The following is a 45,905-nucleotide window of genomic DNA, read 5'->3' on the forward strand; positions in this document are numbered from 1 at the left end:
CTCTTCCCTCTTCCCTCTTCCCTCTTCCCTCTTCCCTCTTCCCTCTTCCCTCTTCCCTCTTCCCTCTTCCCTCTTCCTTCTTCTCTCTTCTAGCCGCCAAGCGGCGCTCTCCTCCTCCCCACCTTCCCGCCTGAGCTTGTTCGCGTATCATGGCTGTCTATCTTCATGAAACGGCAGGACGATGGACAGCACTCCGAAACAGAACCTCGGTATCGGCGCCTATCGCGGCCTCAAGCACGACATCATTCGCGGTATCTTCCAGCCTGGGGAGAAGCTGCTGATGAGTCGGCTCAAGGAGCGTTACGAACTGGGTGTCGGCCCCTTGCGCGAGGCGTTGTCGCAACTGGTCGCCGAGCGTCTGGTGGTGGCCATCAGCCAACGTGGTTATCGGGTCGCCTCCATGTCGCGGGAGGAACTCGCCGATCTTTACGATGCCCGGGCGCAGCTAGAGGGGCTGGTGCTCGAGCTCGCCATCCAGCGCGGTGACGATACCTGGGAAGCCGACATTCTCGCCAAGGCGCACACCCTGGCCAAGGTCATGGAGGTGAACAGCCCCGACGAAATGCTCGATGTCTGGGATACCCGGCACAAGGCGTTCCATACGGCCATCGCCGCCGGCTGCAACTCACCGCACCTGTTGCAGGTCCGCGAGAGCCTCTTCAATCAGGTCGAACGCTATCGTCACCTGTGGCTATGCGAGACGGTCTTCTCCGACGAGGCCCTCGAGCGCAAGCGCCAGGAGCATACCGCCCTGGTTGAGGTCATCCTGGCACGCGATACCGACACGGTCTGCCGGATGATGCGCGAACACCTGATGACCCCGGTACCGATCATCCTGGAAGTGATGGAGCGCCGCGGGCTGGCTTGAAAAAACCCGATTTATTGCTGTGCTCGACGCCCCAGATAGAGGCGGGAAGTACGCTTCCCTCCAACGCTTGACTCCCAAAACGGGAGTATCTATAGTTCTCCCGAAATGGGAGAACTCATGAGAGTCATCGCAAAACGGACGCTGCGGGAATTCTGGGAGAAGGGCTACGGCGATGCCGAAAGGCCTCTCACGGAGTGGCACAACATGATGCTGAAGGCCTCATTGGCGACTCCGCAAGAACTAAAGGCAGACATTCGCACTGCCAGCATCCTCAAGAGCGGCCGAGTCGTCTTCAACATCGGCGGCAACAAGTACCGGGTTATTGTCGCGATACGGTATACCCAACAAATCGCTTGGGTACGTTTCGTGGGCACTCATGCTCAGTATGACCAGGTTGATGCGGAGACCATATGATGAACATCCAGCCTATCCACACCGATGCTGATCTTGAGCGAGCTTTTGCCCGTATGGAAGAACTCTGGGCCGCGGAAGATAGCACTGCCGCAGCCGATGAGCTGGAAGTGTTGTCCATCCTGATCGAGAAGTACGAGGATGAGCGCTACCCTATCGGGCCATCAGATCCCATCGAAGCCATCAAGTTTCGTATGGAGCAACAGGGCCTTACGCCCCGCGACCTGGAACCCTACATTGGCCCGAGTGGCCGTGTTTCCGAGGTGCTCAACCGCAAGCGCAAGCTCAGCTTGCGTATGATCAGGCGGCTCCACGATGGGCTCAACATTCCTTACGAGAGTCTTATGAGCGAGGCAGCCGCCTAACAATCCTGACGTCATCATGCCCTGCATGTACTCCAGTGGCCGTCAACGTCTTGTCACAAAGTCGGCGCATACTGGGCATCATTGCGCCAGGAGACTGCACCATGCCGCACTTTCTGCGTTTTTCCCAAGGACTCGAAACCCGCCTGGAACGCCTCGCCGAGCGTACCGGACTCTCCAAGGCCGAATTGATCGAGCGCCTGGTGAGCGACGGCGTCGATGCGCTCGAGACTGAGCTGATGTTCGAGGACGCTCCTCGCCATCAGCGCGCGGAGCTGTCCATTGATCAGTTGTTGCGTGAAAGCGGGCTGGGAATATAAAAGGGAGTACTACCGAAAGCTGGCAAGAAACCGCCGGTACTCGTCATGAGCGCGTGCCCGTGAGGTCGCGACCAGTGACACTTCCTGCCCCGGCAGGCATTGCGCCAGCCGCCCGCAGGCGAGCGGCGTCAGCGCGCCCAGGCGCGGATAACCGCCGATGGTCTGCCGGTCGTTGAGCAGCGCGATGGGCTGGCCGTCCGGCGGTACCTGCACCGCGCCGAGCCCGATACCTTCAGAGATCATGCCGCCGAGCCGGCAACGCAGTTGCGGCCCGCGCAGGCGAACACCCATGCGATCGGCTCGATCATCGACCCGCCAAATCGTATTGAAGGCCTGGTAAAGACTGCGTCCTTCGAATTCAGCGATCTGGGCACCCGGCAACAGCGCCAGTCTCGGCATCGCCGCGTAGTCGGGGCGGACATCTTCAGGAGCCTGCTGCCCCGTCTGCGGCGTTGCTCCAGAGCGTCTGCCGCTCAGCGTATCGCCCTCTTCCAGCTTGCGCCCCAGGCCATCCAGGCCACCGAGCCCTTCACGCGGCACGCAGGCGGTACTGCCAAGGACCGGCTCGGCGGCGAATCCTCTGACCACGGCCAGATAGGCGCGCAGCCCGTTCACCGGCTGGGCGAACACCACCCGCTGCCCAGGCCGGACACGCTGGCTCTTCCAGAGCGGCAAGGTCTCGCCATCCAGCGTCGCTCCAAGGTCGGCACCACACACCGCGATGCAAGCCTCTCCCGTGCATTCCAGCTCGAGCCCGCCCAGCGTCACCTCGAGCGCCGTGGTGCCCCAGGCATTGCCGACCAGACGGTTGGCCCAGGCCCAGGCATGGGGATCGGCGGGACCGCCCTGGGTGACGCCCAAGCGCCGCACGCCGAAACGCCCGGCATCCTGCAGCAGCGCCAGGGGGCCAGCACGACGAACCTCGAACAGACTCTGCACATCACTCATTGGCTCGCCTCCACGCCCTGGGTATCACCGCCCAGCCGCTCGAACTCGGCACGCGAGACGGGCACGAAACGCACTCGATCGCCCACGGCGAGCAAGCTGAAGCCCTCGCGATGGCGATCGAACAAGACTGCCGAGGTCCGGCCGATCAGGTTCCAGCCGCCCGGCGACACCAGCGGGTAGGCCGAGGTCTGGCGCTCGGCGATGGCCACGCTGCCCTTGGGCACCCGGCGGCGCGGCGTCTCCAGCCGCGGGCCGGCAATGTGCTCATCGACACGCCCCATGAAGGCGAACCCCGGCGCGAAGCCCAGTGCGAAAACGCGGTACTCGATCTGGCTGTGTCGCTTGATGACGTCTTCGACCGTCATCTCGCCGCGCTCGGCCAAACGCTCGAGCTCCGGCCCCACCGAGGGGTCGTACCAGGTCGGCAACTCACGAGGCCCGACATCCTCGCGCTGTTCATCAGGTTGCAGGTCGGCCAACAGCGCCGTGAGCCGACGCCGGGCATCATCGGGCGCCATCGCCAGCGGGTCGAACACCACCAATAACGTGGTGTAGGACGGCACCAGATCCACCAGCGCATCACCGAAGCTCGCCTCACAGCGCCGCACCAGGGCAGTCAGCCAGGGCATGTTGGCCTCGTCGATGGTGTCGAACAGCCGGACCATCCAGCCATCCAGGCCGGCGGACTCGATCCTCGGCAGCATGCTCGTCATGGCTGTCCGCCTTCTTTCGCCCCACCCTCTTTTTTCGCCCCACGCTCCCTCGCCCGGCCTTCGGCCACCAGAGCCTCGCGAATAGCGGCGATGGCGGCAATGGACTCGGCATTGTCGCCATGCACGCAAAGGGTATCGGCCTCGAGCACCAGGTCGCTGCCATCGGCGGCGACAAGCGGTTCGCCACGGGCGATTCGCCGGGCCTGGTCGACGATGATGTCACGCTCGTGATGCACCGCGCCTGGTTCACGTCGCGAGACCAGGCGCCCCTGGGCGTCGTAGGCGCGATCCGCGAAGGCCTCGCGCCAGAGCGTGATGCCATGCTCGCCGGCCAGCGCCAGCTCGGCACCGTTGTCGCGGGTGGCCATCACCATCAAGGGCAGACGGGCATCGAAGGCCGTCACGGCGCGCATCACGGCGGCCAGGATGGCATGGTCGCGCATCATGTCGTTGTAGAGGGCGCCATGGGGCTTCACGTAGCCCAGCCGCTGCCCCTCGGCATGGCACATGCCAGCCAGCGCGCCGATCTGGTAGAGCACGAGGTTCTCGACCTCGGCGGGCGAGCAGGCCATGGAACGTCGCCCGAAGCCCGTCAGGTCGGGATAGGCGGGATGCGCGCCCACCGTCACGCCGTGACGCCCGGCCAGGCGCACCGTCTCGCGCATCACATCCGGATCGGAGGCATGGAAGCCACAGGCCACATTGGCCAGGTCCACATGCGCCATGACCTCGGCATCCATGCCCATGGTCCAGGCGCCAAAGCTCTCGCCCATATCGGCGTTCAGCAGCAGGCTGTGCATGTTGCCCTCCTCATGTCGTTGGCTCGATACGGGCTGGAATCTCCACGCTGACCAAGGCATCACCGAACCACTGTTGCTTGAGCCCACGCTGCTCATCGAGCAGGATCGCCAGATAATCCTTCAGTGAGTGCCCCGCTGGAAGCTGGTCACGGTAGCGGCGTAGTCTGGGCTGGAACAACACCTGCTTCTCAGGCACATGATTCACGGTCGCTCGCTCCCGTAACCAACTCAACGGCGGCAACAGCATCTGCGACGCGCCACTGCCGAGAATAATCCCGACACCCTTGGGATCGAAATCCCCGATGGCTAGAAACGCCTTGCCGGTGGCCCGCCACGCCTCGGCCAGCTTACTGAAACCACGGCTATAGTGCTCGTCACCACGATAAGTCACCAATGGCCGTTGATACGCGGCCATCTCCGGAATCTGCGATGTGAAGTCATAGAAGCTGTCGAGGTTCTCGATCATCAGCAGGACATCGAAGGCCGACAGGTCCAGGTCCCGCCAGTCGACATCGAGAATCTCGCGATCGCCTGACACGATTCCCGGACGGGAGCCCGCCGTAGCGGTGTTCAACAGCACACGACGGGTACGCGGACGCTCACCACGCCCCTTGTCTTCTAGGTCGCTCAGCGCGGCCTGCTCGGCGGTTGTCTTGCCCTTGGTGCTGGTGCCCAGCGGTGGATGTCCGAGGCTGTCGAGCCGATCCTGAACCCTGGCAATCAGGATGCGATCAAAGCGCACGACTTGGCCTCGGCGGTAGGCATCAAGATCAATCTCATGCTCACTGCACCATGTCCTGAACTCTTGCATCGTCTTGAGCTGGAGCTTCTTCTCGACACAAGATTGACGATGCAAGGTGTCGTGAATTTCGCTGAGCCAGCGATGGGTCTTGGGTGATAACGCTTCATTCATGCCGTGGCCAGTTGCAGGGTGACGTCGTGAATCAGCCGCAGATCGTTGAAACGGCTGGCGCGGCTCTCCTCTTGATGCAGCCGGAAGGCCCGTTGTTCGCTGCGCGGCAGGCCCTGGTATTCGGCGATCACCTGGAAGAGCCAGATTTCCTTGCCCCATTCCATGCCACTTTCTTCCAGATACGCCAGGGCACTGATGCCTGCCGAGTCGGGGTGATCGATCACTGTCAGATAGAAGCTTTCCACGTCCTGCTTGAGCGCCTGCTGGCGAGCCGCCACCAGGCTCTGCTCCACCACCCCCGCGGGACGTGCGGCGGCGACTTCCTGCGGTTTGTGCACCGGCGTCGGCAACTGGTGCACAAGCTCGGTCAGCACCCGGGCGTCCGGCTCGTGGTCCAGGGCCGGCGCGGCGGCGGCGGCCAGGGGTGTGGCCCGGTTGACCAGCTCCGGCACCTCGCTGCGACGCGCGTAGTTGCCCGGCACGAAATTGGGGTGCTCGCGCAGGAAGGCGGCCATGCCACTCACCAGCCGACTGCGCGATTGCTGTTGGCGGAAACGCGCCATCAGTTCGGTGAGACGGCTCTGCACTTCGCGCAGGCTGGTGTAGTGCTGGCTGAGCTGACGCTGCAACTGGCTGATCAGCAGCTTGCGCAGCGCGCCATCGCTGCCGACCAGTTCGATCAGTTCATCGAAGTCGATCAGCGCCAGGCCATCCAGCAGGCGGACGATCTGCTTCTGCGCCCGGTCGTTCTCGCGGATCTTGTCGTTCAAGCGGCTGACGAAGCCGAAGTCGCTGTTGAGACGTTGCCAGAGGCTGTCGATGGCGTCGGCGAAGCGGCCGTTGAGATCGTCCACCGCCTGACGCAGGCGCAGCAGTTGTTGCTCCTGCCGCCAGTGTTCGCCCTGGCTCATGGCTTCGCGGTAGCTCTGCACCAGGGTACGCAGCAGCTCCAGGGTTTCGCCGACGTCGGCGTTGACCTGGCGACGGGTTTCGTCGGCCAGCATCTCGGCGATCAGTTCGCGCACCCTTGGTGCGAGTTTCACGCCGCCCTGCTCGTCAGGGCGCCAGACGATGCGGGCCGCCAGCAAGCGACGCAACGCCGTGTCGCTCAAGGCCTCCAACGGTATCTCGTCACGACTGTAGCCCTGCATCAGGGCCTCGGCGTGCTTGCCGAGCAGCGCCAGCCGCTCGACGCCCGTGCCGAGCAAGCGGCTTTCCAGTTGATGCTCGTCACTCACAGCAGGGTCTCCTGGGCCGTCGGCGTCTCGTCGTCGACGGGAAGGTTTTCCTCGTCGCGGATGAAACGCACCAGGTCGACGAGGTAGTCGATCTTGCCGGTGACCAGATAGACCTGCCGGTCGGCGTGGGGCTGGAGCAGGTAGCCGTGTTCCTTGAGCCGTTTGAAGACCTGCTTCATCTGGGCGTCGAGCTGCTCGCTCTGGGAGCCGAAGAAGCTGTCGCCGGCCAGACGCTCGAGATGCTCGCGCAGGCTCTGGTTGTCCTCGCAGCGAGCGCTGAGCTCGGCCGGCTTGAGCACATCACCGGGCGCCACCACGGCATCATGGCCGAGCGCTTCCTGCATCAACTGTAGCCATTCCAGCATCGGCATCAGGCTGTGCAGGGTCTCGCCCAGTTGTCGGGAGAGTTGCTCGCGAGCCTCGTCGTTGAGCTGCCGCCAGGCCAGGAAGTAGACGCTGCCTTCATCATTGGTGGCCAGCCGGCGATTGAGCGGACGCAGGTAGGTGTCGATCTGCTCGCGCACTTCCTCATCTGCGAGGCGACGAAAGGCTCGGTCGTCGCTGACCGCGCAGATGAACTCGCCGGCCAGCAGGCGTTCCAGCAGTGGTCCGTGTTCGATCATGCCGGGGCCTCCTCGGTCGTGCGTTCTTGCAGGCGCTCGGCCAGGCGGCTCAGGCGCGGCTCGATGCGCTTCAGCCGACGCCGGTTCGGCTGCTCGGCGTCGCGGTCGATCAGGTAGCGGTTATGGAACAGCAGCAAGACGTCGGATTCCGGGTTGGGAAAAGCGCCGACGATGTGGATGCGATTGCTGTCGCAAGCCTCGAACAGGGTCTCGACGTTGTGATAGGCAAGCGTGCCGATCTCGTCGATGGGCCAGTGGATGGCGATCTCGGATGGCCCGCGCAGCAAGCGCGTGAAGGCAAGCAGGAACTTGCACAGGATCAGATACGCCATGCCATGGCTCGATGACTCGAGCAGTTGGCGGTCGTTCTTGATCACCAGGTCGGTACCACCCTCGTTCAGGTGCAGTTCGAGACGCAGCAGGCTCTCGAAACTGTACTGCTGGTCGTGGCGCAGCAGGTCCACCACGTCGGCCAGGGCGTCCAGGTAGTCGTCGCTGGGCAGTTCCTGTGACGAGTTTTCCCACTCGTGATAGCGCTGGGCGAACAGCTTGAGGGGTTCCCAGAAGCCCAGTTCGTCGATGGTCGACTGGATGCGCACCTCGGCCTTGCCGATGCCGTCGAGGCGCAGATCGTCGGCGACCTCCTCGGAGAGCCGACGACTCTGGGCGCTGATGCGACGATTGAGGTCGCGAAAGACGGTGAAGAACTTGTCGAGATCCGCACCGAGGTTGCGGCCCTGCTGGATCAATTGCTGCTGCTGATCCTCGAGCAGTTGGAGCATGCCACGCAGCAGCGGCAGTTGGTGGCGCGGGTTGACGCCCTGCTCCGAGCCGTCGTTGGCGAGCTTGGCTCGTTCGGCGTCCAGGGTCTCGACGAAGCCCTGGCTGGCGCCCTTGATCAAATCCCCTTCAACCTGCTCGCAGCCCTTGCGCAGTGACTCCAGTTCACGAGCGCGGCTGCTCAGCGCCTGGCGAGTGCGCTCGATGCGCTCGTGCACGTCGCCGGGCGCCTCGTTGAGCGGCTGGCTGGCGGCATTCAGGCCCAGCCCCTCGACCTGACTCAGCAAGGGCTTGAGGGCCTCGATGACCTCTCGTTCGCCGTCGCGCCGGGCCTTCAACGTCTTGACCGCGTCCTGGTGCGCGACCTTGGCGGCCTGGAAATCGCTGCGGCACTGTTCACGCTCGTGCTGGGCAGCCTGCTTGTCGCGCGTCAGCGTCGCTTCCCGGTCGACCAGTTGCGGCTTGCGCTCGCCCCATTCGACGCGCATGAACCGGCTGTAAGCATCGAGCTCTTCGCGCCGGCTCTCGGTGCTGCGAATACGCTGTTCCAGATCGGCAATGCGCTGGCGAGTGGAGCGCAACGTTTGCGGGTCGACGCCTTGCTCCTGCAGTTCCTGATCGAAGGCGGCTTCCAGCTCCTTGCGCTGGCGCCGGTGTTCGGCCTTGAGGTCCTCGAGCTGCTGCTTGTGCTGGTCGATACGGGCATCGAAGCTCGCCAGTTGGCTCTGTCCGTCGGCCTTCAACTCCAGCAGTTGCGCCTGGTGGGTATCGTCGAGCGTGCTCAGCGCTGCGCGCTTCTCGTCACGCAAGGCCTTGTCGGCGGCTTGCTGACTTTCCAGCGCCTCTTCGGCAGCACGCCGACGCTCTTTTTGCTGCCGCGCATGTCGCTCCTGGCATTGATGGCGAGCGTCCAGGGCATATTCGACCTCATCGTCGGCCCGCTTGAGGGCAATGCGCGCTTGCCCGAGTGTTTCCTCGGCACCCTGAACCCGCTCGTGGCAAGCCTTCAATTGCTTCTCGGCGGCCTGGAGGTCGGCTTCGGCACGCGCCTGCTCGACCTCGGCGGCTTCGATGGCGGCACTGAGACTGGCCTCGTCACGAGCGTGATCAGGCAGCTCGATGGCAGCAAGATCAAGCGCCACGCCGAACAAGTCGTCGTGGTCGGTATCCGCTAGCTGGGGCGAGAGATCGCGACGCTCGAGCAGCTCGGGGGCAATGACCTTACCCAGCTGCTGCTCCCAGCCGGGACGGTGGTAGCGCATGAAGTGACGCAGGCTGCCCTCGGCCGGATCGCGCTGGCGCTGGAGCTCCTGACAGCGCTGCTCGGTACGGGTGAGCTGTTGCCGAGCCTGTTCGCGCGCCTGTTCAGCGGTGTCGCGCTCGCGACGCAGAGTCTCGTGCTCGCGGCGCAGGCCTTCGAGCCGACCGGCGGCGGCGTTGCGCTCGCTCTGCGCCTGATCGACCCGGGCCTGGGCCAGCTCGGCCTCCTGGGCCTCTTCGGCCGATTGACCGGTGGAGGCCAATTGGGCCTTGAGATCGGCCAGGCGCTCGATGCCTTGCTCGAGCCGTTCCTGATAGGAGGCATCCAGCTCGGCGCGCTGCATGTGGTACTGGGCATCTAGCTCGCGCTCGGATGCCCACTGCTGTTCCTGGCGCGCTGCCTTCTCGTCACCCAGCTCATCGATGAGCCCTTGGATTTCATCGCTCCGACGCGACAGGTTGTCGGCGAGTTCGCGCAGCCGCCCGTCCAGGCGCGACTGGTTCTGCTGGGCGGCGTCCTGCATCAAGGCCAGATGCTGCTGCAACTCCTGCACCTGCCCGCGCCATTGGGGCAGTTCGGCCAGGTCACGCTCCAGGGCCGGCATGTCGGCCTCGGCGTACTGTTCATATTGCTGCTGGAGGTCATTCAAGCTGCGCTGAGTACGATCCAGCTCGCTGGCAAGCTCGCTGATGCGGTCGTTGAGAGTGTCGCGGGCCTGTTCGTAGTCGCTCTCGCGGGCCTGGAAGGCTTCCTGCTGGGTGTTGAGCTCGGCTTCGGTGTCGGCCAGAACACGCTCGGCACGATGACGGTCGGCGTCTAGCTGAGGCTTGAGCTGCCACAGCGTCGATTCAAGATCGGCGATATCACGATCCACCTCCTCGAGGCGGGTCAGTGACCGCTGAAGCGGCTCGAGGCGCATTGACTGGCGCATCTGGGCGATCCATTCGCGGGCCTTGGTATTGCGAATGCGGGTCACCGGCAGTTCGACGCCATCTTCTTCGAAGATCGCCGCCAGCATGGTCTTGAGGGTATCCATCTTGCCCTCCTTGGCATGCACCGCCGAGATCAACTTCTCCATATGGCGAATGCGCCGTTCGGGCTTGACCAGGCTGAACTGGGCGGCGATCTGGCGAAGCTTCAAGGCCTCGCGACGGTTGCCCTGCTGCTGGGTGAAGTCGTTCTGGATCACCGAACGATATTCGGAGGTCGCACCGAGCTTGGACGAGACGCTGATGCCGGCACGCCGCAACCCGCTTACCCAATCGGAATAATCCAGTGCCACGACGCCGTCGTCGCTTTCCACCAGATAGTCCTCGGGCCGGTACGGCGCACCGACGAAGCGATATTCCAGCCCGCCTTCCTTCTTGCGCGTGAGCACGGCCTGGCAGACATTGCCGGCTTCACGGCGGTATTCGTAGATCAGATAGCTGTTGCGATGCGGCAGATAGAAGGCATCGAACTTCATCCGCGTCTTCGGCACGACCTTGTTGGGCAGCTCGCCGTAGAACACCGGTACCAGGCGCTGCAGGGTCGTCTTGCCCGAGGCGTTGGTGCCGCAGATATTGGTGTGGCCATCGACATCCAGTTCGACCACGCCTTCCAGGTGACCGTGGATCATCACGATACGTAACAGGTGGGCCATGCCGCGTCCTTGATTCTTGCTGATAACCGAGCGTCCCGGCGCGCTATTCCATCGACGCCGGGAGCGTACTTTGACCCACTATCTTGCCAGACTGCAGGCGCGACCACATGCCCGATAGTGCATGGTTCCACGACCTGCGACCCGCGAACCTCATCCCTTACTCGATGACCGAGGCGAAGTAGTCGTTCATCCGTTGCAGTGCCGGCTTGACCAACGGCACCGGCTTGCCACGCCGCATCAGCGCTTCTTCCCCGGCATAGCTGAACGTGATCGCTTGCGCGGCGAGCCAGCGCAACGGCTCGACCTCCCAGCGCTTGATCAGTTGCCGGTGGGAAGCGTCGACAAAGGCCCAGGGCATGCGCACCAGTTCGGTATCGCGCTCGAGGATCATGTCCGCCAGGGTACGGCCGAACAGATGCGAGGTGGCCACGCCTTCGCCGGCATAGCCTCCGGCGGTGGCAAGGCCGTGGCGGCGGTCGAGAATCGCATGCGGGCGGAAATTGCGCGACAACCCCAGCGAACCACCCCAGCCATGGGTGATCCGCACACCTTCCAGCGCCGGCAGGAGATCCACCAGCAGGTCGCGCCGCATCCGCATGGCGGCCTCGCCGATCGCCTGGTCGGCCTTGGACTTGGCGCCAAGGCGATAATTGCCACGCGCGCCGAACACGATGCGCCCATCGGCCGTGCGGTGGCCGTAATTGATCAGCCGGCTGGCGTCGGCGAAGGCAGGACGCTCGGCCATGCCGATCTCCTGCCACACCGATTCCGAAAGCGGCTCGGTAGCCACCACCAGGCTCTGTACCGGCAGCACGTGGCGTTTGAAGTCGTGGAAGCTGTCGGCGTAGCCCTCGGTCGCGCAGACGATCGTCGATGCCTCGACACTGCCCTCACCAGTACTCACCTTGTGGCGTTCCAGCGTCTCGGCGCGGCTGTGCTCGTGGATCGTCACGCCCAGGCGCTCGACGCATTCGGCCAGGCCGGTGACCAGCCGGGCCGGGTTCACGGTGGCAACCTGGCGATGGTAGATGCCGCCATAGCCGTCGCGGAAGCGCGCCTTCTCCGCCAGTTGACCAGCATCCAGCCAGTAGCAATCCGTCTCGCGGTGACCGAGATCGTGCAAGTGCTGCAAATAGTCGCGCTGGATGGCGACCTGGTCGCGATAGCGGGCCGCTGCGTAGATCGCGCCGCCCTTGTGGAAGCCTGCATCGATTGCCTCGCGCGCCAAGACTCCGCCTAGCTCGTCGACGTTGTCGGCGACCACGCCACAACAGTCGCGCCGCTCGGCCAGCGACAGGCTACCGATATGCCGCGCCAGCCCGGCCATATTACCCACTACCCAACCGCCATTGCGGCCCGAGGCGCCATGGCCGACACGCTGGGCTTCCAGCACGACGATGTTCAGGGTGGGAGACAGTCGCTTCAGGTAATAGGCGCTCCAGAGCCCGGTGAAGCCGGCGCCGACAATGGCGACATCGGCCTGCAAGTGCTCGGCCAGGCGCGGACGCGCTGGCGGCCGCTCACCCAGAGTGGAAGTCCAGAAATTGCAAAGCGCGTCGTTGTGCATGGCGGCGGGTTCATGAGTGTCTTGTGACGTGGGCGGCCGGCATCGCTGCCAGGGCGGCACGCGGATCGCGGGGATAAAAACGCTCGGGCTGTCGCGCCACATGGGGAAAGAAGCGCGTGTCCTTGTAGGGCATCTTCATGAAGCCCGAGACCCCGAGTCCTTCGATCAGCCCGACCGCATCGAGGATGTCGTCGAGCCGCCGGCGGAACTCCGCCTCCCGGGACGGATCGAGCAAGCGGTAGTGGCTATGGATCTTGAGGTGTTCGGCCAGCGCCTCGAAGATGATCATACCGGTGTGATGAATCTCGTTCAGCGCCTCGAGCGAGGTGATGATCGCCTCCGGCAGCACCAGGAATTCGTCCGGGTCCGGCCCGTCCTCGAAGTAGCTGTGCAGCCGGGAGCGGTCCTCCAACTCGGGCACGGCACTGACCTCGTACTCGAGCCGCATGTTCGGCGTGATCACGAAGGGCCGATCCGGCCCCTCTCGCTCCAGGTGAAGGGTGTCGCGGGCATTGAACAGACAGCTCTTGAAGATACCTTGGCGGTGAATGGCCCGGGCCAGGCTGACCATGTTGTTGACGGCGGCGACGAAGGCCGGCTTGAGCGATGGGTCGTGCAGGTTGAGCGAAGTGTCGATGTAGACACCCTCGGCCTCCCAGCGGACCGCCAGCCCGCCCACCACCGGATAGTTGCCCAGCCGACTCACCGCCGCCAGGAAGGCTTTTTCGGTCTCCCCCATGCCCTGCATGAAGTTCTTGTAATAACGATCGAGCTGGACGTCGTTGACCTCGCTGAGCGTCTCACGGCCGCCCTCCTCACGCAGGAATGACTTGCGCGAACTGTAGACCACGGTGTCGATCTCGCGACCGGACGTGCGGCTCCATACCGGAACCAAGGGCGTCTCGGCAGGCTCCGGCAGGTCGACCATGACGAGCCTCGCCAGGCGAGGCATCTCGCGAATGAAATAGTCCCCCGCGCGTTGGCGCACCTCAGGCTCCGGGTCCAGCATGCCGTCGAGCATGCGCGCGAATTCCCGGGGCAGGCCGAGCGAGGTGGCGGGGATGGCACGGTGACCGAACCGACACGACTGGGCCGAGGCCAGTGCGTAGAGCGTGCCGGCCGCGCCCTGCTCGTCGAAGCGCGGCGACGACAGGGCGCCGTTCAACTGCTCGTCGCCGATGAAATAGACATCGCCCAGCCGGGCATTGGTCTGTTGCAGGTTGTCCGACATCAGCTCCATGACGTTGGCGGCGACGAACTGCTGATTGGCGTCGAGCTGGGCGAACACCGAGGAGCCCCAGTCGATCAGGGCGATCGTTTCGGCCTGCTCGTCGAAGACCAGGTTGGACGGCTTGATGTCGCCGTGCACCACCGGGCGCCCCGCCGGCCCGGACTCGCGGCGCAGCGCCCGCAGGATGCCGGCGAGCTGATCGGCAATGCGCACGATCAGCCGGGGCGGCAAGCGCCCTTCGCGCAGCGAAAACTCTTCTAGGTTGATGCCCGGTGCGCGCTGCATCACCAGGATCGACTGGTTGCGCACCCGCTGGAAGACGATCAACTGGGGAATGCGCGGATGGGCGACCTGCTCCAGCATGAAGGCCTCTTCCTCGAGGCGATCCTGGATACGCTGGGGCAGATTGACCCGGGTGAACTTGAAGACGTATTCCTCGCCGAGCGCGGTGACGCCGGCGAATACGAAGCCATAAGCGCCCTTGCCGATCAGTTCGATATCCCGGTAGCCGAGCTGCTCGAGCTGCGCCTGGCACAGTGCCACCCACTCGCGCAGCTTGCGCGCGTCGTGGTGGCTGAGCAGATAGACCGACTGGTCCTCCGGAATATAGAACTGCTGCAGGGGCGCCTGGGTCATCGGCGTTTCAAGGCAGGCCCTTTCAGGCCACCTCCAATGGTTTTGCCTTTTCGATGCGTTCGCGCCGCTTCGCATCATGGGTCGCTTCCCAGAGATCCGACTTCTGCTGCAGGTTCAACCAGAATTGTGCAGAGTTGCCGAAGACACGACCCAGCATCAGCGCAGTATCGGCGGTCACGGCCCGCTTGTTACGACATAGCTCATTCACCAGACGAGGCGACACTCCCATCCGTTCGGCCAGCTTGGTCTGACTCAAACCCAAAGGCTCAAGAAACTCCTGAGTCAGCACCTCCCCGACCGTTGTCGGCTTGCGGTTGGTCAGGATCATGACGTTCACCTGTAAGTATGGGGATCTAGATAGAGGTCGTGGGCCTTCTCACCATTCCATTCGAAAATCAGGCGATACTGCCGATTCACGCGAATGGCGCATTTGCCCGCCAGTTTTCCTTCCAGGTATTCGAGACGATTGCCTGGCGGGACCCGCAAATCGCCGATATCCGTGGCCGCATCGATGATATCCAGCTTTCGCATGAGCGCCGTTTCGATGGTTCCGGGAATTTTCTTATGCCCCGTACCATCGACAAAAAACGTTTCAAGCCATGAGTCACGAAAGCTGCCGATCATGCCCACCTCTTTTTTACACTATACCACCATACGGTATAGAGCACATCAACGACAGCGACCGCTCCATGGACAAAGCTTCCCCAGCCATAGAGGCATCCCTGCTAGCGCAGCTCGAGCAACATCGTTTCCGGCTCCTCCAGAAAGCCCTTCCAGACATTGCAGAACCGCGCGATGGTGCCACCATCGATCAGCCGGTGATCGCCAGCCCAGGTGGCGGTCATGATGGCCCGCGACACCACCTCGCCCTGATCGTCGAAGCGCGGCAGCCACTGGGTCTTGCCGATGGCGACGATGGCCACCTCTGGGGCATTGATGATCGGCGCGGCATAGGTGCCGCCCAGGGCACCGATGTTGGAGATGCTGATGGTGCCATCGCGCAGGTCCGCCTGAGACACACGGCCGTCTCTGGCATCGGCGGTCAGTCGCTGGACCTCGCCGGCGATCTCCAGCAACGAAAGCTGCCCGACGTTCTTGACGTTGGGCACCATCAGGCCCGCCTTGCCATCCACCGCCATGCCGATATTGCAATGTGGCAGGTAGTGAATCTCCTCGGCCTCGGCCTCGGCGTCGAGCCGACTGTTGAGAATCGGGAAGGCCTCGACCGCCAACGCCAGGGCCTTCATGAAGAAGGGCATCAGCGTCAGGCGCATCTCGCTGGCCTCGGCACGCGGCTTGAGCCGCTCGCGCAGGGCCAATAGCTCGGTGACGTCGATCTCCTCGCCATACTGGAAGTGCGGAATGGCCGAGGCGGATTCCACCATCCGTTTGGCCATGGCGGCACGCACGCCGCGTAACGGCTCGATCCGCGCCTCGGCCGTCTGGGTTCCAACGGTACTCAGCGACGCACCGGCAGAAGTGGCCGCCGTCTCGCCGCCGACAGCGCCTCCCGCCTCCAGGTAGGCCAGCACGTCGCCCTTGAGCACTCGGCCATCCTTGCCGGAACCGGGCACCTGCTCCAGGCGCAGGTCGTTCTCGCGCAGCAGGCGACGCACGGCAGGACTGGCCGGTATCCGACCATAGGCGCCCTGCCCCTGACCGTGACCGCCCTCGCTTCGACGCTCGCTCGGGGACGGCGCTTCGGCGCGGGGCGACTCGGCGGAATGCTTCGCCTGGGACGAACGGCTCTCCTGTTCGGGTTCCCGCGAGGACTCCGTGTCATCGACATCGGGAATGTAGGCGAACAGCGGTGCGTGCACCCGAGCCGTTTCGCCCTTGGCCACATGCAGGCGACTCACCCGCCCCGATGCCGGCGCGGTGATCTCGACCATGGCCTTGTCGGTCATCACGTCGACCACCGGCTGGTCCTCGGCGATGGTATCGCCTTCCTTTATGCGCCACTCGACGATTTCGCATTCGACGATGCCCTCGCCGATATCCGGCAGAATGAACTCCCGGGCCGGCCCTTCGGATGGCGGCTCGCTGGCGGGTTCCTCGCGGCTCACTGGGGCTTCTGCCACGCCATGGTCGCTTTCCTCGCTGTCGGCCTCACCCTCGGGCTGGTAGGCGAACAAGGGTTCATGCACCCGGGCGGTCTCGCCCTTGGCCACATGCAGCCGGGTCACCCGACCTGATGCCGGCGCGGTGATCTCGACCAGCGCCTTGTCGGTCATCACCTCGACCACCGGCTGGTCCTCGGCAATCTCATCGCCTTCCTGGACACGCCACTCGACGACTTCACACTCCACGATACCTTCGCCGATATCGGGCAGCTTGAACTCGGTCATGATATTTCTCCCGTCCTTAATAGTTCACGCTGGCGCGTATGGCTTCGTGGATCTTGAGATGATCGGGCAGATATTCCTTCTCCAGTGTCAGCGGGAAGGGAGTATCCAGGCCGGTCACGCGCATGACGGGCGATTCCAGGTACAGGAAGCAACGCTCCTGGATGGCGGCGGCGATCTCGCCGGCGAAGCCACCTGTGAGCGGCGCCTCGTGGGTCACCACCAGGCGACCGGTCTTGAGCACCGAGTCGGCCACGGTGTCCTCGTCCCAGGGCAGGATAGTACGCAGGTCGATCACCTCGCAGGAGATGCCGTCCTTCTCGGCAAGCTCCACGGCGCGCTCGATGACTTCCATCTGGGCGCCCCAGCCCACCAGGGTGACATCGCTGCCCTCCTTGGTGACCTCCGCCTCGCCGAGTGGCAATTGGTAGTCCTCCTCGGGCACCTCGCCGGTCGAAGCGCGGTAGAGTCGCTTGGGTTCGAAGAACAGCACGGGGTCCGGATCGCGGATCGACGCCAGCAGCAGGCCCTTGGCCTCGTAAGGGTTGCGCGGGATGACGACTTTCAGCCCCGGCGTATGCGCGAAGTAGGCCTCCGGCGACTGGGAGTGATAATGGCCACCCGAGATGCCGCCACCATAGGGCGCGCGAAGGGTCAGGCCGCCAACGTTGAACAGATCGCCCGAGCGATAGCGGAACTTGGCGGTCTCGTTGACGATCTGGTCGAAGGCCGGAAAGATGTAGTCGGCGAACTGGATCTCCGCCACCGGCACCGAGCCCTGGGAGGCCAGGCCATTGGCGAAGCCGACGATGCCCTGCTCAACGATCGGAGTATTGAAGCAGCGGGCGTGCCCGTATTTCTCCTGGAGATGGCTGGTGGCGCGAAAGACGCCGCCGAAGCTGCCCACGTCCTCGCCGAAGCACAGCACGCGCTCGTCCTCGGCCATGGCGGTATCCAGGGCATTGTTGATGGCCTGCAGCATGTTCATGTTCGGCATTTCAGGCCCCTCCCTGATCGGTCGATGCATCGGCGCGACCCTTCACATCCAGGTCCAGCGAACTCGCCCCCTTGGGGTAGGCATCGGGATAACGACGGATGTGCGCCTCCAGGGCATCAAGCTGGCGTTGCAATGCCGGGGTGACATCGGCGTAGACATCGGTCACCAGGGTTCCCAGGGCGGGCGGCGGACGCTTCTCGGCACGCTTCATGGTCTCCAGCACCTCGCGACGCAGCTCCTCCTGGAGCGCTTGTTCCTCGTCATCGCTCCACCAGTCGCACTCGGCCAGCCAGCGCTTCATGCGCAGGATCGGATCCTTCTCGCGCCAGGCCTCTTCTTCCTTCCTGGAGCGATAGCCGGACGGGTCGTCAGACGACGAATGCGCCGCCAGGCGATAGGTCATGGCCTCGATCAGCACCGGCTTGTTGTGTTCCACCGCGATGCGACGCGCCTCCTCGGTAGCCCGGTAGACCGCCAGGATGTCGTTGCCGTCGATGCGGATCACGTGCATGCGATAGCCCAGTGCCCGAGGCGCCACGCCGTCGGCAGCGAACTGCTCGATGCTCGGCGTGGAAATCGCATAACCGTTGTTGCGGCAGAAGAAGATCACCGGGGCTTCGTGTACCGCCGCCATGTTCAGGGCCGCGTGGAAATCACCCTCGGAGGCGGCACCCTCGCCGAAGAACACCAGGGTGCACAGGCCTTCTCCGGCCAGCTTCTGGCCATAGGCGTAACCGGTGGCCTGGGGAATCTGGGTGCCAAGTGGCGACGAGATGGTCATGTAATGTAGCTTGCGGGACCCATAGTGGACCGGCATCTGACGACCCTTGCCATAGTCGAGCTCATTGCCGAACAGCTGGTTCATGAACTCGTCGAAGCTGAAGCCCCGATAGACCAATGCCCCCTGCTCGCGGTACTGGGCCATGATCATGTCGGCGTCGTCGAGCGCCGCGGTGGCGCCGACCACGGCCGCTTCCTCGCCGGTACACTGCATGTAGAAGCTGAGTCGCCCCTGGCGCTGCGCCGCCATCATGCGTTCGTCCATCACTCGGGTGGCGAGCATTGCCTGGTAGATGCGGCGCGCCTTGTCCCGCTCGAGCTCCGGTGCTTCGGCACCCTCGACGAGCCGACCGTCCTGGGACAGGACACGATAGGTGGGGATGCTGTACTCGTCCCCGGCCAGGAAGGCCAGTGAGGACGTCTCTCGCGTTGTTGTCATCGTCATGATCCTTACCCCTTTTGAGGGCAGTGTTGTCTCTCCGGAAGCACTGATTTATTGCTGCGCTCGTTATGCCGGTGCGGCATAAATCAGTGCCTCCCTACTTCTACAGCACCAGGGGATTGCCCCGGGCCGATCAACGCAACGAATTGACGTTAACGTAAACTGCGACACAAGAATAGTCCCTCATAGCGACAGCATAGCGCATGCGTGTCGGTTCAGGATGAGGCGACCGGCTGCAAGCGGGCAAACAGGCTGTCGACGCACAGTGCCAGCAGGCCGATCAGCAGCGCCCCCTGCAGGACATAGGCGGTGTTGCCATTGACGATGCCGGAGATGATCGGGTCACCCAGGTTGCTCGCCCCTACCGTGGCACCGATGGCGGCCGTGGCGATGTTGATGGTCACCGAGGTACGAATGCCGGCCAGGATCACCGGCGCCGCCAGTGGCAGCTCCACTTGGCGAAGCCGCTGGCCGCCGGTCATGCCCATGCCGCGAGCCGCCTCGGCCACGCCGGGATCGATGCCCTCGAGCCCGGCCAGGGTATTGCGCACGATGGGCAACAGCCCGTAGAGCAACAGCGCCACGATGATCGGCAGCGTACCAAAGCCCAACACCGGCACGGCGAGCGCCAGCACGGCAACCGGCGGGAAGGTCTGGCCGATGGAAGCCAACTGGCCGACCAACGGCAGGAAATCGCGCCCGCCGGGGCGTGTCACGGCGACCGCCGCGCCCACCCCCAGCAGGATCGCCAGCAAGGCGGCCACTCCCACCACCAGCAGATGGCGCCCCAGCAGGACGAGGAAATCGGCCCGCTCATAGATCACTGCCTGGCTGTCGGGCTCGACGAGACGAAACAGCCCCTCGAGCTCCTCCATGCCCAGGCAGGCAAACAGCAACAGCACCAACCACACCAGCGGGGCGAGCCAGCCAAGCCGGTGCGAGAGCCGTGCACTATTCATGATCCCGACACTCATGGTCCTGGGCTCTCATGGCCACGAGCCCCGACCAGCCGACGCAGGGAGAGCTCGCCGATGGGGATATCATCGTCATCGACCACGGCAAGGCGCTCGACATGGCGCCACAGCATGATCGACAGCGCCTCGCGCAGGGTGGCGTGCTGAGCGACGCGCTCCTTGGCCACCAGGCGCGGGCCGAGTGGCGTCATCCGCTCGCTGACGGGCAACAGCGCAGCTTCCTTGAGGCCGCGGTCCTCGCCGCCGAGCAGGGATTCGACGAATTCGTCGGCGGGCTCGCGCAGCAGTTCGATCGGATGGCCCTGCTGGACGATGCGCCCCTGATGCATGACCACCAGTCGGTCCGCCAGCCGCAGCGCCTCGTCCATGTCATGGGTGACGAAGACGATCGTCTTGTGCAATCGGGCCTGCAGGCGGGCCAGCTCATCCTGCAGCGACTCGCGGGTAATCGGATCCAGAGCACCGAAGGGCTCGTCCATCAGCAGGATCTCGGGATCGGCGGCCAGCGCCCGCGCGACACCAACGCGCTGGGCCTGCCCGCCGGAAAGCTGGCTCGGATACTTGCCGGCAAATTCCCCCATGGAAAGATCGAGCAATGCCATCAGCTCCTCGACCCGCTCGCGCACCCGACTCGCCGGCCATTTCAATAGCCGCGGCACCAGGCCGATGTTGCGCTCGACGGTCCAGTGCGGAAACAAGCCGGTACTCTGGATGGCATAGCCGATGCGTCGGCGCAGCACTTCCTCACGAAACTCCCGTACCGGCTGTCCGTCCAGGTGAATTTCGCCGTCGCTGTGCTCGATGAGCCGATTGATCATGCGCAGGGTCGTGGACTTGCCACAGCCGGAGGTGCCGACCAGCACGCATAGCTCACCCTTGCCCACGCTCAGTGAGACATCGTCCACCGCCACGACATCGCCGAAGCGCTTGGTCACGTGGATCAGTTCGATCATGTCGCCCCTCCCGGGCGCAGCAGGTCGGTCAGAGCACCCAGCAGCGCATCCGCCACCAGCGCCATGACGAGAATCGGCAAGGCGCCGAGCAGCACCAGATCCATGGCGGCCTGCCCCAGCCCCTGGAAGATGAAAGTACCCAGGCCACCGGCACCGATCAGGGCCGCCACCGCCGTCAGGCCGATGGCCTGCACGGTGGTGATGCGAATGCCCTCCAGGATGACCGGCAACGCCAGCGGCAGGCGAACCTGGCGGAACACCTGGCCACGACTCATGCCCATGCCCCGCGCGGCGTCGATGACATCGGGGTCGACTCCATCCAGCGCCACATAGGTATTGCGCACCATGGGCAGCAGGCTGTAGCCGACCAGCGCCAGCAGCGCCGGCGCCCAGCCGATGCCGCTGACCCCGAGCGCAGCGAGCCACTCGAAGCGACCAGACAGCCAGGCCAGTGGAGCCAGCAGCAGACCGAACAGGGCCAGACTGGGAATCGTCTGCAGGAAATTGAGAATCGCAAAGCCCATCCGCTGCGCCCGTGGCCAGTGCCGCATCGCCATGGCTAGGCCGATGCCCAGCATCAGGCTGAGGGAGACGGCCACGCCGACCAGCATCAGGTGTTCCCCGATGGCCGACACAAAGGCCGCGCTGCGCCCTTGATACTCCTGTCGCAGCGCCAGGGGCTCGAGCCCTAGCGCGAGGCAGGCAGCGAGGCTCGCCAGGGGAACGAGCAGCAATGCCCAGCCCAGCACGCGGGACAATGCCAACCGGGTCCGCAGCTCGATGAGTGCCAGCAGCAACAGGAACAGCGCCACCCAAACACCTCCGCCAATTCCCATGCGCGCCTGAGGCATGTCCGGATCGACCGTGAGTGCAGCCGCGACGACCAGCCATACCGGCAATGCCGAGAGCATCAGCACCACCAGCCCCGTCGCCCAGCGCAGGCGGACCGGCGTCGGCCGCCAGGCCAACCCCAGGACGATGAGTATGGGAGCGATACTCGCCGCCACGCCGCCCCACCCGGCGACACCCAGCACATCGACACCCTGACCGGGCACGATGCGATTGGGCGACACGCTCACCGTATCGAGCCCCAGCCAAACGACCAGGGTGGCAAGCAGCAGACTGACGAGAGCGCTATTCGGGCGTATGGCTTCCCTGCGCACACCTGGCCTCAGTTATCCGAGTCGTCGTGGAGGCTGTCGAGAAAGTCGGACGCCACCTGAGCCGGATCGAGCCCCTTGACCGCCACGTCGCCATTGAGCCGCTGCAGGGTATCGCGATCCAGCGCCTCGAAGACCGGAGCCAGCAGGGTCTCGATCTCGGGGTGCGCTTCCAGCACGCTCTCGCGCACTACCGGCGCCGGCTGGTAGACCGGCTGCACGCCGAGGGTGTCGTCCATCACCACCAGGTCCAGGGCCTTGAGGCCACCGTCGGTGCCATAGGTCATGGCGGCATTGACGCCGCTGGTCTGCTGGGCAGCGGCCCGCATGGTCGCGGCGGTGTTGCCGCCGGAAAGCACCAGCAACTGGTCCTCGGAGAGATCAAAGCCATAGGCCTCCTGGAATGCCGGCAACGCCTGGAGCGACTCGACAAACTCGGCGCTGGCCGCCAGCTTGAAGTCGCCGCCTCCGTCGAGGTAATCCGCCAGGTCCTCGAGGCTGGCGAGATCATGCTCGCGGGCCACCTCGCCCCGCACACTGATCGCCCAGGTGTTGTTGGCCTCCGCCGGGGTCAGCCAGACCAGGCCGTTGCGTTCGCGGTCTTCGGCCTTGACCATCTGATAAGCGCGCTCGGCATCCTTCCATACAGGGCGATGGGTCATGTCAAAGAAGAAGGCGCCATTGCCGGTGTATTCCGGGTAGAGGTCGATCTCCCCCGCCGTGAGCGCCTCACGCACGATGCTGGTGGTGCCGAGTTGCAGGCGATTCTCTACCTCGATGCCGCCATTCTCCAGGCGCTGCAGGATCAGTTGTCCGAGCACCGAACCCTCGGTATCGATCTTGGAAGCCACCACCACCGGCGAATCATCGGCCTGGGCCACGGAGAAGGCCATCATGGTGCCGGCCGCGGCGGCGGCGAGACGCGTCAGTACAGGGTTCATCATTAGCACCTGTTTGCTGGGTATGTATCCTGAGAGTATAAGGCCCGACTCAACAAACTGTCAGAACGGCATCTCAACGCCGCAGCGAGGGCGCATGCCACCTCACGATACCGACTTTCTGGAACGCTGGCAGCACCCGCAGGTCAGGGATCTCGCCTGGCTGCTGCTGGCTCCGGACTTGCTGGCCCTGGCCTGGCCGGGACGCCCGACGCGGTGCGCCCTGGGCCTCGGCGGAATCGAGGCGCTACGCGGCTATCTCGATACCCAGGAAGCCCACCCCGGTGCCCTCGAGGCCAAGACGGGCGCGCCCGGCGCAACACGCCTTGGCCACTACCACGAACGCCTGTGGCAGCACCTGCTGGAGACCGCACCGAACACGCGACTATTGGCACACAATCTGCCGATCGTGCGCGAGCGCCTCACCCTGGGCGAACTCGACCTGCTCTATCGCAATAACGGCGAGCGCCCCCCCGTACATCTCGAGGTGGCCATCAAGTTCTATCTGGGGCTGCCGGAGGGGCCTGGCGATGCTCGCGACCAGGCCCGCTGGGTCGGCCCCGGCGGCCTCGACAGCCTGGCCATCAAGCGTACTCATCTCGAGCGCCATCAGTTGCCCATGGCGGATATCACCGAGGCACAGCGCGCCATGTCGCAACGGCTCGGCGAGGCCTTCGGCGGGCGGCTGCAACAGCGCCTGGCGATGCCCGGCGTGCTCTTCTACCCCTATCGGCACCGAATGCCGGCGCCCCGCCAGGCGCATCCCGCGCATCGCCGCGGACAATGGCTGGATTGGCAGGACTGGCCAGCCTTCGCTGCCACGCTGCCGCCGCACACTCGCGGAACCTATCTAGGCAAGCCCCACTGGCTGGCTCCGCCTCGCCAGGAAGCCCTGATGCCACTCACGGCGCTTTCGGCATGGCTCGAGGCGCATTTCAGTAGCGGCGGTGCACCGCGACAGCTCGCCCTGCACGACCCTACCCGCGGCTGGCGACGCGTCTTCGTGGTCGATGACGCCTGGCCGCGTCAGATCCCCTTGCCGCCAACGGGCTGAGCCGTCCAGTCGAAGTGATGAACGAGATGGGAGCGGGCATCAATCGCCGGCAGAGCGCCGCGACCATGTACGCTCCAGGGTACCGAAAGCCAGGGTGATCAGGCCGGCCAGGATCAGATAGATCAGGGCCATCAGCAGCAAGGGTTCATAGACCATATAGGTCTCCTGCCGAATGCGCCCGAACACGGCATAGGTATCCACGGCGGCAATGGTGGCGACCAGCGGCGTGGCCTTGAGCTGGATGATCAACTCGCCATTGAGGGTGGGCAGCACGCGCTGCACGGCCCGGGGCAACCAGATGCGTCGCAGAATGGTCAGCGGGTGCATGCCAAGCGAGCGGGCCGCCTCCAGCTCGCCTTTCGGCACACCGGCGAAGCCACCGCGCATCACCTCGCCCTCGTAACCGGCAAACGACAGCGTCAGAGCCACGAAGGCATAGGGCCAGGCTTCGATGAGGTAGGGCCACAGCCAACTTCCGCGCACGCCCGGCAGGTAGGGAAATAGCGAGCCGAGCCCGTAGTACAGCAGCCAGATCTGCAGCAGCAGCGGCGTGCCGCGAATCAGGGTACAAAAGCCCCGGGCCAGCCAGGCCAGCGGTCGAGGCCCTGTCACCTGCACCAGCCCAAGCGGAATCGCCAGCAGGAACCCCGCCACGCTGGTGGTCACCAGCAGCACCAGGGTCAGCCAGAGTCCGCCCAGGATGGCGTCGCGGTAGTCGAGCAACCAGTCCCAGCGCATCTGCAAGGCCATCATCGTGACGACCAGCACGGCAGCGGCAATCAACCCGAGGCGATGCGGCGACAGGCGACGTTCAGCCATGTGACATCCCCCTGGTGGCCCGGCGCTCCAGCATCTTGAACACGCGATTCGAGATCAGCGACACCAGCAGGTAGAGCACGCCGGCCGCGCACAGGAACAACAGGTGGTGCTTGGTCGCGCCGGCCGCCTGACGTGCGGCCAGGGTCAATTCGGTGAAACCGACCACCGCCAGCAGCGCCGTGTCCTTGGTGGCGATCAGCCACAGGTTGGAGAGCCCTGGCAGCGCGCCGGGCAGCATGGCCGGCAAGGTGATGCGCCGGAACGTCTTGGCGGTTGACATGCCCAGCGAATAGGCCGCCTCGATCTGGCCATAGGGAATGGCACGAATCGCGCCACGCATCACCTCGGTGGCATAGGCTCCCTGGACCAGGGCGATCACCGCGATGCCGGCGGCGAAAGGGCTGACTTCCACCTCTCCCAGCCCGACCACGGCCAGCATCTGGTTGAGCGCCTCGGGCATGGCAAAATAGAGCAGCAGGATCAGCACCAGTTCCGGCACCGCACGGATGATCGTGGTATAGCACGCCAGCAGGTCACGGATGACGGGGCCACCGGAGAGTTTGCCGGCGGCCCCGGCCATGCCGATCAACAGTCCCAGCAGATAACCGCCCCCGGCCACCTGCAGCGACAACCAGAGCCCATCGAGCAGAGCGCCGCCCCAACCGGGCGGTGCCAGCGCGAGCAACTCCCCCATGCTCATGTCGCGATAATTCATGGTTCAGGACGACTCCCTGCCAGCTCTGCCATCGCCCTTCACCTCAGGTGTCAGGCTCACCGTAGATATCGAAGTCGAAATACCGGGCGGTAATCTCGTCATAGGTGCCGTTGGCTCGAACCTCGGCGATCCCCTCGTTGAGCCGCTCACGCAAGGCATCGTCGTCCTGGCGAACGCCGAAGCCGATGCCGTCGCCCAGGGTCTGGGGATCGTGAGCCACATCACCCGTCATCTCACAGCACAACTGGCCTTCTTTGCTCTCCAGGAACTGCTCGATGATCAGCCGATCGGCCAGGGTGGTGTCCAGGCGGCCAGCGAACAGATCCTGGTTGGCCTCGTCCTGGGTCTGATACTCACGCAGGGTTGCCTCGGGGAAATGCGCCTGGGCATAGGCCTGGTGGATGGAAGCGGACTGCACGCCGAGTGTCTTGCCGGCGAGCCCCTCTGACGTTGGCTCCAGTTCGACGCCCTTGGCACCGGCCAGCGCCGCGGGTGTCTGGTAGTACTTGTCCGAAAAGGCGATGGTTTCGCGACGCTTGTCGGTGATGCTCAACGAGGCGGCGATGAAGTCGATCTTGTCGCCGGTCAGCGCGGGAATCAGGCCATCCCAGGAGGTCGTGACGAGCTCGCACTCCAGTGCGGCGGCTTCACAGACCGCTCGAGTGATGTCCACTTCCCAGCCATGCAGTTCACCACTCGCATCCGTCGTGGCAAAGGGCGGATAAGGTTCGGTCGCAAAGCCAACACGGGTCACCTCGGCCTGTGCCAGCGGTACCAGGCAAAAGGGAGTCAGGGTAGCCATCAGCAGTCGTTTCATTGTCATTCTCCTTGGGATGGGCTGACCGAGCCCAGAAAGCGTTGCAGTCGCTGGGCTGTCGGGGCGCCGAACACCTGTTCGGGCGCCCCCTGTTCGGCGATCTCCCCCTGATCGAGGAAGACGACCCGGTCCGCCACGTCGGCGGCGAACGCCATTTCATGGGTCACGATGATCATGGTGCGCCCCTCCTTGGCAAGGTCGCGCATCACCGACAGCACCTCCCCTACCAGCTCGGGGTCCAGCGCCGACGTGGGCTCATCGAACAGCAGCGCTTCGGGCCCCATCGCCAGCGCCCGGGCAATTGCGCCACGCTGCTGCTGACCGCCGGAAAGCGTCGTCGGATAGGCTTTCCGAAGGTGGTAGAGGCCGACGCGCTCCAACAGCGCCCCGGCCTCGTCGCGCGCCTCGGCTCGCGAGCGCTTCAGTACCTGGATCGGCGCCTCCATGATGTTGGCTTCCAGGGTCATGTGTGGCCACAGATTGAACCCCTGAAAGACCATGCCCAGGCGTGCTCTCAGGCGACGCAACTGTCGTCGATCGGCGGTCTCGCGCCGAGCCCCCTGACCGCGGAAGGGAATCGCCTCCCCCAACAGGCGCAACGAACCGGAGGTGGGTGTCTCGAGCAGGTTGAGACAACGCAGCAAGGTGGACTTGCCCGAGCCGCTGCTGCCGATCAGCGCGACGACGTCTTCCCGCCCGGCGGAGAGATCGATGCCCTTGAGCACCCGCGCGTCGCCATAAGCCTTGTGCAGATTCTCGACCTCGATGACGGCGTCGCCACGAGAGGCGGTGGTGGTCGATGCATTGCTCACGTCGGGGCTCCGAATTGTGCCTGTTGTTATGCGCTTGCATAAACTATGCATCTGTATAAGATGCGAGTCAACGACCCCAACCAGCCATGGAGCCAGCCCATGTCCCGCTATGGATGCCAGTCAATGGCCGCCCCCATGACCCGCGTACTGATGCGCCGCCCCGGGGCGAGCCTGAGGCAAGCCGACCCCGCCGAATGGCATTACAACGACCATTTCGATGCCGAAAAGGCCATCGCCCAGTACGATGCCTTCGCCGAACTGGTGCAGGCCTCCGGGGCCGAGATCGTATGGATCGAGGACAATGGCGACGGCCTCTCGGATGCCATGTTCACCCGCGACGCCTCGCTGATCACGCGTGCTGGCGCCTTGCTGTTCAAGATGGGCAAGCCACTGCGTGCCGCGGAACCCGAACTGCACGGGCGGCATTACGAGGCGGCGGGCATCCCGGTGCTCGGACGCCTGACCGGCGACGCCTGCATCGAGGGCGGAGACACCTTATGGCTCGACGACAGTACCCTGATCGTGGGCATGGGCTTCCGCTCCAACCGCGAGGGCGTGCGCCAGTTGAATGCGCTGCTCGGCCCGCATGGCATCGAGGTACTGGGCTTCGACCTGCCGGTATGGGACGGTGAAGCCGCCTGCCTGCACCTGATGTCGGTCATCTCGCCGCTCACCGATGACCTCTACCTGGTTCACCCAAAACTGATTCCGGCTGCCCTGTGGACCCTGATGAAGGCCCGTGGTATCACCCTGGTGGCGGCCCCCGAAGCCGAATTCCATGACTCTCTGGGCCTTAACCTGAACGTCATGCCGCTCTCGCCCGGCGACTGCCTGATGATCGACGGTTTCCCCGGCACCCGGGCGGTGATGGAGCGACACGGCATTCGCGTGCGAACCTTCGCCGGCGATGCCCTGTGCATGGCCTGCGAGGGTGGCCCCACTTGCCTGACCAACCCGATCCTGCGCGAGGCCTGACCCATGGCGACCCGGCGTGCTGGCAACGACCGCGAGAGCGTCCTGATCGACGCCACCCTCACCTGCATCGCGCGGGAGGGCATCTCCGCGGCCACGGTACGCAATATTGCCGACTATGCCGGCGTCACCAATGGCCTGATCCGCTTCTACTTCAAGAGCAAGGACGGCATTCTCCAGGCCGCCTACCGGCGCTTCCTGGAACGCCTCTTCGAGGCGGCCCACGGCACCATCGACGGCGACGACATGACGGCTTGCGAGCGTCTCGAACGCTACCTGCTGGCCAATCTCTCGCCACCCATCGTCACTCCAGACAGCCTGCTGCTGTGGGCCAACTTCCTGCCCCTCACCCATCATGACAACGCCATGGCCGACATCCGCCGGCACTGGTATGCCCGCACGACGCTCGCCTTCCGCGACCTCATTCATGAGGCACTGAAAGAACACGGCCACGCACCGAACGATACCGAATTGCGGCGCTTATCCGTCGCCGTCAACGGTCTCATTGATGGCCTGTGGATCGAGGGCGCCCTTTCCACCGAGCCCCCCGACATCCACGAGCTCCAGGCCATCGGCCTGGATGCGGCCTCGCGGCTACTGGATGTCCCGCTTGCCCACTCGACGGAAAGGTAATTGCCCTGAAAGGTAACTGCCATCGCGACATGCCAGTAACCGACAGTTTGGACAAAGTTTAAGAACAGTGTTTGCAAACAGCGTTTTTATACTACGCTGGAAGTCGAGGGCCGAGAACTCGGGCGGCGCAACATCGGATGAATGCCCGCTTTCCGCCTTGATGACCGGCGACCGAGAGTCGCTGACCGCCAAGCCGTTCGGAGGGATGCAATATGACCCCGGTATTGCTGTTGACCCATACCCCCTTTGAGAAACACTCGCTCCCCAAGGCGCGTCCGATGCGTCGTACCGCACGCATCGAGTTGCTCTCACGGATACGCCCCCGGGCCCATGACAGGATGAAAGCTGACAAGGTGAAGGTCGGCTGCCTCTCCCACGCCCCACACGAAGACCTGGGGCCAGTGGATCTGGCCAACGCCAAGCGCAGGGTCGATTTCTACTCGCGCTGGCACGGGCTGGAAGAGCCCCTCCTGCAGATCTGGAAGGCCCCCTGAGAGGGGGCACAAATGACGGCGCTCGCCCATACGGCGTTGGAGTTCGGCTCGAAGTGCTCACCTGATGCGGAGCACCTGATTCAGAGCCGAAGGAGAGACATCCTCATGAACACCGGAACACCGTTCGCCTCTCGCTGGCAGCATGTTCACGCCGACTGGTGGCAGGACAATCGAGGCAACGACATCCATCGCATCGAAGTCGATGGCGATGCCCTCTACCACTGTCACCTCGCCGGCTCGCCACTGCCATGGAGTGCCGTGGCCAAGAGCCTCGACGAGGCCATGTCCGTCGTCGACGAGGGGCAAATGACCGAGGGGCAAATGATCGAGGGGTGAATGACAGTGAAGAATGACTCGGAAGGGTACGGCGGAGGATCATGTCCCCCGCCGCTTCAGTCGATCGGGCGCCAGCCGCTCAGACGCCGGGCGCCTCGAACACCCAACTGGTGCCTTCTCGGCTATCCTTGAGCACGATGCCGAGCGCGGCCAGCTCGTCACGGATGGCATCGGCGCGAGCGAAATCACGCGCCTGCTTGGCCTCGGCGCGTTCGGCGATGCGAGCCTCGATCTCGGCCTCGGACAGCGGCAGCTCGCCGACTCCCCCCTTGAGGAAGACAGCCGGTTCCTGCTGCAGCAGACCCAGCACGCTCCCCAGTCGCTTGAGCTCGGCAGCCAGTGCCGGGGCCTGCTCCGGCGCTTCCTTGCGCGCCCGGTTGAGTTCTCGGGCCAGGTCGAAGAGCACCGAGATCGCTCCGGCGGTATTGAAGTCGTCGTCCATAGCCTCGATGAAGCGCCGGTCGAAGCTTGGATCCACATCACCCGGCGTTTCCACGCCCTCCAATGCCACCCCATCGAGGGCATTGTAGAAGCGCTCCAGTGACTTTCGAGCGTCGGCCAGCGAGTCCGGGGCGTAATTGATCGGACTGCGATAGTGGCTGGCCACCAGCAGGTAGCGCACCACTTCGGGGTCGTGATGCTCGAGCACCTCACGGATGGTGAAGAAGTTGCCCAGCGACTTGGACATCTTCTCGTGCTGTACCCGCACCGCGCCGGCGTGCATCCAGGTATTCACGTACGGCTTGCCGGTGGCCGCCTCACTCTGGGCGATCTCGTTTTCATGGTGCGGGAAGGTCAGGTCGGGACCGCCGCCATGAATGTCGAAGGTCTCGCCCAGGCAGCAGGTCGACATCGCCGAGCACTCGATGTGCCAGCCCGGCCGCCCCGGCCCCCAGGGCGAAGGCCAGCTGGCCTCGCCGGGCTTGGCGGCCTTCCACAGCACGAAGTCGAGGGGGTCCTCCTTGAGCTCTTCCACATCGACCCGGGCCCCGGCGCGCATGTCGTCGGGATCGCGGTTGTTGAGCTTGCCGTAGCCGGCGAACTTGCGCACCCGATAATAGACGTCGCCATTGCTCGCCGCGTAGGCGTAGCCCTTGTCGATGAGCGTCTGGATCATGGCGACGATCTCGGCGACGTGCCGGGTGGCACGGGGTTCGGCATCGGGCCGCAGCACGCCGAGTCGCCCTTCGTCCTCGTGCATGGCATCGATCATGCGGCCAGTGAGGGCTTCGATGGACTCACCGTTCTCCTCGGCCCGCTTGAGGATCTTGTCATCGATGTCAGTAATGTTGCGCACGTAGGTGACGTCATAGCCCCGCGCCCGCAGATACCGGGTAATGACATCGAAAGCTACCATCACCCGGGCATGGCCCAGGTGGCAGTAGTCATAGACGGTCATGCCGCAGACGTACATGCGAACCCGGCCAGGCTCGATCGGCGTGAAGGTTTCCTTGCGCCGCGTCAGGGTGTTGTAGATCTGCATATCAGCCCTTCTTCTTGATCTTCGCCCAAGTGTCCTTGAGTCCCACGGTGCGGTTGAACACCAGGTGGTCGGGGCGGCTGGCGTAGCGGTCGGCGCAGAAATACCCCACGCGCTCGAACTGGTAGCGACTCTCTGGCCCGGCATCGGCCAGGCTCGGTTCGCCGAAGCCTTGCACGGTGACCAGCGACTCGGGATTCAGATGCTCGAGGAAGTCGGCATCCCGATCCTTGTCCGGCTGCTCGACCTGGAACAGGTTGTCGTAGAGCCGAACCTCCAGCGGCACACCGTGCGTGGCGCTGACCCAGTGCAGCACGCCCTTGACCTTGCGGTCCTCGGGATTCTTGCCGAGCGTGTCGAAGTCCACCGAGCAGCGCAGCTCCGTCACCTCGCCCTCGTCGTCCTTGATGACCTCGTCGCAACGAATCACGTAGCTGTTGCGCAGGCGAACCTCCTTGCCCGGCGCCAGACGGAAGAACTTCTTGGGCGGATCTTCCATGAAGTCGTCGCGATCGATGTAGACCTCGCGGGTGAAGGGCACACGACGCACCGGCATGTCGTCCCGAGCAGGATGACCGGCCACCTCGTACACTTCCTCGTGATCCTCGGGCACATTGGTCAACACCACCTTCAGCGGCTTGAGCACGCACATGGCACGCGGCGCATTGTCCTCGAGATCCGAACGGATCGCATGGTAGAGCATGGCGATATCCACCAGCCCACCGTCGGCACGTGTCACGCCGATCATCTCGCAGAACTTGCGAATCGAGGCCGGCGTGTAGCCGCGGCGACGCATGCCCGAAATGGTCGGCAGGCGCGGATCGTCCCAGCCATCGACATAGCCCTGCTCGACCAGCAGCTTGAGCTTGCGCTTGGAGGTCAGGGTGTAATTGAGATTGAGACGGGCGAACTCGATCTGCCTCGGCCGGGATGGCACCGGCAGGTTTTCGAGGAACCAGTCGTACAGCGGTCGATGATCCTCGAATTCCAGCGAGCAGAGGGAATGCGTCACCCCCTCCAGGGCATCCGACTGGCCGTGGGTGAAGTCGTAGGACGGATAGATCTTCCACTTGTCGCCGGTCTGATGATGGCTGGCGTGCCGGATGCGATAGAGGATCGGATCGCGCAGGTTGATATTGGGCGAGGCCATATCGATCTTGGCTCGCAACACCTTCTCGCCCTCGGCGAACTCGCCGACGCGCATGCGCTCGAGCAAATCGAGGTTCTCCTCGACGCCGCGCTCCCGATACGGGCTGGGCCGGCCAGGCTCGGTGAGCGTGCCACGATATTCGCGGATCTCGTCGGGCGAAAGGTCGTCGACATAGGCCTTGCCGTCACGCACCAGGTGCTGGGCCCAGGCGTACAGCTGATCGAAGTAGTCAGATGCGAAACGCACCTCGCCGGCCCACTCGAAGCCCAGCCAGTTCACGTCCTCCTTGATGGCATCGATGTAGGCCTGCTCTTCCTTCTCCGGGTTGGTGTCGTCGAAGCGCAGGTTACAGTCGCCACCGAACTGCTCGGCGAGCCCGAAGTTCAGACAGATCGACTTGGCGTGGCCGATATGCAGAAAACCGTTGGGATGCGGCGGGAACCGGGTGACGATCTTGTCGTGCCGGCCGGCCTCGAGTTCCTCATGGATCTGGTTGCGAATGAAGTTCGGCGCGCTGGTGGTCTCGGTCATGTTGATAGTGCAACCTCTGGTTGAACGCGGGCCTGTCGGGCGTCACCGGACCTGCCGGCTTCGCGCATCGACGCAAAACCGCTATTATAGCGCCACGCCCATGCACGGCGCCAAGGCGTCTGCCCAGAAGACAGGAAATCGTCATGATCACGCTGCAAACCAACTTCGGCGATATCGTCATCGCCCTGAATCACGACAAGGCCCCGAAGACGGCGGCCAACTTCGAACGCTACGTGCGCGAGGGCTTCTACGACAACACCCTTTTTCACCGGGTGATCGACGGTTTCATGGTCCAGGGCGGCGGTTTCGACCTGGACTTCAACCAGAAGCCGACCCATGAGCCGATCGACAACGAGGCCGATAATGGCCTGGAAAATCGTGTCGGTACCCTGGCCATGGCGCGCACCCAGGATCCACATTCGGCCACCGCCCAGTTCTTTATCAACATCGCCGACAACGACTTCCTCAACCACCGTGGCAAGAACCTGCAAGGCTGGGGCTATTGCGTCTTCGGCGAAGTGGTCGAAGGCATGGATGTGGTCGAGCGCATCAAGTCGGTCAAGACCACTCGCCGCGGTATGCATGCCGATGTGCCCGCCGAGGATGTCATCATCCAGAGCGCGCGCCTGCAGGAAACCGCTGACTGAGCCACCGCTCCGGTTGTCCCGCGCCCGCTCTAGCGGGCGTGGTGTCTTCGCACCCGTCCACGGAACACGACATGGCCACCCTGCTGATTTCCGATCTGCACCTGCATCCCGGCGCCCCGGCGGTCACCGAAGGCTTTCTGCGCTGGCTCGACGAGCGCGCCCGCGGTGCCGATGCCCTCTACATCCTGGGCGACTTCTTCGAAGCCTGGATCGGCGATGATCTGCTGGATCTCGGCGACGCCGACCCGACCGGCACGGCCGCCCTGGCTGGCCGCGTGGCCTCGGCACTCAGGTCACTCGCCGATGCCGGTACCCGCCTCTACCTGATGCATGGCAACCGCGATTTCCTGCTCGGCGAACGTTTCGCCCGGGAAGCCGGCGCTACCCTGTTGCCCGACCCGAGCCTGGTGACCCTGGGCGACGAGCGGGTACTGCTGATGCATGGCGACAGCCTGTGCACCCGCGACGAGGCCTACATGGCCTTCCGTGCCCAGTCACGCAACCCAAAATGGCAGGAACAGATTCTCGCCATGCCGATTCCCGAGCGCCTCGAACTGGCCCGCCAGCTACGCGAGCGTTCCGGCGAGGCCAACTCCAACAAGGCCGAAGACATCATGGACGTGACGCCGGACGAAGTCGTGAAAGCCATGCACGAGCATGGCGTGGCCACGATGATCCATGGCCACACCCACCGCCCCGACGTGCACGACCTCGAAGTCGACGGACAGGCCGCCCGCCGCTTCGTGCTGGGCGACTGGCAACCGGGCATCGGCTGGGAAATCGAAGCCGCGACGGGGCACGACCTGGAATTGCGGCGTCTCGACCTTTCGAGCTGACGCTCAACTCGATGCCGTGGCCGGCAGATCACCGGCTGCCTCCGGCGCTTCCGGATTGAGTTCAGCGGGATTGTCGCGACCGGGGTACCAGGGCACCCGCCCTTCGAGTACTCCGGTTTCCTCGATGATCCGCGCCACCGTGGCCTCCTGCCGGTAGGCCATGATATGAGCACCGCTGACGCCTTCGATCTCGCGCACCTCCTGGAGGATGTCCCGACACAGGCGCGCGCCCTCCTCGCGTTGATCCTGCGCGCCTTCAAGGCGCTCGATCACCCTATCGGGGATATGGATCCCGGGAACATTATCGCGTATCCAGCGCGCACTGCGTGCCGAACGCAGGGGACCCATGCCAACCAGCACATGGATGCGATCGGGCCCTTCCAGCAGGCCAAAGTCGGCGATTTCGGCCATGAAATCCCGCAGGACGGCGGTATCGAAGCAGTACTGGGTCTGGATGAAGCGCGCGCCGGCCGCCACTTTCTTGGCCAAACGCTGAGCCCGCCAGGCTCGGGGTGGCACGAAGGGATTCGCCGCCGCGCCCAGAAACATCCGGGGCGGCGAATCGATCGGGCGACCGCTCTCGAAGCAGGACTCGTCGCGCATCCGGCGCGCTATCCCGAGCAACGACAACGAATCGAGATCGAAGACCGGCCGGGCATGCGGATGATCCCCCGCCTGGACGCCATCCCCGGTCAGGCACAGCAGGTTGCAGGCACCCATGGCCGCCGCCCCGAGAATCTCGCCCTGCATGGCGATCCGGTTACGATCCCGACAGGACATCTGCAGGATTGTCGCGTAACCGACTCGCGTCAGCAGTGAACAGACGCCGACGCTCGACATGTGGCAGTTGGCCCCGGAGCCGTCGGTGGCATTGATGGCATCGACATAGCCATCGAAGATCGCGGCACGCCGCAGAACCTCCGCCGGGTCCGCGGAATCCGGCGGATCGATCTCGGTGGTCACAGCGAAGCGTCCGGCCCGCAGGACCCGCTCGAGCCGACCGGGCGACACATGCCCCGGCAGCACGGGAAGCGAATAGCCGGGAACCGGCTCATCATCGAACTTCATTGGCGCCTCCTGCGTCATGTTCGCCACGCGCCACCCGCAGCCAGGAGGAAGTACCTTCCAACGAAGCGTCCACCGGCAACTGCACGGCATGGATGCGATCGCCATGCCTCATGCGCTGACTGCCCTCCCAGGCATCCAGCCACACGCAGCGCATCTCCGGTTTCACCTCGCAGCCGCCATCCTCGCGCACCCCGCCGCAGGGGCCGTTACGCAGCCGCTTGGGGCAATTCATCGGGCACGACATGCCGGTCGAACTGAGCACGCAGTGGCCGCACATCTGGCAGTCGAACAGCAATCCCTTGATGGCCCGCTCGAGCCCAGCCACCGGCGCCTCGAGACGCGCATAGCCAACCCGCTCCAGCAGTGGCGCCGAGCGCTGAAGCACAACCTCGAGCCCCGCATAGAGAAGCTCGAAGGCGCGGGCGTGACGCACCGCCCAACGTCGCACTCGATACATGGTGACATCCTGCTAATTCGCGGAATTTTCCCACCGAGACGCCTCTTGCTTCATAGCGTAAGAAGATCAGGCCGGAGCACATCCATCACAACGACAACGGCGTGTGCGTCACCGTCGCACCTCGAGACAGGCGGCCAGGGACGCTTCCAGGCTCTTGGCATCGGGCATGACGTCCGGCTCGCCGAGCAATTCCAGGCGCGAGTCATGCCGCCAGACACTCGGCCGAACCTCGATGCTTGCTCCTCTTCCCGCCACCCGGTTGTAGAACAACCACCCCCGGTCAGTATGCAACACGCCCTTGACCCTTAATGCCGCCGGCAGGGATTCCAGCCGCGCCTCCAGGGCGTGACGGTCGAAACGGTCCCGGGAGTGCCAACGCCAGCCCAGACTGGCATGTCCCAGGGCCTCGCCCCACTCGAGCACCGGCTTCCCCGGCCTCGGTTCGGTCGAGGCGTCCTGGTACGTCGTCTCGGCGTGGTGTCCGGCGTGGTGATGGGAAACCGGCATCGCGCGCGTCTCGCCGACGCCGGGCTCGGCCGAGAGCAGCACTTCGCTGGGCAATCGACCATATGGCGCATCACACACCCAGCGACGCGACGGCCAGAATCCCTCGAGCCAGTGTCGCGCCGCCGCTACCTGGCCAGTGGTGGCGAGATCGGTCATGGTCAACGCCACCGCATCAGCCATGTGCAACTGATCGAGAAAGGTTCCATGGGTCATGGCACGCGCATCGTCCAGCCGGCGCGGATCCAGCACGGCCACCACGCCACGGATATCGAGTACGTCGGCGAACCCCTCTCCCCTCAACAGGTCCAGCAGGCCCGCAGGATGCCCCAGCCCCGAAGGCTCGATGATCAGCCGATCCGGACGATGACGGCGCAGCAACCTGACAAGCGACGTGCGTAGCACAACGGCTTGCTGACAGCAGAGACAGCCACCGGGCAACGACTCGACGACCAGATCGTCGCGCGCCTCGAACATCGTCTGGTCGATACCGACACGACCGAATTCATTGATGACCACGGCCCAGCGTTCCCCTGCCGGCTTATGGACCAGCAGATGATGGATCAGCGAACTCTTCCCGGCACCGAGAAAGCCGGTGATCACATGGACAGGCACCGATGACAGTGTCGCTTGACTCACCACGAAACTCCTTTCCACCCTCTCGCCATCCTCCTTCCCGCCATTCTCCTTCCACCATTCTGCTCTGCATGATGGCATCTATGCATGACGACATCCGGATAGCGGCATGAAGGAATGAGAACGCAGAAGCAAGATAACGGTATAAATGTTCAGCACAAGAACGGGGCAGCAAAAAGCGCCCATGAAAAAGGGGCCGAAGCCCCTTTTTTCACGATCGATTCGGTTTCACGATCGATTCGGTCGATCAGAATCGTTCGATTTCCGCCTGTTCGCGCAGGTACCCAAGCAGGCCGTTGACGGCCGCCTGGGAGCGAAGCTGCTGTGCCATGCGTGCCACGAAGGCTTCACTCTGCTCGTCGACCTGGCCTTCGGTGACCTCGTCCAGGGCGATCAGCACCACTCGCTGCCCATCGACCGCACGGCCGAAGACGGTTTCGTCTTCCTCGGGATGCGGCAAGCGGAAGGCTGCATCCACCACCGGTTGGGCATCACCCTGGCGGTTCAGGCCTTCGGTACGCTGCCAGTCGATCGTCGGCGACTCGCCGGAGCGCAGCGCCTCGATCAGCCTGTCCGCCTCGTCTTTCAGCGCTTCGCGCGTCATGCGCTCCTGAACGGCCTCGGCCACCTGCGGACGCACTTCCTCGAGCGGCAAGGTCGTGGCTTCCCGATGGTCGAGTACGCGCAGAACCATGCGACGGTCCTCGTCGAGCTCGATGACTTCGCTGTTGAAGCCCTCCTCGAGCACGTCCGGAGTGAAGGCCCGGCGCATCACGCCCGGCTCGGCGAGAACACCAGAGACGTTTTCGCGGCTGACCCAGTCGGAGGTCTCCCGCTCGAGCCCCAGGTCCTGCGCCACGCTCTGCAGATCCTCGGCGGCGAAACTTTCATCGATCAACCGCTGGGCACGATCGTCGAAGTCGGACGACACCTGCTCCCGAGCAACCTGGCGTGCCAGCCGGTCGCGTGATTCCTCGAAGGATGGCCGATCCAGCTCGGTCACTTTGATCAGGTGCAGGCCATTATCGGTTTCGACGATGTCCGATACTTGCCCCTCTCCCAGGGAGAATGCCGCCTCGTCGAAGGCATCACCGAAGAATCCACGACTGATGACGCCGAGATCGCCCCCTTCGCCACTGGTCGATGTATCATCGGAGTACTCGGCGGCCAGGTCGTCGAATGAATCTCCATCGGCGAGACGTTGATTCACTTGCTCGAGTCGCGCCTCAGCCTCTTCCCGGGTCCGCTGATCACCGAACTGGACCATGATGTGCGACACACGACGATCGGCATCGGCGGCTTCGGCATTCCAGGCGTCGCGCAAGGCTTGCTCGCTGACATCCGCTTGCTCGGCCATCTGTTCGCGATCCAGCACGACATAGGCCAGCTTGACCTGTTCCGGACGTTGATAGTCGTCGACATGCGCCTCGTAATACGCCTGAAGCTCTTCGTCGCTGGCTTCGGGGAGACTCTCGAGGTCGTCGACGGTCAAGACATGATGCCGGAAGCTACGGGTCTGGCGCTGCAAGGCAGCCAGGCGTCGCTCTTCGCTCTCCAGAGTGAATTCGCTGACCGCCAGGCCTTGTTGCAGCTGCCGGCGCTTCATGTCCGCACGCAACTGGTCGCGGAACGCCAACGGCGTGAAACCGGCGCTGGAAAGACGATTGCGGAACAGCTCCTGGGAGAACTTGCCGTCCTGGCTCTGGAACTCGGGCAGGTTGACGATCAATTGGTCGATCTGGCTCTCCGAGAGGTGCAGGCCGCCTTGCTCGGCATACTGGGTCAGCAGTTGCTCGGAGATCAGGCTGTCGAGCATCTGGCTGCGCAGTTCGCGCTCCTGCTCGGGAGGCACCTGGCCGCTGCGAATGGCACGTTGAACCTCGAGTTCCAGTTGCTGGCGCGGGATTGGCTCGCCATTGACCTTGGCAGCAGCATCCCCGTCATTGCCCCCCAGCAATCCGACCAGCGACTCCGCACCGAATAGTGCCATGGCCACCACCACGGCACCGATGATGATCTTGGCGCCCCAACTCGCGGAGCGGTCACGAATACTTTGCAGCATGCAGGCCTCTGCTGAATGAAGTGTGTCGGAACGCGCCTCATTATACGCATCCTCGAGGACCTGGCGACCCTCGACATGCAAGGTAGCCACCGCCCTTACGGCCCGAACCGGAGGTCAGAAACAAGACAGGCGCACCGCGAAGCGATGCGCCTGCATGAGACCTGACGTCAACGGTGGTCGGCGATACGCGCTACCTTAGTTGACGGAATCCTTGAGCGCCTTGCCGGCTTTGAAGCTCGGCACCTTGGCGGCGCTGATCTGGATCGGCTCACCCGTCTGCGGGTTACGACCAGTGCGTGCCGCACGCTCCTTGACGGTGAAAGTACCGAAACCCACCAGGGATACGCTATCGCCTTTCTTCAGGCTATCGGCCACGGCATCCACCATGGCATCCAGTGCGCGCGAGGCAGCAGCTTTGGGAATATCGGCAGACACGGCAATGGCTTCGATCAGCTCGGACTTATTCACACTTCACCCCTTGACTGTTTCGTAAATTGGCTCTAATCGGCGAGACTTACGGCTGAATGACGCGATCACAGCATAGCGTTAATTTATAGCAATGCGATGAAAGGCGTGTCAAGCGACCATCCCTGATAATCCCCATCATGCCGGGGTTTTCGCCTCGGCATGATGGCGAAAAAAACGTCAGTGCGTACTGATCATCGAGTGAGAAGAGGCCGTTTCCTCCGCTCGTGCCTCTTCGTTGTCTGGACTCACTTTTTCGGCTAATGCGACGTCGAGAACCTCATCAATCCAACGAACGGGTCGGATATCCAGAGCATCCTTGATGTTATCAGGAACCTCTTTCAAGTCGCGGCGGTTCTCCTCCGGGATAAGCACCGTCTTTATACCACCCCGTCTGGCCGCCAGCAATTTCTCCTTGAGACCGCCAATTGGCAAGACTTCACCGCGCAGATTGACCTCGCCTGTCATCGCGACATCACAACGCACAGGTCGCCCAGTGTAGGCCGAAATCATGGCGGTTACCATGGCGACCCCCGCACTCGGTCCGTCCTTGGGCGTAGCACCCTCGGGGACGTGGATGTGCAAATCTTCCTTCTCGAAGCGCTCTGGGTCGACACCGAGCGATATCGCCCGGGCTCGCACCACCGTCTGGGCGGCACTGACCGATTCCTTCATCACATCGCCCAGCGACCCGGTCTTGTCGAGCCGCCCCTTGCCCGGCGTGACCACCGACTCGATGTTGAGCAACTCACCGCCCACCGAGGTCCAGGCCAGGCCCGTCACTCGGCCGACCTGGTCTTCCTGGTCGGCCAGACCATAACTATAGCGACGCACGCCAGCATAGGCTTCGATATCCGCCGCCGACAAATGATCGGGGGCCTGGGCACCTTCCTTGCCCTCCTGTTCGAGACGCTGACGCAGCACCTTGCGGCAGACCTTGGCGATCTGGCGCTCGAGCTCGCGCACACCGGCTTCCCGACTATAGTAGCGGATCAGCTCCAGCAGGGCCTCGTCGGAAAACGCCAGCTCACCTTCCTTGAAACCATTGGCCTTGAGCTGCTTGGGCACCAGGTAGCGCCGCGCGATAGCCTGCTTCTCGTCCTCGGTATAGCCCGGAAGGCGGATGACCTCCATCCGGTCGAGCAAGGGACCGGGGATATTCATCGAATTGGCGGTGCAGATGAACAGCGTCTCCGAGAGATCGTAATCCAACTCGAGGTAATGATCGCTGAACTTGTCGTTCTGTTCGGGATCGAGCACCTCGAGCAGCGCCGAGGCCGGGTCACCGCGATGATCCATGCCGATCTTGTCGACTTCGTCGAGCAAGAACAGCGGGTTCTTGACCCCCGCCTTGCTCATGCGCTGCACCATCTTGCCCGGCAGCGAGCCAATATAGGTCCGGCGGTGACCGCGAATCTCGGACTCGTCACGCACGCCGCCAAGCGCAAGCCGCACGTACTTGCGGTTGGTCGCGCGGGCGATCGACTGCCCCAGTGAGGTCTTGCCCACCCCGGGCGGGCCAACCAGGCACAGCACGGGCCCCTTGAGCTTCTTGACCCGCTTCTGCACGGCCAGGTACTCGAGAATACGTTCCTTGACCTCTTCCAGGCCATGGTGATCCTCATCCAAAACTTTCTGGGCGTGCTGGATATCGTGGCGTACCCGGGTCCGCTTCTTCCAGGGCACCGAGGTCAGCCAGTCAAGGTAGGAGCGCACCACCGAAGCCTCGGCAGAAGACGGCGACATCATGCGCAACTTGCCAAGCTCCTGCCGGGCCTTCTCCGCTGCCTCCTTGGGCATGCCGGATTCTTCGATGGCCTGCTCGTACTTGTCGGCCTCGTTGGGCACGTTCTCGAGCTCGCCCATCTCCTTCTGGATGGCCTTCATCTGCTCGTTGAGATAGTACTCGCGCTGGGACTTCTCCATCTGGTCCTTGACCCGCGAGCGGATGCGCTTCTCGACCTGGAGCAGATCGATCTCGGATTCGATCAGCGCCATCAGGTGCTCGACCCGGTCGCGCACCCGATCCATCTCCAGCAATTGCTGCTTGTCGTCGATCTTCAGCGACAAATGAGCACAGATGGTATCGACCAACCGGCTCGGATCCTCGATGCCGGACAATGAGTTCAGTACCTCGTTGGGCACCTTCTTGGACATCTTGACGTACTGCTCGAACTGGTTCAGCAGCACGCGAACGAGGGAATCCTGCTCGCGCTCGGTCAGGGGCTCGCTCTCGCGCAGCACCACCTCGGCACGGCTGTAGCCCTCGTCGACGGCCTGAATGTCACGGATGTCGGCCCGGGATTCCCCCTCGATCAACACCTTGACGGTGCCATCGGGCAGCTTGAGCAGCTGCATGATCTCGGCCACGGTGCCGATGGAAAAGAGGTCCTCGTTGTCCGGATCGTCCTTGCTGGCCTCGCGCTGCGCCACAAGCAGCACACGCTTGTCGGCTTCCATCGCCGTTTCCAGCGCCTGGATGGATTTTTCCCGGCCAACGAACAGCGGAATGACCATCTGCGGGTAGACAACCACATCCCGCAGCGGCAAAAGGGGCAGACTCAAGGTCTGTTCGGCGTTCTGCTGCATCGCAGACGTTCCTCAAACGATTCGGGTGAATACCAAGGGAATGGGGACGATCCCCCGGCATTGCAAGGCCGGGGCGACAGCGCGGCACAGAAAAGGGCCGCCAGGCGGCCCTTGTCGTGACGACTTCCTGTCCGGGTCCCGGTACGGGATCGGCTCTACCGCGGCAGACTAGCCGCTGGTTCCGTCGACCCGCGATTCATCCTGCTGGGAATAGATCAGCAGCGGCTCGCTCTCGTTGGCGATTACCGAAGCATCGATCACCACCTTGGAAACGCCCTCGATGGAAGGAATCTCGTACATGGTGTCGAGCAGTACCGACTCGAGAATCGAACGCAGCCCACGAGCGCCGGTTTTGCGCGCCATGGCCTTGGCCGCCACCGCCCGCAAGGCATCCTCGCGGAAGTCGAGCTCCACGTTCTCCATGTCGAACAAGCGAGCATACTGCTTGATCAAGGAGTTCTTCGGCTCGGTGAGGATCTGGATCAGGGCATCCTCGGTGAGCTCGGTCAGGGTCGCGATCACCGGCAGTCGACCGACGAACTCGGGAATCAGGCCAAACTTGACCAGGTCCTCCGGCTCGACATCGAGCAGCAGATCACCAACACCCTTGGTCTCGTCCTTGGTCTTGACCTCGGCATTGAAGCCGATGCCACCCTTTTCGGCACGATCACGAATAACCTTGTCGAGACCGGCGAAAGCACCACCGACGATGAAGAGCATATTGGTAGTGTCGACCTGCAGGAACTCCTGCTGGGGATGCTTGCGGCCTCCCTGAGGCGGCACCTGAGCCGTCGTGCCCTCGATCAGCTTGAGCAGCGCCTGCTGGACCCCTTCCCCCGAAACATCACGGGTAATGGAGGGGTTGTCAGACTTGCGCGAGATCTTGTCGATCTCATCGATATAGACGATGCCCCGCTGGGCCTTGTCCACATCGTAATCGCACTTCTGCAGCAGCTTCTGGATGATGTTCTCGACATCCTCGCCTACGTAACCGGCCTCGGTCAGCGTGGTCGCATCGGCGATGGTGAAGGGAACATTGAGAAGTCGCGCCAGGGTCTCGGCCAGCAAGGTCTTGCCGCTACCGGTCGGGCCGATCAGCAAGATATTCGACTTGCCGAGTTCGACCTCATCCTTGGCGCCATAACGCAGACGCTTGTAATGATTGTAGACCGCCACCGACAGCACCATCTTGGCGCGGTCCTGGCCGATCACGTAGTCATCGAGAGTGTGACGGATATCACGCGGGGCGGGCAGACGCTCCTCATCGCTCTCGGCATCGGCATCGAGAACTTCCTCGCGAATGATGTCATTGCACAGGTCGACACACTCATCGCAGATATACACGGACGGACCGGCAATCAGCTTGCGTACTTCATTCTGGTTCTTGCCACAGAACGAGCAGTACAGCAGCTTGCCGTCTTCGTCCTTGCCTTTGCCGTCGGCCATTCGCGTACCTCTCTCACAGCGGCGGCCTCGAGGCCGCCGGGAATCACGTAATCAGAGCGTGGTGATTATCACGCTATCAGGATGTCGGCCGCTTATCCAGCACGGCATCGATCAGGCCATATTCCGCCGCCTGCGCGCCGTTCATGAAGTTATCACGGTCGGTATCCTTGGCAATCGTTTCGAACTTCTGTCCGGTGTGATGTGCCAGGATCTCGTTGAGGCGTTCGCGGATACCGAGAATCTCGCGTGTATGGATTTCGATATCGGACGCCTGCCCCTGATAGCCCCCGAGGGGCTGGTGGATCATCATCCGCGAATTGGGCAGGCAGTAACGCTTGCCATGGGCGCCGCCGGCCAGCAGCAACGCTCCCATGCTGGCAGCCTGACCAATGCACACCGTGGAGACATCGGGCTTGATGAACTGCATGGTGTCGTAGATCGACATCCCCGCCGTGACGGAGCCACCCGGTGAATTGATGTACAGATGGACGTCCTTGTCGGGGTTCTCGGACTCCAGGAACAGCAACTGCGCCACCAGAAGGTTGGCCGTGTAGTCTTCGACCGGGCCAACCAGGAAGATCACACGCTCCTTGAGCAGGCGGGAATAGATGTCGTAGGACCGCTCGCCCCGGGCGCTTTGCTCGACCACCATCGGCACCAGGCCGCCGGCGGATTGGATATCGAACTCGTTACTCATCTGGGTGATGTCCTTGCATCCGATGTATGAAAGCGGCGGCTGACGCTCCGCTCAACCGAGGCCGAGCGGAGCTGTCGGGAAGGATCAGGCCTGATTCTCGTCAGCCTCTTCGGCTTCCTCGTCACCACCACCTTGTTGCTGGGCCGCGGCGAGCGCCTCCTGGTAGCTCATTTCCACGTCCTTGACGCTGGCCTGCTCGAGCAGCACATCGACGGCCTTCTCTTCCAGAATGGCGGATTTGACCTGATTCTTCATCTCGTCGTTGCTCATGTAGTACTCGACGACCTGCTCCGGCTCCTGGTACTGCTGAGACAGCTCTTCGACCTTGGCCTTGATGTCGTCATCGCTGGCATCGAGCTCGTTCACCTTGATGACTTCGGCCAGCAACAGTCCGATCTGGACCCGGCTCTTGGCCTGCTCGGCAAACAGCTCGTCGGGCAGCTGGCTGACATCGAAGTCCTCGCCGAGACCGAACTGCTGGGCCGCCTGGCGCTTCAGGCCATCGGTTTCCTGCTGGATCAGCGCCTGGGGCACCGGGATATCGTTGGCCTTCTTCAGCGCCTCGAGCACCTGCTGCTTGACGCGGTTGTCGACGGCCTGCTCGGCCTCACGACTCATGTTCTTCGAGATTTCCTCGCGGAACTTGTCCAGATCGCCGTCCTCGACGCCGAACTGCTTGACGAACTCGGCATCCACCTCGGCCAGCGTCTGCGCCTTGACCCCATGGACCTTGACCTTGAAGGTCGCTTCCTGGCCAGCCAGTTGCTCGGCCTGGTAGTCCTCGGGGAAGGTGACCTTGAGCTCCTTGTCGTCACCAGCCTTGGCGCCAATCAGCTGCTCTTCGAAGCCGGGGATGAAGCTGCCGGAACCGATCACCAGTTCGTGACCCTCGGCACTGCCGCCTTCGAAGGGCTCGTCGCCCAGGTAGCCCTGGAAATCGATGGTCAGCTGGTCGCCATCCTCGGCGGCACGCTCGACCTCTTCCCAGCTGGCGTTCTGCTTGCGCAGGGTCTCGATCATCTCGGCGACGTCTTCGTCGCGCACCTCGACGACCGGGCGCTCGACCTCGGTGCCCTCGATGCTTGACAGCTCGACTTCCGGATAGACCTCGAGGATCGCCGTGAACTCCAGGTCCTTGCCCGTCTCGTTGACGTCGGCCTCGATCTGCGGATAACCGGCCGGATTGAGATTCTCGTCAGTGATCGCGCGGACGTAACGCTCACGCATCACCTCGCCGACCACCTCGTTACGCACTTCGCTGCCGTAACGCTGACGGATCACCGACATCGGGATCCGACCCTTGCGGAAGCCATCCATGCGCACGGTCTTGGCGGCGTCCTTGAGACGGGCAGCGACGGCCTCATCGATTTCGGCGGCCGGCACTTGCACCTTGACGCGGCGTTCAATCTGGGAGGTCGTATCGACGGAAACTTGCATGAATTGTCCTCTACACCGACGGGGGCGTTGGTTCTGTGGATAGCGTTGAAACGTTCAAAGGAGGGAATTCTATGAATCCCGCTACGCACTGGCAAGCGCCATGCCCTGACAAATGGGGGCTAACCAGCATACTTCAAGGGGAATCCGGGTAAAGAATTGTCATCGGAACCACGAAAAAGCCTGCCCGATCAGGCAACAACCGTCACCATACCGAGCCTGCCGGAAAAAATCGTGAAATATATCGGAAACACATCTAAAGAGGGAGGCAATGGGGTGGATGATGGGGATCGAACCCACGACCACCGGAGCCACAATCCGGGGCTCTACCACTGAGCTACATCCACCA

Annotated in this window: 44 protein-coding genes and 1 tRNA gene; 11 read left to right on the forward strand and 34 right to left on the reverse strand. The window is 63.6% G+C overall.

The features are described from left to right. Positions 1–181: 181 nt before the first annotated feature. From csiR to FZZ93_RS16890, 4 genes are all read left to right on the forward strand, one after another. Positions 182–868 carry a DNA-binding transcriptional regulator CsiR gene (gene csiR, locus FZZ93_RS16875; RefSeq protein ID WP_149323466.1) on the forward strand — a complete coding sequence of 229 codons (687 nt, stop codon included), beginning with the start codon at positions 182–184 and terminating at the stop codon, positions 866–868. A gap of 117 nt (positions 869–985) precedes the next feature. After that, a complete protein-coding gene (locus tag FZZ93_RS16880; RefSeq protein WP_149323467.1) occupies positions 986–1,282 on the forward strand; it encodes a type II toxin-antitoxin system HigB family toxin in 297 nt (98 codons plus the stop codon). Beyond that, positions 1,279–1,644, forward strand: coding sequence for a helix-turn-helix domain-containing protein (locus FZZ93_RS16885; RefSeq protein ID WP_407650226.1), 366 nt, complete (start codon positions 1,279–1,281; stop codon positions 1,642–1,644). Before FZZ93_RS16880 ends, FZZ93_RS16885 begins: the two co-directional genes overlap by 4 nt. Positions 1,645–1,745: 101 nt before the next feature. Next, positions 1,746–1,961: a ribbon-helix-helix protein, CopG family gene (locus FZZ93_RS16890; protein ID WP_149323468.1), complete on the forward strand. Its 216-nt coding sequence runs from the start codon at positions 1,746–1,748 to the stop codon at positions 1,959–1,961. Between the two features lie 9 nt (positions 1,962–1,970). Here the strand turns inward: FZZ93_RS16890 and FZZ93_RS16895 are convergent, their stop codons facing one another. From FZZ93_RS16895 to osmF, 18 genes are all read right to left on the reverse strand, one after another. Next, a complete protein-coding gene (locus tag FZZ93_RS16895) occupies positions 1,971–2,909 on the reverse strand; it encodes a 5-oxoprolinase subunit C family protein (protein ID WP_149323469.1) in 939 nt (312 codons plus the stop codon). After that, on the reverse strand, positions 2,906–3,622 hold the full coding sequence (locus tag FZZ93_RS16900) for a 5-oxoprolinase subunit B family protein (protein ID WP_223111803.1): 717 nt from the start codon (positions 3,620–3,622) through the stop codon (positions 2,906–2,908). The genes FZZ93_RS16895 and FZZ93_RS16900 overlap by 4 nt, the downstream gene beginning before the upstream one ends. Next, a complete protein-coding gene (locus FZZ93_RS16905; RefSeq protein WP_149323470.1) occupies positions 3,619–4,422 on the reverse strand; it encodes a 5-oxoprolinase subunit PxpA in 804 nt (267 codons plus the stop codon). The genes FZZ93_RS16900 and FZZ93_RS16905 overlap by 4 nt, the downstream gene beginning before the upstream one ends. A gap of 10 nt (positions 4,423–4,432) precedes the next feature. Further along, positions 4,433–5,335, reverse strand: coding sequence for a DUF7281 domain-containing protein (locus FZZ93_RS16910; protein WP_149323471.1), 903 nt, complete (start codon positions 5,333–5,335; stop codon positions 4,433–4,435). Beyond that, a complete protein-coding gene (locus FZZ93_RS16915; protein ID WP_149323472.1) occupies positions 5,332–6,573 on the reverse strand; it encodes a hypothetical protein in 1,242 nt (413 codons plus the stop codon). The genes FZZ93_RS16910 and FZZ93_RS16915 overlap by 4 nt, the downstream gene beginning before the upstream one ends. Next, a complete protein-coding gene (locus tag FZZ93_RS16920) occupies positions 6,570–7,196 on the reverse strand; it encodes a condensin complex protein MksE (RefSeq protein WP_149323473.1) in 627 nt (208 codons plus the stop codon). Before FZZ93_RS16920 ends, FZZ93_RS16915 begins: the two co-directional genes overlap by 4 nt. Continuing rightward, entirely contained in the window at positions 7,193–10,879 is a 3,687-nt protein-coding gene (locus tag FZZ93_RS16925; RefSeq protein WP_149323474.1) for an ATP-binding protein, read from the reverse strand. Before FZZ93_RS16925 ends, FZZ93_RS16920 begins: the two co-directional genes overlap by 4 nt. Positions 10,880–11,036: 157 nt before the next feature. Then, positions 11,037–12,446 carry an NAD(P)/FAD-dependent oxidoreductase gene (locus tag FZZ93_RS16930; protein ID WP_149323475.1) on the reverse strand — a complete coding sequence of 470 codons (1,410 nt, stop codon included), beginning with the start codon at positions 12,444–12,446 and terminating at the stop codon, positions 11,037–11,039. A gap of 10 nt (positions 12,447–12,456) precedes the next feature. Continuing rightward, the gene (locus FZZ93_RS16935; RefSeq protein WP_149323476.1) at positions 12,457–14,313 is read right to left on the reverse strand and encodes a protein kinase domain-containing protein; all 1,857 of its coding nucleotides are present in this window, start codon (positions 14,311–14,313) and stop codon (positions 12,457–12,459) included. Between the two features lie 22 nt (positions 14,314–14,335). Continuing rightward, a complete protein-coding gene (locus tag FZZ93_RS16940) occupies positions 14,336–14,641 on the reverse strand; it encodes a HigA family addiction module antitoxin (protein ID WP_013332129.1) in 306 nt (101 codons plus the stop codon). A gap of 5 nt (positions 14,642–14,646) precedes the next feature. Then, a complete protein-coding gene (locus FZZ93_RS16945) occupies positions 14,647–14,937 on the reverse strand; it encodes a type II toxin-antitoxin system RelE/ParE family toxin (RefSeq protein ID WP_149323477.1) in 291 nt (96 codons plus the stop codon). 101 nt (positions 14,938–15,038) lie between these two features. Further along, positions 15,039–16,661 carry a dihydrolipoyllysine-residue acetyltransferase gene (locus FZZ93_RS16950; protein ID WP_149323478.1) on the reverse strand — a complete coding sequence of 541 codons (1,623 nt, stop codon included), beginning with the start codon at positions 16,659–16,661 and terminating at the stop codon, positions 15,039–15,041. A gap of 16 nt (positions 16,662–16,677) precedes the next feature. Continuing rightward, positions 16,678–17,655 (reverse strand): alpha-ketoacid dehydrogenase subunit beta, encoded by a 978-nt coding sequence (locus tag FZZ93_RS16955; RefSeq protein WP_149323479.1) that lies wholly within the window; start codon positions 17,653–17,655, stop codon positions 16,678–16,680. Position 17,656: 1 nt separating this feature from the next. Beyond that, entirely contained in the window at positions 17,657–18,880 is a 1,224-nt protein-coding gene (locus tag FZZ93_RS16960; protein WP_187774564.1) for a thiamine pyrophosphate-dependent dehydrogenase E1 component subunit alpha, read from the reverse strand. A 212-nt stretch (positions 18,881–19,092) separates the two neighbouring features. Then, positions 19,093–19,836 (reverse strand): ABC transporter permease, encoded by a 744-nt coding sequence (locus FZZ93_RS16965; protein WP_149323481.1) that lies wholly within the window; start codon positions 19,834–19,836, stop codon positions 19,093–19,095. An 11-nt stretch (positions 19,837–19,847) separates the two neighbouring features. Further along, on the reverse strand, positions 19,848–20,804 hold the full coding sequence (locus FZZ93_RS16970) for an ABC transporter ATP-binding protein (RefSeq protein WP_149323482.1): 957 nt from the start codon (positions 20,802–20,804) through the stop codon (positions 19,848–19,850). Then, a complete protein-coding gene (locus FZZ93_RS16975) occupies positions 20,801–21,967 on the reverse strand; it encodes an ABC transporter permease (RefSeq protein WP_149323483.1) in 1,167 nt (388 codons plus the stop codon). Before FZZ93_RS16975 ends, FZZ93_RS16970 begins: the two co-directional genes overlap by 4 nt. Positions 21,968–21,975: 8 nt before the next feature. After that, the gene (gene osmF, locus FZZ93_RS16980) at positions 21,976–22,905 is read right to left on the reverse strand and encodes a glycine betaine ABC transporter substrate-binding protein OsmF (protein ID WP_149323484.1); all 930 of its coding nucleotides are present in this window, start codon (positions 22,903–22,905) and stop codon (positions 21,976–21,978) included. Between the two features lie 94 nt (positions 22,906–22,999). Between osmF and FZZ93_RS16985 the strand changes: the two genes are divergently transcribed. Then, positions 23,000–23,956 carry a DUF1853 family protein gene (locus FZZ93_RS16985; RefSeq protein ID WP_149323485.1) on the forward strand — a complete coding sequence of 319 codons (957 nt, stop codon included), beginning with the start codon at positions 23,000–23,002 and terminating at the stop codon, positions 23,954–23,956. 39 nt (positions 23,957–23,995) lie between these two features. Here FZZ93_RS16985 and FZZ93_RS16990 read toward each other — a convergent pair whose 3' ends face one another. Genes FZZ93_RS16990 through FZZ93_RS17005 form a run of 4 tightly spaced genes read right to left on the reverse strand, consistent with a single transcriptional unit; the run spans position 23,996 to position 27,119 of the window. Then, the gene (locus FZZ93_RS16990) at positions 23,996–24,775 is read right to left on the reverse strand and encodes an ABC transporter permease (protein WP_149323486.1); all 780 of its coding nucleotides are present in this window, start codon (positions 24,773–24,775) and stop codon (positions 23,996–23,998) included. Further along, positions 24,768–25,490: an ABC transporter permease gene (locus FZZ93_RS16995; RefSeq protein ID WP_149323487.1), complete on the reverse strand. Its 723-nt coding sequence runs from the start codon at positions 25,488–25,490 to the stop codon at positions 24,768–24,770. Before FZZ93_RS16995 ends, FZZ93_RS16990 begins: the two co-directional genes overlap by 8 nt. 43 nt (positions 25,491–25,533) lie before the next feature. After that, positions 25,534–26,307: a transporter substrate-binding domain-containing protein gene (locus FZZ93_RS17000; RefSeq protein WP_149323488.1), complete on the reverse strand. Its 774-nt coding sequence runs from the start codon at positions 26,305–26,307 to the stop codon at positions 25,534–25,536. Positions 26,308–26,309: 2 nt separating this feature from the next. After that, entirely contained in the window at positions 26,310–27,119 is an 810-nt protein-coding gene (locus tag FZZ93_RS17005) for an amino acid ABC transporter ATP-binding protein (RefSeq protein ID WP_149323489.1), read from the reverse strand. A gap of 99 nt (positions 27,120–27,218) precedes the next feature. On the opposite strand from FZZ93_RS17005, the gene FZZ93_RS17010 reads away from it, so the two are divergent. The 4 genes from FZZ93_RS17010 (at position 27,219) to FZZ93_RS17025 (ending at position 29,554) form a co-directional block, all read left to right on the forward strand. Then, positions 27,219–28,094 carry a dimethylarginine dimethylaminohydrolase family protein gene (locus FZZ93_RS17010; protein ID WP_149323490.1) on the forward strand — a complete coding sequence of 292 codons (876 nt, stop codon included), beginning with the start codon at positions 27,219–27,221 and terminating at the stop codon, positions 28,092–28,094. 3 nt (positions 28,095–28,097) lie between these two features. Further along, complete coding sequence (locus FZZ93_RS17015; protein ID WP_149323491.1) at positions 28,098–28,724, forward strand: TetR/AcrR family transcriptional regulator; 627 nt, start codon at positions 28,098–28,100, stop codon at positions 28,722–28,724. A gap of 212 nt (positions 28,725–28,936) precedes the next feature. Beyond that, the gene (locus tag FZZ93_RS17020; RefSeq protein ID WP_149323492.1) at positions 28,937–29,218 is read left to right on the forward strand and encodes a hypothetical protein; all 282 of its coding nucleotides are present in this window, start codon (positions 28,937–28,939) and stop codon (positions 29,216–29,218) included. 105 nt (positions 29,219–29,323) lie between these two features. After that, positions 29,324–29,554 carry a hypothetical protein gene (locus FZZ93_RS17025; protein ID WP_149323493.1) on the forward strand — a complete coding sequence of 77 codons (231 nt, stop codon included), beginning with the start codon at positions 29,324–29,326 and terminating at the stop codon, positions 29,552–29,554. A 79-nt stretch (positions 29,555–29,633) separates the two neighbouring features. On the opposite strand, the gene cysS is transcribed toward FZZ93_RS17025, so the two are convergent. Both cysS and FZZ93_RS17035 read right to left on the reverse strand, forming a co-directional pair. After that, positions 29,634–31,037 carry a cysteine--tRNA ligase gene (gene cysS, locus FZZ93_RS17030; protein ID WP_149323494.1) on the reverse strand — a complete coding sequence of 468 codons (1,404 nt, stop codon included), beginning with the start codon at positions 31,035–31,037 and terminating at the stop codon, positions 29,634–29,636. 1 nt (position 31,038) lies between these two features. Then, positions 31,039–32,715, reverse strand: a complete 1,677-nt coding sequence (locus tag FZZ93_RS17035) for a glutamine--tRNA ligase/YqeY domain fusion protein (protein WP_149323495.1) — start codon at positions 32,713–32,715, stop codon at positions 31,039–31,041. Between the two features lie 143 nt (positions 32,716–32,858). On the opposite strand from FZZ93_RS17035, the gene FZZ93_RS17040 reads away from it, so the two are divergent. Then, complete coding sequence (locus FZZ93_RS17040; protein ID WP_149323496.1) at positions 32,859–33,362, forward strand: peptidylprolyl isomerase; 504 nt, start codon at positions 32,859–32,861, stop codon at positions 33,360–33,362. Between the two features lie 71 nt (positions 33,363–33,433). Beyond that, positions 33,434–34,198, forward strand: a complete 765-nt coding sequence (locus FZZ93_RS17045) for a UDP-2,3-diacylglucosamine diphosphatase (RefSeq protein ID WP_149323497.1) — start codon at positions 33,434–33,436, stop codon at positions 34,196–34,198. Between the two features lie 3 nt (positions 34,199–34,201). Here FZZ93_RS17045 and FZZ93_RS17050 read toward each other — a convergent pair whose 3' ends face one another. From FZZ93_RS17050 to FZZ93_RS17095, 10 genes are all read right to left on the reverse strand, one after another. Continuing rightward, the gene (locus tag FZZ93_RS17050) at positions 34,202–35,266 is read right to left on the reverse strand and encodes a methylenetetrahydrofolate reductase (protein WP_149323498.1); all 1,065 of its coding nucleotides are present in this window, start codon (positions 35,264–35,266) and stop codon (positions 34,202–34,204) included. Further along, positions 35,253–35,723, reverse strand: a complete 471-nt coding sequence (locus FZZ93_RS17055; RefSeq protein ID WP_149323499.1) for a methylenetetrahydrofolate reductase C-terminal domain-containing protein — start codon at positions 35,721–35,723, stop codon at positions 35,253–35,255. Before FZZ93_RS17055 ends, FZZ93_RS17050 begins: the two co-directional genes overlap by 14 nt. 108 nt (positions 35,724–35,831) lie before the next feature. Continuing rightward, entirely contained in the window at positions 35,832–36,866 is a 1,035-nt protein-coding gene (locus tag FZZ93_RS17060; RefSeq protein ID WP_149323500.1) for a CobW family GTP-binding protein, read from the reverse strand. Between the two features lie 244 nt (positions 36,867–37,110). After that, a complete protein-coding gene (locus tag FZZ93_RS17065) occupies positions 37,111–38,925 on the reverse strand; it encodes a SurA N-terminal domain-containing protein (protein WP_149323501.1) in 1,815 nt (604 codons plus the stop codon). A gap of 195 nt (positions 38,926–39,120) precedes the next feature. Then, positions 39,121–39,393, reverse strand: coding sequence for an HU family DNA-binding protein (locus FZZ93_RS17070; RefSeq protein ID WP_149323502.1), 273 nt, complete (start codon positions 39,391–39,393; stop codon positions 39,121–39,123). Positions 39,394–39,570: 177 nt separating this feature from the next. Continuing rightward, the gene (gene lon, locus FZZ93_RS17075; RefSeq protein ID WP_149323503.1) at positions 39,571–41,979 is read right to left on the reverse strand and encodes an endopeptidase La; all 2,409 of its coding nucleotides are present in this window, start codon (positions 41,977–41,979) and stop codon (positions 39,571–39,573) included. Between the two features lie 168 nt (positions 41,980–42,147). After that, positions 42,148–43,425 (reverse strand): ATP-dependent Clp protease ATP-binding subunit ClpX, encoded by a 1,278-nt coding sequence (gene clpX, locus FZZ93_RS17080; RefSeq protein ID WP_149323504.1) that lies wholly within the window; start codon positions 43,423–43,425, stop codon positions 42,148–42,150. 76 nt (positions 43,426–43,501) lie between these two features. Next, positions 43,502–44,122, reverse strand: coding sequence for an ATP-dependent Clp endopeptidase proteolytic subunit ClpP (gene clpP, locus FZZ93_RS17085; protein WP_149323505.1), 621 nt, complete (start codon positions 44,120–44,122; stop codon positions 43,502–43,504). Positions 44,123–44,206: 84 nt separating this feature from the next. Beyond that, complete coding sequence (gene tig / locus FZZ93_RS17090) at positions 44,207–45,559, reverse strand: trigger factor (RefSeq protein WP_149323506.1); 1,353 nt, start codon at positions 45,557–45,559, stop codon at positions 44,207–44,209. Between the two features lie 269 nt (positions 45,560–45,828). Further along, positions 45,829–45,903: transfer RNA gene (locus FZZ93_RS17095), tRNA-His, on the reverse strand. Positions 45,904–45,905: the final 2 nt, after the last annotated feature.

Origin of the sequence: Halomonas eurihalina, from assembly GCF_008274785.1 — a bacterium.
GTDB lineage: Bacteria > Pseudomonadota > Gammaproteobacteria > Pseudomonadales > Halomonadaceae > Halomonas > Halomonas eurihalina.

What these genes read in the sequence shown, in the direction of transcription:
- FZZ93_RS17040 (WP_149323496.1), top strand. Translation starts at nt 32,859, where the DNA reads ATGATCACGCTGCAAACCAACTTCGGCGATATCGTCATCGCCCTGAAT.
- FZZ93_RS16970 (WP_149323482.1), bottom strand. Translation starts at nt 20,804, where the DNA reads ATGATCGAACTGATCCACGTGACCAAGCGCTTCGGCGATGTCGTGGCG.
- FZZ93_RS16920 (WP_149323473.1), bottom strand. Translation starts at nt 7,196, where the DNA reads ATGATCGAACACGGACCACTGCTGGAACGCCTGCTGGCCGGCGAGTTC.
- FZZ93_RS16960 (WP_187774564.1), bottom strand. Translation starts at nt 18,880, where the DNA reads ATGACGATGACAACAACGCGAGAGACGTCCTCACTGGCCTTCCTGGCC.
- FZZ93_RS16945 (WP_149323477.1), bottom strand. Translation starts at nt 14,937, where the DNA reads ATGATCGGCAGCTTTCGTGACTCATGGCTTGAAACGTTTTTTGTCGAT.
- FZZ93_RS16930 (WP_149323475.1), bottom strand. Translation starts at nt 12,446, where the DNA reads ATGCACAACGACGCGCTTTGCAATTTCTGGACTTCCACTCTGGGTGAG.
- FZZ93_RS16885 (WP_407650226.1), top strand. Translation starts at nt 1,279, where the DNA reads ATGATGAACATCCAGCCTATCCACACCGATGCTGATCTTGAGCGAGCT.
- FZZ93_RS16985 (WP_149323485.1), top strand. Translation starts at nt 23,000, where the DNA reads ATGCCACCTCACGATACCGACTTTCTGGAACGCTGGCAGCACCCGCAG.
- FZZ93_RS17000 (WP_149323488.1), bottom strand. Translation starts at nt 26,307, where the DNA reads ATGAAACGACTGCTGATGGCTACCCTGACTCCCTTTTGCCTGGTACCG.
- tig (WP_149323506.1), bottom strand. Translation starts at nt 45,559, where the DNA reads ATGCAAGTTTCCGTCGATACGACCTCCCAGATTGAACGCCGCGTCAAG.
- FZZ93_RS16910 (WP_149323471.1), bottom strand. Translation starts at nt 5,335, where the DNA reads ATGAATGAAGCGTTATCACCCAAGACCCATCGCTGGCTCAGCGAAATT.
- FZZ93_RS17055 (WP_149323499.1), bottom strand. Translation starts at nt 35,723, where the DNA reads ATGTATCGAGTGCGACGTTGGGCGGTGCGTCACGCCCGCGCCTTCGAG.
- FZZ93_RS16940 (WP_013332129.1), bottom strand. Translation starts at nt 14,641, where the DNA reads ATGATCCTGACCAACCGCAAGCCGACAACGGTCGGGGAGGTGCTGACT.
- FZZ93_RS16895 (WP_149323469.1), bottom strand. Translation starts at nt 2,909, where the DNA reads ATGAGTGATGTGCAGAGTCTGTTCGAGGTTCGTCGTGCTGGCCCCCTG.
- FZZ93_RS16905 (WP_149323470.1), bottom strand. Translation starts at nt 4,422, where the DNA reads ATGCACAGCCTGCTGCTGAACGCCGATATGGGCGAGAGCTTTGGCGCC.
- lon (WP_149323503.1), bottom strand. Translation starts at nt 41,979, where the DNA reads ATGCAGCAGAACGCCGAACAGACCTTGAGTCTGCCCCTTTTGCCGCTG.
- FZZ93_RS17035 (WP_149323495.1), bottom strand. Translation starts at nt 32,715, where the DNA reads ATGACCGAGACCACCAGCGCGCCGAACTTCATTCGCAACCAGATCCAT.
- csiR (WP_149323466.1), top strand. Translation starts at nt 182, where the DNA reads ATGGACAGCACTCCGAAACAGAACCTCGGTATCGGCGCCTATCGCGGC.
- FZZ93_RS16880 (WP_149323467.1), top strand. Translation starts at nt 986, where the DNA reads ATGAGAGTCATCGCAAAACGGACGCTGCGGGAATTCTGGGAGAAGGGC.
- FZZ93_RS17045 (WP_149323497.1), top strand. Translation starts at nt 33,434, where the DNA reads ATGGCCACCCTGCTGATTTCCGATCTGCACCTGCATCCCGGCGCCCCG.
- osmF (WP_149323484.1), bottom strand. Translation starts at nt 22,905, where the DNA reads ATGAACCCTGTACTGACGCGTCTCGCCGCCGCCGCGGCCGGCACCATG.
- FZZ93_RS16950 (WP_149323478.1), bottom strand. Translation starts at nt 16,661, where the DNA reads ATGACCGAGTTCAAGCTGCCCGATATCGGCGAAGGTATCGTGGAGTGT.
- FZZ93_RS16890 (WP_149323468.1), top strand. Translation starts at nt 1,746, where the DNA reads ATGCCGCACTTTCTGCGTTTTTCCCAAGGACTCGAAACCCGCCTGGAA.
- FZZ93_RS17050 (WP_149323498.1), bottom strand. Translation starts at nt 35,266, where the DNA reads ATGAAGTTCGATGATGAGCCGGTTCCCGGCTATTCGCTTCCCGTGCTG.
- clpX (WP_149323504.1), bottom strand. Translation starts at nt 43,425, where the DNA reads ATGGCCGACGGCAAAGGCAAGGACGAAGACGGCAAGCTGCTGTACTGC.
- FZZ93_RS16955 (WP_149323479.1), bottom strand. Translation starts at nt 17,655, where the DNA reads ATGCCGAACATGAACATGCTGCAGGCCATCAACAATGCCCTGGATACC.
- cysS (WP_149323494.1), bottom strand. Translation starts at nt 31,037, where the DNA reads ATGCAGATCTACAACACCCTGACGCGGCGCAAGGAAACCTTCACGCCG.
- FZZ93_RS17010 (WP_149323490.1), top strand. Translation starts at nt 27,219, where the DNA reads ATGTCCCGCTATGGATGCCAGTCAATGGCCGCCCCCATGACCCGCGTA.
- FZZ93_RS17025 (WP_149323493.1), top strand. Translation starts at nt 29,324, where the DNA reads ATGAACACCGGAACACCGTTCGCCTCTCGCTGGCAGCATGTTCACGCC.
- clpP (WP_149323505.1), bottom strand. Translation starts at nt 44,122, where the DNA reads ATGAGTAACGAGTTCGATATCCAATCCGCCGGCGGCCTGGTGCCGATG.
- FZZ93_RS16900 (WP_223111803.1), bottom strand. Translation starts at nt 3,622, where the DNA reads ATGACGAGCATGCTGCCGAGGATCGAGTCCGCCGGCCTGGATGGCTGG.
- FZZ93_RS16935 (WP_149323476.1), bottom strand. Translation starts at nt 14,313, where the DNA reads ATGACCCAGGCGCCCCTGCAGCAGTTCTATATTCCGGAGGACCAGTCG.
- FZZ93_RS16995 (WP_149323487.1), bottom strand. Translation starts at nt 25,490, where the DNA reads ATGAATTATCGCGACATGAGCATGGGGGAGTTGCTCGCGCTGGCACCG.
- FZZ93_RS16925 (WP_149323474.1), bottom strand. Translation starts at nt 10,879, where the DNA reads ATGGCCCACCTGTTACGTATCGTGATGATCCACGGTCACCTGGAAGGC.
- FZZ93_RS16990 (WP_149323486.1), bottom strand. Translation starts at nt 24,775, where the DNA reads ATGGCTGAACGTCGCCTGTCGCCGCATCGCCTCGGGTTGATTGCCGCT.
- FZZ93_RS17020 (WP_149323492.1), top strand. Translation starts at nt 28,937, where the DNA reads ATGACCCCGGTATTGCTGTTGACCCATACCCCCTTTGAGAAACACTCG.
- FZZ93_RS16965 (WP_149323481.1), bottom strand. Translation starts at nt 19,836, where the DNA reads ATGAATAGTGCACGGCTCTCGCACCGGCTTGGCTGGCTCGCCCCGCTG.
- FZZ93_RS17015 (WP_149323491.1), top strand. Translation starts at nt 28,098, where the DNA reads ATGGCGACCCGGCGTGCTGGCAACGACCGCGAGAGCGTCCTGATCGAC.
- FZZ93_RS17065 (WP_149323501.1), bottom strand. Translation starts at nt 38,925, where the DNA reads ATGCTGCAAAGTATTCGTGACCGCTCCGCGAGTTGGGGCGCCAAGATC.